This is a genomic window from Ruegeria sp. HKCCD6604 (genome assembly GCF_013110635.1).
Classification (GTDB): domain Bacteria; phylum Pseudomonadota; class Alphaproteobacteria; order Rhodobacterales; family Rhodobacteraceae; genus Ruegeria.
In genome coordinates, this window is the sequence record NZ_WVQW01000001.1 from 56,410 (window position 1) to 114,080 (window position 57,671).

Annotated in this window: 52 protein-coding genes (2 of these 52 only partly in view); 15 read left to right on the forward strand and 37 right to left on the reverse strand. The window is 58.5% G+C overall.

Annotation, left to right across the window (positions count from 1 at the left end; genetic code table 11):
• Positions 1-1,378, forward strand: partial view of a 4Fe-4S binding protein gene (locus tag GS614_RS00280; protein ID WP_171725239.1) — the 3' portion only. The gene continues 575 nt to the left of window position 1, outside the view; only the last 1,378 of its 1,953 coding nucleotides appear in the window; its start codon lies off the left edge, out of view; the stop codon is at positions 1,376-1,378.
• On the opposite strand, the gene GS614_RS00285 is transcribed toward GS614_RS00280, so the two are convergent.
• Positions 1,372-2,100 carry a hypothetical protein gene (locus GS614_RS00285; protein ID WP_171725240.1) on the reverse strand — a complete coding sequence of 243 codons (729 nt, stop codon included), beginning with the start codon at positions 2,098-2,100 and terminating at the stop codon, positions 1,372-1,374. The genes GS614_RS00280 and GS614_RS00285 overlap by 7 nt on opposite strands.
• A 122-nt stretch (positions 2,101-2,222) precedes the next feature.
• On the opposite strand from GS614_RS00285, the gene GS614_RS00290 reads away from it, so the two are divergent.
• Genes GS614_RS00290 through GS614_RS00300 form a run of 3 tightly spaced genes read left to right on the forward strand, consistent with a single transcriptional unit; the run spans position 2,223 to position 4,455 of the window.
• Entirely contained in the window at positions 2,223-3,284 is a 1,062-nt protein-coding gene (locus tag GS614_RS00290) for an Mrp/NBP35 family ATP-binding protein (RefSeq protein ID WP_152457717.1), read from the forward strand.
• Entirely contained in the window at positions 3,281-3,979 is a 699-nt protein-coding gene (locus GS614_RS00295) for a biotin/lipoate--protein ligase family protein (RefSeq protein ID WP_171725241.1), read from the forward strand. The genes GS614_RS00290 and GS614_RS00295 overlap by 4 nt, the downstream gene beginning before the upstream one ends.
• A complete protein-coding gene (locus GS614_RS00300) occupies positions 3,976-4,455 on the forward strand; it encodes a DUF6505 family protein (protein ID WP_171725242.1) in 480 nt (159 codons plus the stop codon). The genes GS614_RS00295 and GS614_RS00300 overlap by 4 nt, the downstream gene beginning before the upstream one ends.
• Here GS614_RS00300 and GS614_RS00305 read toward each other — a convergent pair.
• The 8 genes from GS614_RS00305 to acs form a co-directional block, all read right to left on the reverse strand.
• A complete protein-coding gene (locus tag GS614_RS00305; RefSeq protein WP_171725243.1) occupies positions 4,452-4,952 on the reverse strand; it encodes a flavin reductase family protein in 501 nt (166 codons plus the stop codon). The genes GS614_RS00300 and GS614_RS00305 overlap by 4 nt on opposite strands.
• An 88-nt stretch (positions 4,953-5,040) precedes the next feature.
• Positions 5,041-6,453 (reverse strand): 3'-5' exonuclease, encoded by a 1,413-nt coding sequence (locus tag GS614_RS00310; RefSeq protein WP_171725244.1) that lies wholly within the window; start codon positions 6,451-6,453, stop codon positions 5,041-5,043.
• A 2-nt stretch (positions 6,454-6,455) separates the two neighbouring features.
• A complete protein-coding gene (locus GS614_RS00315) occupies positions 6,456-6,974 on the reverse strand; it encodes a hypothetical protein (RefSeq protein ID WP_171725245.1) in 519 nt (172 codons plus the stop codon).
• A 27-nt stretch (positions 6,975-7,001) separates the two neighbouring features.
• Complete coding sequence (locus GS614_RS00320) at positions 7,002-8,825, reverse strand: putative nucleotidyltransferase substrate binding domain-containing protein (protein WP_171725246.1); 1,824 nt, start codon at positions 8,823-8,825, stop codon at positions 7,002-7,004.
• A 108-nt stretch (positions 8,826-8,933) separates the two neighbouring features.
• Positions 8,934-10,718 (reverse strand): sodium:solute symporter family protein, encoded by a 1,785-nt coding sequence (locus tag GS614_RS00325; protein WP_171116353.1) that lies wholly within the window; start codon positions 10,716-10,718, stop codon positions 8,934-8,936.
• Between the two features lie 5 nt (positions 10,719-10,723).
• Positions 10,724-11,008 carry a DUF4212 domain-containing protein gene (locus GS614_RS00330; RefSeq protein ID WP_171116351.1) on the reverse strand — a complete coding sequence of 95 codons (285 nt, stop codon included), beginning with the start codon at positions 11,006-11,008 and terminating at the stop codon, positions 10,724-10,726.
• A 181-nt stretch (positions 11,009-11,189) separates the two neighbouring features.
• Positions 11,190-11,873: an adenylate kinase gene (locus GS614_RS00335; protein ID WP_171725909.1), complete on the reverse strand. Its 684-nt coding sequence runs from the start codon at positions 11,871-11,873 to the stop codon at positions 11,190-11,192.
• Positions 11,874-11,880: 7 nt separating this feature from the next.
• Positions 11,881-13,845 carry an acetate--CoA ligase gene (gene acs / locus GS614_RS00340; RefSeq protein WP_171725247.1) on the reverse strand — a complete coding sequence of 655 codons (1,965 nt, stop codon included), beginning with the start codon at positions 13,843-13,845 and terminating at the stop codon, positions 11,881-11,883.
• A gap of 428 nt (positions 13,846-14,273) precedes the next feature.
• On the opposite strand from acs, the gene GS614_RS00345 reads away from it, so the two are divergent.
• Genes GS614_RS00345 through GS614_RS00355 form a run of 3 tightly spaced genes read left to right on the forward strand, consistent with a single transcriptional unit; the run spans position 14,274 to position 17,384 of the window.
• Positions 14,274-15,290, forward strand: a complete 1,017-nt coding sequence (locus tag GS614_RS00345; protein WP_171116347.1) for a C4-dicarboxylate TRAP transporter substrate-binding protein — start codon at positions 14,274-14,276, stop codon at positions 15,288-15,290.
• 57 nt (positions 15,291-15,347) lie between these two features.
• Complete coding sequence (locus GS614_RS00350; RefSeq protein WP_171204602.1) at positions 15,348-15,977, forward strand: TRAP transporter small permease; 630 nt, start codon at positions 15,348-15,350, stop codon at positions 15,975-15,977.
• Positions 15,978-15,980: 3 nt separating this feature from the next.
• Entirely contained in the window at positions 15,981-17,384 is a 1,404-nt protein-coding gene (locus GS614_RS00355; RefSeq protein ID WP_171204603.1) for a TRAP transporter large permease, read from the forward strand.
• A 137-nt stretch (positions 17,385-17,521) separates the two neighbouring features.
• Here the strand turns inward: GS614_RS00355 and GS614_RS00360 are convergent, their stop codons facing one another.
• The 3 genes from GS614_RS00360 to rocF are packed head-to-tail and all read right to left on the reverse strand — an operon-like array spanning position 17,522 to position 20,412.
• Entirely contained in the window at positions 17,522-18,562 is a 1,041-nt protein-coding gene (locus GS614_RS00360; RefSeq protein ID WP_171116342.1) for an ornithine cyclodeaminase, read from the reverse strand.
• A 9-nt stretch (positions 18,563-18,571) separates the two neighbouring features.
• Positions 18,572-19,492 (reverse strand): citrulline utilization hydrolase CtlX, encoded by a 921-nt coding sequence (gene ctlX / locus GS614_RS00365; RefSeq protein WP_171168508.1) that lies wholly within the window; start codon positions 19,490-19,492, stop codon positions 18,572-18,574.
• The gene (gene rocF / locus GS614_RS00370) at positions 19,492-20,412 is read right to left on the reverse strand and encodes an arginase (protein WP_171116338.1); all 921 of its coding nucleotides are present in this window, start codon (positions 20,410-20,412) and stop codon (positions 19,492-19,494) included. The genes ctlX and rocF overlap by 1 nt, the downstream gene beginning before the upstream one ends.
• 86 nt (positions 20,413-20,498) lie before the next feature.
• Between rocF and GS614_RS00375 the strand changes: the two genes are divergently transcribed.
• On the forward strand, positions 20,499-20,927 hold the full coding sequence (locus GS614_RS00375) for an Lrp/AsnC family transcriptional regulator (protein ID WP_152457732.1): 429 nt from the start codon (positions 20,499-20,501) through the stop codon (positions 20,925-20,927).
• A gap of 117 nt (positions 20,928-21,044) precedes the next feature.
• On the forward strand, positions 21,045-23,654 hold the full coding sequence (mprF, locus tag GS614_RS00380) for a bifunctional lysylphosphatidylglycerol flippase/synthetase MprF (protein ID WP_371809370.1): 2,610 nt from the start codon (positions 21,045-21,047) through the stop codon (positions 23,652-23,654).
• A 3-nt stretch (positions 23,655-23,657) separates the two neighbouring features.
• On the opposite strand, the gene GS614_RS00385 is transcribed toward mprF, so the two are convergent.
• From GS614_RS00385 to GS614_RS00410, 6 genes are all read right to left on the reverse strand, one after another.
• A complete protein-coding gene (locus GS614_RS00385) occupies positions 23,658-25,208 on the reverse strand; it encodes an efflux transporter outer membrane subunit (RefSeq protein WP_253285272.1) in 1,551 nt (516 codons plus the stop codon).
• An 11-nt stretch (positions 25,209-25,219) separates the two neighbouring features.
• Complete coding sequence (locus GS614_RS00390) at positions 25,220-26,365, reverse strand: HlyD family secretion protein (protein WP_171725249.1); 1,146 nt, start codon at positions 26,363-26,365, stop codon at positions 25,220-25,222.
• A 21-nt stretch (positions 26,366-26,386) separates the two neighbouring features.
• The gene (locus GS614_RS00395; RefSeq protein ID WP_171116334.1) at positions 26,387-26,749 is read right to left on the reverse strand and encodes a DUF3302 domain-containing protein; all 363 of its coding nucleotides are present in this window, start codon (positions 26,747-26,749) and stop codon (positions 26,387-26,389) included.
• Between the two features lie 35 nt (positions 26,750-26,784).
• Complete coding sequence (locus GS614_RS00400) at positions 26,785-27,354, reverse strand: disulfide bond formation protein B (RefSeq protein WP_171116332.1); 570 nt, start codon at positions 27,352-27,354, stop codon at positions 26,785-26,787.
• A 10-nt stretch (positions 27,355-27,364) separates the two neighbouring features.
• Positions 27,365-27,520 carry a DUF5993 family protein gene (locus GS614_RS00405; RefSeq protein WP_171116330.1) on the reverse strand — a complete coding sequence of 52 codons (156 nt, stop codon included), beginning with the start codon at positions 27,518-27,520 and terminating at the stop codon, positions 27,365-27,367.
• Between the two features lie 109 nt (positions 27,521-27,629).
• On the reverse strand, positions 27,630-28,391 hold the full coding sequence (locus tag GS614_RS00410) for a DeoR/GlpR family DNA-binding transcription regulator (protein ID WP_171328697.1): 762 nt from the start codon (positions 28,389-28,391) through the stop codon (positions 27,630-27,632).
• Between the two features lie 174 nt (positions 28,392-28,565).
• Here GS614_RS00410 and glpD point away from each other — a divergent pair, with 174 nt between their 5' ends.
• Positions 28,566-30,155 carry a glycerol-3-phosphate dehydrogenase gene (glpD, locus tag GS614_RS00415; protein ID WP_371809371.1) on the forward strand — a complete coding sequence of 530 codons (1,590 nt, stop codon included), beginning with the start codon at positions 28,566-28,568 and terminating at the stop codon, positions 30,153-30,155.
• A 71-nt stretch (positions 30,156-30,226) separates the two neighbouring features.
• Here glpD and GS614_RS00420 read toward each other — a convergent pair whose 3' ends face one another.
• The 11 genes from GS614_RS00420 to GS614_RS00470 form a co-directional block, all read right to left on the reverse strand.
• Complete coding sequence (locus GS614_RS00420; protein WP_171725250.1) at positions 30,227-33,364, reverse strand: efflux RND transporter permease subunit; 3,138 nt, start codon at positions 33,362-33,364, stop codon at positions 30,227-30,229.
• Positions 33,365-33,367: 3 nt separating this feature from the next.
• The gene (locus GS614_RS00425) at positions 33,368-34,468 is read right to left on the reverse strand and encodes an efflux RND transporter periplasmic adaptor subunit (protein WP_171116571.1); all 1,101 of its coding nucleotides are present in this window, start codon (positions 34,466-34,468) and stop codon (positions 33,368-33,370) included.
• Positions 34,469-34,770: 302 nt separating this feature from the next.
• Entirely contained in the window at positions 34,771-36,516 is a 1,746-nt protein-coding gene (metG, locus tag GS614_RS00430; protein WP_171725251.1) for a methionine--tRNA ligase, read from the reverse strand.
• A 290-nt stretch (positions 36,517-36,806) separates the two neighbouring features.
• Positions 36,807-38,027: an MFS transporter gene (locus tag GS614_RS00435; RefSeq protein WP_171725252.1), complete on the reverse strand. Its 1,221-nt coding sequence runs from the start codon at positions 38,025-38,027 to the stop codon at positions 36,807-36,809.
• Between the two features lie 80 nt (positions 38,028-38,107).
• Positions 38,108-38,704: a YceI family protein gene (locus GS614_RS00440; protein ID WP_171362991.1), complete on the reverse strand. Its 597-nt coding sequence runs from the start codon at positions 38,702-38,704 to the stop codon at positions 38,108-38,110.
• Positions 38,701-39,915, reverse strand: a complete 1,215-nt coding sequence (locus GS614_RS00445; RefSeq protein WP_171116319.1) for a CynX/NimT family MFS transporter — start codon at positions 39,913-39,915, stop codon at positions 38,701-38,703. The genes GS614_RS00440 and GS614_RS00445 overlap by 4 nt, the downstream gene beginning before the upstream one ends.
• A gap of 62 nt (positions 39,916-39,977) precedes the next feature.
• On the reverse strand, positions 39,978-40,598 hold the full coding sequence (locus GS614_RS00450) for an ImuA family protein (protein WP_171116317.1): 621 nt from the start codon (positions 40,596-40,598) through the stop codon (positions 39,978-39,980).
• A 48-nt stretch (positions 40,599-40,646) separates the two neighbouring features.
• The gene (locus GS614_RS00455) at positions 40,647-41,228 is read right to left on the reverse strand and encodes a TIGR02281 family clan AA aspartic protease (protein ID WP_171116315.1); all 582 of its coding nucleotides are present in this window, start codon (positions 41,226-41,228) and stop codon (positions 40,647-40,649) included.
• A gap of 42 nt (positions 41,229-41,270) precedes the next feature.
• A complete protein-coding gene (locus GS614_RS00460) occupies positions 41,271-41,888 on the reverse strand; it encodes a MarC family protein (RefSeq protein WP_171116313.1) in 618 nt (205 codons plus the stop codon).
• Positions 41,889-41,890: 2 nt separating this feature from the next.
• Positions 41,891-42,280: an ACT domain-containing protein gene (locus tag GS614_RS00465; protein ID WP_171725253.1), complete on the reverse strand. Its 390-nt coding sequence runs from the start codon at positions 42,278-42,280 to the stop codon at positions 41,891-41,893.
• A complete protein-coding gene (locus tag GS614_RS00470; protein WP_171725254.1) occupies positions 42,277-44,127 on the reverse strand; it encodes an ABC-F family ATP-binding cassette domain-containing protein in 1,851 nt (616 codons plus the stop codon). Before GS614_RS00470 ends, GS614_RS00465 begins: the two co-directional genes overlap by 4 nt.
• Before the next feature lie 106 nt (positions 44,128-44,233).
• Between GS614_RS00470 and GS614_RS00475 the strand changes: the two genes are divergently transcribed.
• Together GS614_RS00475 and ndk are read left to right on the forward strand one after the other, a co-directional pair.
• Positions 44,234-45,436, forward strand: coding sequence for a multidrug effflux MFS transporter (locus GS614_RS00475; RefSeq protein ID WP_171168687.1), 1,203 nt, complete (start codon positions 44,234-44,236; stop codon positions 45,434-45,436).
• Positions 45,437-45,550: 114 nt separating this feature from the next.
• On the forward strand, positions 45,551-45,973 hold the full coding sequence (ndk, locus tag GS614_RS00480; RefSeq protein WP_068334875.1) for a nucleoside-diphosphate kinase: 423 nt from the start codon (positions 45,551-45,553) through the stop codon (positions 45,971-45,973).
• A 54-nt stretch (positions 45,974-46,027) separates the two neighbouring features.
• Here ndk and GS614_RS00485 read toward each other — a convergent pair whose 3' ends face one another.
• Positions 46,028-46,375 (reverse strand): TfoX/Sxy family protein, encoded by a 348-nt coding sequence (locus GS614_RS00485; RefSeq protein ID WP_171168488.1) that lies wholly within the window; start codon positions 46,373-46,375, stop codon positions 46,028-46,030.
• 305 nt (positions 46,376-46,680) lie between these two features.
• Between GS614_RS00485 and GS614_RS00490 the strand changes: the two genes are divergently transcribed.
• Genes GS614_RS00490 through GS614_RS00500 form a run of 3 tightly spaced genes read left to right on the forward strand, consistent with a single transcriptional unit; the run spans position 46,681 to position 49,424 of the window.
• Positions 46,681-48,201 (forward strand): CHAD domain-containing protein, encoded by a 1,521-nt coding sequence (locus tag GS614_RS00490; RefSeq protein ID WP_171725255.1) that lies wholly within the window; start codon positions 46,681-46,683, stop codon positions 48,199-48,201.
• 3 nt (positions 48,202-48,204) lie between these two features.
• Positions 48,205-48,960: a ParA family protein gene (locus GS614_RS00495; RefSeq protein WP_171725256.1), complete on the forward strand. Its 756-nt coding sequence runs from the start codon at positions 48,205-48,207 to the stop codon at positions 48,958-48,960.
• On the forward strand, positions 48,957-49,424 hold the full coding sequence (locus tag GS614_RS00500; protein ID WP_171116304.1) for a CYTH domain-containing protein: 468 nt from the start codon (positions 48,957-48,959) through the stop codon (positions 49,422-49,424). The genes GS614_RS00495 and GS614_RS00500 overlap by 4 nt, the downstream gene beginning before the upstream one ends.
• Here GS614_RS00500 and GS614_RS00505 read toward each other — a convergent pair.
• The 7 genes from GS614_RS00505 to GS614_RS00535 form a co-directional block, all read right to left on the reverse strand.
• Entirely contained in the window at positions 49,421-50,791 is a 1,371-nt protein-coding gene (locus GS614_RS00505; protein ID WP_171725257.1) for an ATP-binding protein, read from the reverse strand. The two genes, GS614_RS00500 and GS614_RS00505, sit on opposite strands and share 4 nt — an antisense overlap.
• Complete coding sequence (locus GS614_RS00510; RefSeq protein ID WP_152457754.1) at positions 50,784-51,464, reverse strand: response regulator transcription factor; 681 nt, start codon at positions 51,462-51,464, stop codon at positions 50,784-50,786. The genes GS614_RS00505 and GS614_RS00510 overlap by 8 nt, the downstream gene beginning before the upstream one ends.
• Positions 51,465-51,644: 180 nt before the next feature.
• The gene (locus GS614_RS00515) at positions 51,645-53,081 is read right to left on the reverse strand and encodes a DegQ family serine endoprotease (protein ID WP_152457755.1); all 1,437 of its coding nucleotides are present in this window, start codon (positions 53,079-53,081) and stop codon (positions 51,645-51,647) included.
• Positions 53,082-53,831: 750 nt separating this feature from the next.
• Positions 53,832-54,431 (reverse strand): NTP transferase domain-containing protein, encoded by a 600-nt coding sequence (locus tag GS614_RS00520; protein ID WP_171725258.1) that lies wholly within the window; start codon positions 54,429-54,431, stop codon positions 53,832-53,834.
• Between the two features lie 31 nt (positions 54,432-54,462).
• Entirely contained in the window at positions 54,463-56,880 is a 2,418-nt protein-coding gene (locus tag GS614_RS00525; protein WP_171725259.1) for an FAD-dependent oxidoreductase, read from the reverse strand.
• Between the two features lie 237 nt (positions 56,881-57,117).
• Positions 57,118-57,276 (reverse strand): hypothetical protein, encoded by a 159-nt coding sequence (locus GS614_RS00530; protein WP_171725260.1) that lies wholly within the window; start codon positions 57,274-57,276, stop codon positions 57,118-57,120.
• Positions 57,277-57,295: 19 nt separating this feature from the next.
• Positions 57,296-57,671, reverse strand: partial view of an HlyC/CorC family transporter gene (locus GS614_RS00535; protein WP_171231770.1) — the end only. Its footprint extends 932 nt past the window's final position; the window shows 376 of its 1,308 coding nt (coding positions 933-1,308); its start codon lies beyond the right edge, outside the window; the stop codon is at positions 57,296-57,298.

The following is a 57,671-nucleotide window of genomic DNA, read 5'->3' on the forward strand; positions in this document are numbered from 1 at the left end:
CGGCGCGTTTGCTTGGACCGATCCAAAGGACGGTGCGCTTTCATCGTGTGACATTGTCATCGATCTGGCAGGAGAAACGCCCTTTGTTCAGGCCCCGGACAAGCGCGAAGGCTATTTGCGGGCTGATCCCAGGGATGCGGTTTCCGTGGAGCGTCTGGCTTTTGAAGCCGCGCAATTGGTGGGGACATTCGAAAAGCCGCTTTATGTGCGCGTGGAAGAAACCCTGTGTGCCCATTCCCGGGCCGAGCAGGTGGGCTGTACCAACTGTTTGGATATCTGCCCAACCGGTGCGATTTCCCCGGCGGGCGAGCATGTGGCGATTGACCCGATGGTATGTGCAGGCTGTGGTGCTTGCGCCGCGCTGTGCCCTTCAACGGCCATAACCTACGAAGACCCACCTGTTTCGGCGCTGTTGTCGCGGATGCATATTCTGGCCCGTACCTATCGACGGGCCGGCGGCACCGCGCCTCGGTTGCTTGTACATGACGCCCACGGGGCCGAAATGATCCGGTTGGCGGCGCGTTTCGGGCGTGGATTACCTTCGGATGTGATTCCATTGGAATTGAACGTGATATCTGGCTTTGGCCATGCCGAGATGCTGGCGGCTCTGGCGCATGGGTTCGCGCGGGTGGTTGTGCTGTTGGCGCCGACGACTGAACGCGAGGCGTTGAACCGGGAGCTTGAATTGGCACATGCCATTGCTGGCCCCGAGGGTATAGGCCTGATTGACGAAACAGACCCCGATGCGATGTCCGATCTGCTGTACGGGCAGGCGGTGCCCCGGCCTTTGTCCGATCCGGTCTTGCCTATGGGCAATCGCCGGCAAATCGCGCGGCTGGCAGCACAGGCGCTGAACCCGCAGGCTGAATCGCCTTTGCCGCTGCCTGAAAATGCGCCTTACGGGGCAGTTGCAGTGAATACCGACAGCTGCACCCTGTGCCTCAGCTGTGTGTCGCTGTGCCCATCCGGTGCGTTGATCGACAATCCGGATATGCCGCAATTGAACTTCCAACAAGACGCCTGTCTGCAATGCGGGATGTGCAAGACCATATGCCCCGAGGATGCGATCACGCTTGTTCCACAACTTGATCTCAGCGATGCGGCCCTGTCACAGCAGGTTCTGAACGAAGAAGAACCTTTTGCCTGCGTGGAATGCGGGGCATTGTTCGGCGTGAAGTCCACGGTTGAGCGGATCATGGAGAAGCTGTCGGGCACGCATCCGATGTTCGCGACGTCGGATCAGGCGCGGATGATCCAGATGTGTGACAATTGCCGGGTGAACGTGCAGTTCCAACAGCAAGACAATCCTTTCCAGTCAAAGCCCAAGCCTCGGGTCGTCACGACCGAGGATTACTATTCAGGCAGAAAGGATCACTGAAGTTTCAGAGGTGCACCCAGATCCGCAGCGTCGATGCGCGATACGAACGCCAGGATCGCGTCAAGATCGTCCAATGTCATCTCAACCGGGTGAATAGGAGACGGGCGTTCGGGATCGAAAGGCGGTGTCAGACCGTCGATCTGTGTGAATGCGGGGTGGGGGTTCAGGGCGAAAAACGCTTCGAATCGCTGCGACCAGTCGGGCATTGCGCGCAGAACGGCGAAAGAGGGCGTCGACCCCAGGCCATTCATGCGGTTCCTTGGCCCGATGACATGACAACGCCCGCAATGGGTCATCGAAAGTTCTTCGCCAAGTTGGGTGTCGCCCTCGACGATGTCACCGGACTCAACCACGGCAATATCAAAATTGGCAGAGTAGGGCCCTCCGTCTGCCGGGGCAAAGCTTTCCACCGTGCGCTTGCCGATATCCGACTTCAGCCATTCAAGAAAACGGGCCTGGCGGTCACTGTCTTCGATACGCAGGTGATAGATCACACCGTCGCGGGCAAAGACCGGATCACCGGGCGGCGCGGTTTCCAGCGCCATGACCCCGGCGTCGTCTGCAATAACACGGATCCCGGTCTTGAGAGAGAAGCGAGGAAGGATATGTTGCAACAGGCCAGAGTCTTTAACCTCTGCCGGGGCCGCAAGGCCAATCGCCTCTTGTGACCAAGAGGGGGTGGCAGAGAGCGTCAGGCTCAGGCACAAGAGGACAAAGCGCATGGCTCAACGTAACTTCGCGGGGCGGGATGCGTCAAATGTACAGACAAAGACGGAGACACGTGCAATGAGCGGCGAGTCGATACGCACGCCCCTGTCAGCAGGGCGGATCAAGGGGAACAAGCATGAGTGTTCGTGACGCGGTTCTGGCGAACCTGAAAAAGATCACCGACCCGGTATCCGGGCAGGACATCGTAAGCGCAGGCATCGTGCGCGCCTTGAATGTGGAAGGCGACACGGTACGCTTCGTGCTTGAGGTCGATCCGAAATATGCGGAAAAGATGGAACCCGTCCGCGCCACGGCTGAAAAGGCCGCTCAGATGGTGGAAGGCGTGGCAAATGTTTCGGCCTTGATGACCGCGCATTCCGACAAGGCACCGCCGGATCTGAAACCGAAACCCAAGCCATCGCAAACCGGGCCGCAGGCAGTGCCGGGTGTGGATCGGATCATCGCCGTTGCCTCCGGCAAGGGTGGGGTTGGCAAATCCACCGTTTCGGCCAACCTTGCCTGCGCATTGGCTGCGGAAGGCCGGCGTGTAGGTCTGCTGGATGCGGATGTTTACGGGCCGTCGCAACCCCGGATGTTGGGTGTCTCGGGCCGTCCGGCCAGCCCTGACGGCAAGACAATCCTGCCGCTGCGCAACCACGGGGTCACCATGATGTCGATGGGTTTGATGACCAACGAAGGTCAGGCGGTTGTCTGGCGCGGGCCGATGCTGATGGGTGCGCTGCAACAAATGATGAGCCAGGTGCAATGGGGCGCGCTGGATGTTCTGATCGTCGATCTGCCGCCCGGCACCGGTGACGTGCAACTGACGCTGAGCCAGAAGTTCCAGGTGGATGGTGCCATTGTCGTTTCAACGCCGCAGGACGTGGCCCTGATTGATGCCCGCAAAGGGATCGACATGTTCAACCAGCTCAAGACACCCATTGTCGGGATGATCGAAAACATGTCCACGCATATCTGTTCGAACTGTGGACACGAAGAACATGTTTTCGGTCATGGTGGTGTCAAGTCCGAGGCAGAGGCGCTGGGCGTGCCATTGTTGGGAGAAATCCCCTTGCATCTGGACATCCGCGTCGCCGCTGACGGGGGCGCGCCCATCGTTGTCAGCAAACCTGACAGCCCGCAAGCCGAGGCATTCCGCAAGATCGCCCGTGACATGATCGCCAAAGGCAACGCATGAGCCAGCCGGTTTTCCCACCCTTGCTGACGGGCCACCCGGTTCAGGGTGGGGAAGACCCGTTCGAGCGCGCGCAGGCCATGGCTGCGCTAGGCTGTGATGCGGGGACGGTTGTCTACAATATTCAGGCGGATTTCCTGCGCGTGGCAATTGTTTTTGCCCCCGAGGTACCGTTGCAGGATGCCGTGGCGATGCTGCCGCTTTGTGCTGTGGGATTCCAGAACGCGCTGGGTGCTTTGGCCCCGCCAGAGGTTGCGGTGCATCTGGGTTGGGATGGTCTGATTTGCGTGAACGGCGCGCGGTGCGGCCGGTTTCGCGCGGCTGCGTCAACATCAATGCCCGAAGAAGAGCCGGACTGGCTGATCGTCGGTTGGGAGCTGACGCTGTTGCAAACCAGTGATGCGCCGGGTGAAACCCCTGATATCACCGCGCTGTACGATGAAGGCTGTGCCGAGGTTTCTGCAACGCAGTTGGTGGAAAGCTGGTCACGACACATGTTGACCTGGCTCAACCGTTGGCAGGAGGATGGCAACGCGTCCTTGCACGCCGAATGGATGGGCCTGCTGCGCGGCGTGGGCGAACCGCTGATCGACGGTGGCGTATTCCTTGGAACGGATGAACGTTTCGGGATGCTGATCCGCGATGGGGTCGATACGTATCTGCGCCCACTAACTGCCTTGTTGGAGAACCGAGAATGAAACTGGCCCGTGCGATCCATTTCGACGAAAGCGACATGAACGTGTTTCACTCCCCGGCGCGCACCGGAGAGTGGTGCGTTTCGGGCGGGTTTGAGTTTTCCAACTGGGGGCAGGGCGATCTTGAAGGCAAGGCTCGACAGGCATTTGCGAACGGTTGGCTGGGGTTGGAAACCTTTGGCCGGGTAACTTTTGTGGCCGTGACGCAGATCGAAGCCGCAGAGAAAAACCAGATCACGCGTGATCTGGCCGAACATTTTGTGCAGTTCTATGGCGCACCTTCGGTCGAGGCCGCATTGGGCGTTGCGCAAGCTGAAATCGACCACATGTCAGAGTTGTGCGAAGACCATACGGCCAACACGCTGTTGACCGTCGCAAGGCAATTGACCGACACAGGCGTGCACGAAGCTTTTCGGGTCATCACTCCGCAGGACGCGGAGCTGGAGGCGTTGGCGGTTCACGGGTCGTTGGACGATTAGATCAGGTCGACAAACCCGCCGAACTGCCCGCGTTTGAAGATCAGCCCTTTGCCGGTGCGATACATGACCTGTTCCACCTGACCCACGATGATCAGATGATCCCCGGCGTCATGACGGGCATGAAGGCGGCAATCGAACCGGGCCAGACACTGGGCGAGATGCGGACGCCCGGCCTCATCCTCGGTCCAGTCCGCATGTGAGAAATCCGCCCCATCGCGTGCAAACCGCAACGCCTGTTCCTGCTGATCCTGCGCCATGACGTGGATCGAATAGAGATCACAGGTACTGAACGTATCGAATCGGAATGATTCCTTGGCCAGACACCACAGGACCAGTGGCGGCTCCAATGAGACCGAGGCAAATGAATTCACCGTAATGGCACGCGGGCCCTTGTCGGATTGCGCGGTAATTACCGTGACGCCGGTGCCAAAGCATCCCAGCGCTTCCCGAAAGGCGGGGCTTTGATCCGGGGTCGGTGTAAAGGTCTTTTCGGTCATTGCGCGCTTAATCCTTGGCCGCGCATCAGGTGCCATGCGCCGCCCGGATTGTCCATGAAAAGCTGACTGCCGGGTGCAATTTATGCCGTCAGTTCAGATCTTCCAGCAAACGACCATGTTTGCGGGTTTCCATGATCACCTCTCCAAAAGTCGTCAAGCCACGGGCTTGCAGGATCGGCAGCATCTTGACCAATGCCTCGGCCGTGGCGACCGCATCGCCAAGTGCGGTATGGCGCAACGTTTCGGGGATCGTGATTTCCAACCGTTCACACAAGGCATCGAGTGTGTGCGTGTCGCTTGCCCCGAACAGCACCGCAGACAGCAAGACCGTGTCGAGTATCGGATGATCCCATTCAACACCTATCCGATCGGCATGGCGGCGCAGGAACGCCATGTCGAACGGGGCGTTATGCGCCACGATCACCGCGTCACGCGAAAACTGATGGAATACGCGCCCGGCTTCGGCAATTTCGGGCGCGCCCTGAACCATGCGATCGCTGATCTTGTGTACCTTGGTCGAGGCAGGTGGAATTGGAATGCCGGGATCAACCAGCATGTCCAGATGCTCACCCTGAACGATTTTGCCGTTCAGAACGCGTACTGCGCCGATCTGCACGATCTCATCCTTGTGTGGCAGCAAACCGGTTGTTTCCGTGTCGAAGACCACGAAGCACAGGTCCGACAGGGGGCGGTTCTCGAACGCATCATCCCCCGGCGTATTGAGAAGTTCGAAATCATAGACCAGCGGGCGGGCATCATCTGGTGACATTTGCGCTGCGCTGTCTTCGAAGACCAGCATATACCCGGGTGCATCCCCCAAAGGTTTCATCCGGGCGGAATATGTCTGCCGCCCATCCACGCTGGACAGGGTGCAATAGACGTCCTTTCCGGTTTTGCACATCTTGGCATAAGCGTCTGTCAGGCCGGTGGCTTCGAGATATTCGAAAAGAGAGGCGTTCAGACGAGGATGCGCGATCTGGGCGAGAACCTCGGCGGCCTGCCCATCGTACAGAACGATCTGGTGCTTCGGACTGGCCAGCAGCATGGCCACGGGGATCTCGGTCAACAGGGCGGTCAGGCGTTGTTTTTCTGCGGCCAGATGCGCGGTTTCGGCGGCCACGGCCTCGGCTGTGCGCATGGCGTTCGAGGCGAGTTGTTCCGCCAATCCCGCCGCAGCCGGGGCAAGATCGCCCAGATAACGCGCGGCCTGCATGTCCAGGTCGGTGCTTACACCGGCATGTGCACGGGCACGCAGCTGGGCGGAAAGCCGTTCGATCGGTTTGGCGACGTTGTCGTCAAACAGCAGCCAAACACCTGCAACCAGTGCCAGCAATCCAAATCCGATCAGGATTTCAGCAAAGACGAAATCATTCAAAAGATCAGGATTTCCCGCGCGGGAATAGGTGATCCAGAGAGCGGTGGCACTTATCGCAACCCCTCCAAAAGCAAGGAGGCAGAAGAACAGAAAAATCCTGAGCCTCAAACTCAATCCGGTCAGCATGATCACACCCCGCAAGTGGCTGCGATGACGGGGTCATTGGCTCCGGCTGCAATCCAGTCAGCGTTCACCAGACGCCCGTCCTCGGCAAATTCGGCACCATCCGCCAGGTTGGCGCGGCGGTTTTCTGCACAGTTCACGGCCACCGGCAGTTTCGAAACCGGAGCCCAGCGGCCAAAGAAGTAAAGATCGACAAGCCGTTGTTCCGGAACGTTTTCATTTGTCCGCACAGATACGGTGTCGATTGCGGCAAACCGGTCAACGAACGGCACCGCGTAGGTCCAGGGACGATAAAACGCGCGGCTTTCGACCTCTTGCACGATGGTCATCTCTTCCGGCAGTTGGTCGCGCGTGCGATCGTACCAGGAATATTCGCTGTTGATGGTCATCGCGATCATTCCAAGACCGGCCGCAACCGGCGTTGTCCATTTTGGCAAACGCCCTCCGGTCAGCTTGTTCAGCAGAAGAACGATGCCGGCACATGCGACCCCTGCGAAAATCGTGCCGATCAGTTCCAGAAACATGTGGTCTCTCCGTTGGTCAGTCGCATGTCAGCCCAGCATTCCCTTGCCGTGGCCAACTGCCGATTGCATCGTTTTTACCACCACGAAAGCATCACGCAGATGACTTCGCTCAAAGTCCGACAATTCAGACGGTGGCAGGTAGTTGTCGGGCATCGCTCCGGATTTAACCAGCCGCACCTGATGCTCCAGCCGGGTTTCAGCGATCAGATCATAGGCGTCCAGCAAGTCACGCGCACCAGAAGGGCTGAGCACGCCACTGGCCTCGGCTGCTTTCAGGCGGGCGCGGGTGTTGGCTTCGGTCAGTTCGCCTTGCAGTGCGTAGATGCGCGCCAGATCGACGACGGGCACAACTCCGTTGTGTTTCAGATCCAGCGTATTGCGATGCTCGCCCGAGCGGATCGTCGCGAAACCGCGCAGCAGGCCCAGGGGGGGCGTGTGCTTCAGCGAGTTCGAAATCATGTGTGCGACGAAGATCGAGTTTGCCCTGGCCACTGCCAGAGTGTCCGCTTGCAGATCGCCAAACAACTCAAATGCACCGCCGATGGGGCGCAGGTCGAACATGACCGAGGCCAGCATTTGCGCCTCGGGGTTTGGCTTGGCAATCCAGCCTTTGAAATAGTCGCGCCAGACACGAACCGGCTGGCACCAGCGCGGATTGGTCGCCATCATGTCGCCGGGGCAGTAGAAGTACCCGCAGACGTCCAGCCCGTCAGAGACGAATTTGGCCAGTTTGGTGAAATAGGACATATCGGCGTCGGTGACGCTATCGTCCAGCATCAGGCAATTGTCCTGATCCGATACGCCGGTTTGTTCTTGCCGTCCCTGTGAGCCGCAGGCCAGCCACAAATAGGATACAGGCGGCGGCCCCAGTTCAGATTCGGCCAATTTCAGCAGGCGGCGGGTAACCGTGTCTGCAATATCGGTGATCAGCCGCGTGACGATCTCGTGCCGGTTCCCGCCGGCAACCAACTGAACCAGCAACTGCGGAATTTCCGCCGTCACCCTCGCCATCTCTTCGGCACTGTCAGCCTTTGCGATCCGACCAACCAATTCGGCCGAGTTGACGGCCTGATAGTGGGTCAGATCGGTCTGCGTCACGATCCCGACCAGACGACCGCCTTCGGAAACCGGGATGTGGCCAATGCCGCGCTCCATCATGATATGCAGAACGTCCGAGCCGATATCGCTGGGCGACAGGGTTACGGGATTTGCAGTCATGATTTCGGAAATCCGTGTGGTTTCGGGCAACCCGTTGGCAACATATTTGCCCGAAATGTCCCGCAGGGTGGCGATACCTTTCAACTTCTCTCCATCTGTCACGCATAGCGACGAGATGTGTTTGTCGCGCATGATCTGTGCCGCTTCCTGGACTGTCGTTTCCGCAGGGCAGGTGGCGGGATCGCGCGCCATCAAAACGTCAATCGAACTGGTCGCAAGGCTTTGCGGGCCACTGCGATCTCCACGGGTTCGATTGAAGAATTTGGCAACGACGTCGTGGTTGTCGATCAAACTGCGCACCAAATCCGGTGGCAGAACCATCAGGACCGACGGCGTATGAGCACGGGCTTTGGTGGCGGCTTTGCCGTCTTTCAGCAGGCCCCTCTCGCCGAAGGAGTTGCGCAGCCCCAGATGAGAGACGATGGCCCCGTTCTCATCGGTAATCTCAACCTGTCCTTCGTAGATCAAGAAAACCCCGGGCAACTTGTGACCCAGCTCATAGACAGAAGCGTCCTTCTCAACTTCCCATACCTCGATCTGTTTGACGATCTGATCCAGGGCGTCGGAAGGCAACACGTCATAGGGGTGAACGGATTTCAGAAACCGGGCAATTTCATCATGGGACAGGGGCATGTGTTGTCTCCGGTGTTCTGGTTAAAAAATCCCGCCCAGTGGTGTGCCGGGCGGGAACAGTGGATCGAAAGACGCGGTCGAAGGCAAGAACCAACGACCGCATCAAGCTCACTTATTCTGAGCTGCGCCCGCACCACGGGGAATGCGCACGCTTTCGACCAATTCAACGATCTCCGGCGGAGTCTCTTTGGTCATTCCGGCGACGACGTAAGCGACGCCGAAGTTGATCATTGCACCGATGGCGCCGAACGAGGTCGACTTGATCGGACCCAGCAGCGGATCAGCATCAGTGAACGAGTTGGTGCCCGGAATGAACAGCCAGCCCTTGTGCAGGAAGATGTAAACCAGGGTTACGATCAGACCAGCCAGCATACCTGCGACGGCACCGGTGTTGTTGATGCGGGTCGAGAAAATCCCCATCATCAGCGCCGGGAAGATCGAGGCAGCCGCCAGACCAAAGGCCAAGGCCACGGTTTGCGCAGCAAATCCCGGTGGGTTCAGACCCAGATAGGTTGCAACGACGATGGCCACAGCCATTGCGATACGAGCGGCCAGCAGTTCTCCTTTTTCAGAGATTTGCGGGTTGATCGCGCCTTTGACAAGGTCGTGGGACACCGCCGACGAGATCGCCAGCAACAGGCCCGCAGCGGTCGACAGAGCAGCTGCAAGACCACCGGCAGCGACCAGACCGATCACCCAACCCGGCAGGTTGGCGATCTCGGGGTTGGCCAGAACCAGGATGTCGCGGTTGAACTTGGTCAGCTCGTTACCGACCCAGCCTTTTTCTTCCGCAAGTGCCTGCATGTCGGCATTTTGGTCATTGTAGTACTGGATCTTGCCGTCGCCGTTCTTGTCTTCCCAGTCCAGCAGACCAGTTTTCTGCCACGTCTGCATCCAGTCATAGCGTGGATCGTTGTCGATATCCTCGACGGAAACGGCACCACCTTCGATGCCACCGTTGGGCCACATCATGTCGGTGATGTTCAGACGCGCCATTGCGCCAACCGCTGGGGCGGTCAGATACAGCAGCGCGATGAAGACCAGCGTCCAGCCAGCGGACCAGCGGGCGTCAGACACCTTAGGCACGGTGAAGAAGCGCATGATCACGTGCGGCAGACCGGCAGTACCGATCATCAGCGACAGCGTGAACAGCACCATGTTCAGCGTGTTCGAATGATGCGCTGTATACTCGGCAAAGCCCAGCTCGGTCACGATCGCGTCCAGCTTGGTCAGCAGAGGCTCACCGCTGGCGGTATCGCTGAACAGACCCAGCGCCGGAACCGGCGTACCGGTCAACTGCAGCGAGATGAAGATCGCCGGGATGGTGTAGGCGGTGATCAGCACGCAGTACTGAGCGACCTGAGTATAGGTCACGCCTTTCATCCCACCGAACACCGCGTAGGCAAACACCACACAGGCACCGATCAGCAGACCGGAGGTGTTCGACACCTCAAGAAAGCGGCCGAAGGCCACGCCCACGCCGGTCATCTGACCGATAACGTAAGTCACCGAAGCAACGATCAGACAGATCACAGCAACGATACGTGCGGTCTGGCTGTAGAAACGGTCGCCGATGAATTCCGAGACGGTGTATTTGCCGAACTTACGCAGATAGGGCGCAAGTAGCAGAGCCAGCAGCACGTAACCGCCGGTCCAACCCATCAGGAAAGTCGAGTTGTCATAGCCGGTAAAGGCGATCAGGCCCGCCATCGAGATGAACGAGGCCGCAGACATCCAGTCTGCCGCTGTCGCCATACCGTTGGTGACCGGGTGAACGCCGCGACCGGCGGCGTAGAATTCCGATGTGGACCCCGCGCGGGCCCAGATCGCGATGCCGATGTACAGCGCAAATGACGCGCCGACAAACAGCAGGTTGATGGTAAACTGGTCCATGCTGCTTACTCCTCGTCCACGCCGAATTCAGCGTCCAGCTTGTTCATGCGCCAGGCGTAGTTGAAGATCAGCACCAGAAAGACCAGGATCGATCCCTGCTGAGCGAACCAAAAGCCCAGATCGGTGCCGCCAACGGCGATGCCGGACAGCAATGGACGCAGCAGAATGCCGAATCCAAAAGACACCAGCGCCCAGATCACGAGGCTGATGTAGATGAGACGCAGGTTCGCCTGCCAATAGCCTTTGTCGGCTTCGGCAGTCTGCGCGGAGTTTGTTGATTGATCCGCCATTGCGGGTTCCTCCTTCGCTTCCTCGTTGGACGGCCCGATGCCCACATCCTCCAGTGCGTCGGGCCGCTTCTCACTTGCGCCAGACGCCATGTGACGTCAGGCAAAACTCCTCCAGTCCGCCAAAGCGGTCTTTTGAAGTATTCTGTTTGGGATCAGAGCCTTGCGGCCCTAAATCCACCCCCTATTTCATGACTTTGCTAACGATCCCTTCAAGGCCATTGGCAATGTCTTCGATCCTGCCCATGGCGTTTGTACGCTTCAGCACGCCCTGACCGTCATAGTAGGCGATCAGTGGTGCCGTCTGCGCGTGGTACGCTGCAAGGCGCGAGGCCACCGTTTCGGCATTGTCGTCGGCGCGGCGCTTGAATTCGGTATGGCCACACTTGTCGCATTTGCCTTCTACGGCAGGCTTCTTGAACTGGTCATGGAAGCCTTCACCACAGCCGGCGCAGGTGTAGCGGCCCGAAATGCGGGTCACCATTTCTGCGTCTTCCACCTCGAGGCTGATTGCGGCGTTGATCTTCTGGTTGTTCGATGCCAGCAGGCTGTCCAGCGCTTCGGCCTGAACCGTCGTGCGCGGGAAACCGTCCAGAATGACGCCCTTGGCGCAATCCGGCTGTGCCATGCGGTCGCGCAGGATGGCAATAACGATCTCGTCGCTGACCAGGTCGCCGGCTTCCATAACGGCTTTTGCCGCTTTGCCGGCTTCGGTTCCGGCCGCGACCGCTTCGCGCAGCAGGTCACCGGTGCTGAGTTGTACAAGTCCGAATTTCTCTTCCAGCATCCGGGCCTGTGTGCCCTTCCCGGCACCCGGAGGGCCGAGAAGGATGAGAACGGCGGGCGTGGTGATCGTGGCAGCGTCCATCATACCCTCACTTGTTCGCACGGTTTTCGATCAGGTCTTCGACCACCGACGGATCGGCCAGTGTCGAAGTGTCGCCCAACGATCCGAAATCGTTCTCGGCGATCTTGCGCAGGATACGGCGCATGATCTTGCCCGAGCGCGTTTTCGGCAGGCCAGGTGCCCACTGGATCACATCCGGGGATGCAATCGGGCCGATCTCGGTGCGGACCCATGTGCGCAGCTCTTTCATCAACTCGTCCGAAGGCTCGCGATCATTCATCAACGTGACATAGCAATAGATGCCTTGCCCTTTGATTTCATGAGGGTATCCAACCACGGCAGCCTCGGCCACTGCAGCATGTGCAACCAGCGCGCTTTCCACCTCGGCGGTGCCCATGCGGTGACCGGACACGTTGATCACGTCGTCTACACGACCGGTGATCCAATAGTCGCCATCTTCGTCGCGACGGCAGCCGTCACCTGTGAAGTAGTAGCCTTTGTAATCCGAGAAATAGGTTTTCTCGAACCGCTCATGATCGCCCCAGACGGTGCGCATCTGGCCGGGCCAGCTGTCTTTGATACACAGAACGCCCTCGACACCGTTGCCTTCGATTTCGACACCGGATTGCGGGTCCAGAACCACCGGTTCGATGCCAAAGAACGGCTTCATCGCCGATCCGGGCTTCATCGCATGTGCACCGGGCAGCGGCGTCATCAGGTGGCCGCCGGTTTCGGTCTGCCACCAGGTATCGACGATGGGGCATTTGCCTTTGCCGACAACCTCGTTGTACCAGGTCCAGGCTTCGGGGTTGATCGGTTCACCCACGGTGCCCAGAATGCGAAGATCGCTGAGGTCGCATTTTTCGACAAACTCATTGCCCTGACCCATCAGAGCGCGGATCGCAGTGGGGGCGGTGTAGAATTGGTTGACCTTGTGCTTTTCGCAGACCTGCCAGAAGCGCGAGGCGTCGGGATAAGTGGGCACGCCTTCGAACATCAGCGTGGTTGCGCCATTGGCCAGCGGGCCATAGACGATATAGCTGTGCCCGGTGACCCAGCCCACGTCAGCGGTGCACCAGTACACGTCACCTTCGTGATAATCGAATGTGATCTCTTGCGTCATCGAGGCGTAAACAAGATACCCCCCCGTGGTGTGCACAACGCCCTTGGGCTGACCGGTCGAACCGGACGTGTAAAGAATGAACAAAGGATCTTCGGCGTTCATTTCGGCAGGGGCGCAATAGTCGTCAGCCTCGAGCGCCATTTCGTTGTAGTCAAAGTCGCGACCGTCGATCCAGGTGGTCTGACCGCCGGTGCGCTTGACCACAAGGCATTTCACTGTGTCCTTGCTGTGCAGCAGGGCGGCGTCTGCGTTGGATTTCAGCGGCGTTTTGCGGCCGCCACGCGGCGCTTCATCCGCAGTGATCACGACCTTGGCGTCGCACCCGTTGATGCGCGCGGCCAGAGCGTCGGGCGAGAAGCCCGCAAAAACGATCGAATGAATTGCGCCGATCCGCGCACAGGCCAGCATGGCGTAAGCGGCTTCGGGGATCATCGGCAGATAGATGACCACGCGATCGCCCTTGCGCACGCCAAGGGATTCCAGAATGTTGGCCATCCGGCAAGTGCGGCGGTGCAATTCTGCGTAAGAGATATGCTGGGCCGGGTCATTCGGATCATCCGGCTCCCAGATGATCGCGGTTTGGTCGCCGCGGGTTTTCAGATGACGATCCAGGCAGTTGGCCGACACATTCAACGTGCCATCGGCATACCAGTTGATCTTGACCGAGCCAAACTCGTAACTGACGTCCTTGACCTGGGTGAAGGGCTTGATCCAGTCGATGCGCTTGCCTTGCTCGCCCCAGAACGCGTCGGGGTCGCTGATTGAGGCTGCGTACATGTCAGCATACTTTGCCGCATCGACATGCGCACGAGCGACAGTTTCTGCGGATGGCGGATAAGTCTTGGCATCTGCCTGGGCAGCGGTGGTCATCTTTGAGGCTCCTCCCTCTGGACTGGATTGCTTTTGGATTTTTTGCCTGTCATTCAGGCAATGTCGATCCTGTTCCTCCCCAAGTTTGAATATTACCGCGTTCTGAAAATAAATAAATAAATTGGTGTAATCCTTGGATTTCTTTGTAAAGAAATTTCAACAATACGGCCAAATCTGTAAAAAATTCGGCAAAAGAATCACTAAAATAGAACAAAAACAGCCACTTAAAAGTAACGAGAATTGAGGGCGCTGTGTGTCAATTGTGGTTGCAACGACAGGTGACCTCAAGGCTTCTTTCGTCTTGGGTCGTTTCTGGGGCTTATTCTGCAAAATACGCAAATCCCGGTTAGGGTTGGCACAATCGAATGTTGGCGCTAGCTTGATCGGCAAGCGCCTCGGTAGGGGGCGCACCTATGGGAGACGATACTATGAAAAAGATGTTGAGCGGTGCCGCAGTCGCCGCCCTTGGCGTTGCTTTTGTGACCGAAGCCGCGGCGACAGAATGGAACGCATCCGTCTGGGGCAAGCGCCGCGCCTTTACGGAACATGTTGAAAAGCTGGCCGAACTGGTCAGCGAAAAAACCGGTGGCGAATTCACAATCAATGTCAGCTATGGCGGGTTGTCCAAACCCAGGGAAAACCTGGACGGGATCGAAATCGGCGCCTTTGAGATGGCGCAGTTCTGTGCCGGCTATCACCGCGACAAGAACCGGGCGATCACCGTTTTGGAACTGCCGTTCCTGGGTGTGAACAACCTGCAGGAAGAAGTTGCGGTAAGCCATGCGGTATACGACCATCCGGCGGTCAAGGAAGAGATGGCGCAATGGAACGCCCGCATCATCATGACCTCGCCAATGCCGCAGTATAACCTTGTCGGCACGGGCGAGCCGCGGGATGAACTGGCTGAATTTGACGGAATGCGGGTCCGGGCGACCGGTGGCCTTGGTCAGGCCTTCGAGGCGGTCGGAGGGGTGCCGACATCGGTTCCGGCGACCGAAGCCTTCAATGCGATGGAATCGGGCGTCGTCGACACCGTGGCCTTTGCCCAGCACGCGCACCTGTCATTCGGAACGATCAACGAAGCGGACTGGTGGACCGCGAACCTGAATCCGGGAACGGTGAACTGCCCGGTTGTCGTCAACATCGATGCCTACGAGGCCCTGCCAGCCGAACATCGTGAAGCCCTGGACAGCTCGATTGACGAGGCGATCGATCACTACCTGGCGAATTACGGCGGCTTGCTCGAACAATGGGACAGTGTCCTGGAAGAAAAGGGTGTCCAGAAGGTCATGATCGACGAAGCGGTAATAGAAGAGTTCCGCACAAAGGCCGCTGATCCGATCCGTGAAAAATGGATTGCGGACATGACCGCACAGGGCCTGCCGGCGCAGGACCTTTACGATCTTGTCCAGACGACGCTGAAGCAACAGCGCGGCGGCAACTGATCCACACGACCGGGTGCTTTCAAGGCGCCCGGCAACAAACAACAAGGAAACACCGGAATGGCAGGACAAGCCACGGTTCTGGTAGACGGCAGCCGTCTGAGCCAGTTGGATCAGCGTTTGCTCGTGCTCGAACGGTTTCTGGCACTGATCAGCGGATTGGCGGTTTTTTCACTGATGGTATTGGCCGTTGTGTCGGTCAGTGGTCGAAATGCGCTGAATGCTCCTTTGCCGGGCTACGTGGACTGGATCGAACAGGCGATGCCTCTCATCGCTTTTCTGGGCATTTCATATGTTCAGCGTGATGGGGGGCATATCCGGATGGATATCGTCATATCCCGCTTGCACGGTCGGGCTTTGTGGCTGTTCGAACTGCTCTCGGTGGTTCTGATCCTGATCCTGATGCTGGCTCTGGTTTGGGGCAGTTGGTCTCATTTCGACCGGTCCTTTGATTTTGGCGCCCCAATGTGGAGCCGGGACAGTTCGATCGACATCGGCATACCCTTGTGGCCGGCCAAGCTGCTGGCACCCGTTGCATTTTCCGTTCTCTGCCTGCGCCTTGCGCTGCAAGTCTGGGGGTATGGTCGGGCATTCTGGCTGGGGCTGGGCGCTCCGGCGGCCGTTCCGTTGATACAGGATGTAGCGGCGCAGGCGGCGGCCGAGGCCGAACAGTTCGAAGGGCAGGACTGATAGATGGACACGATTGAAATTGGCCTCTGGGTCACTGGCGGCCTTCTGGTCCTTGTCGTGGCGGGCATGCGGGTTGCCTTTGCAGCCGGTTTGGCAGGGCTTGTCGGACTGGTTTGGATTTTCTGGGCCAAGTTCGGTTACGATCCGGAACGGTTTGGCAAGGCGCTGACAGTGGCGGTCAAGACCGCGGGGCAGGTGCCACATTCCAAGGTCGCGTCCCACACTCTCAGCTTGATTCCGACCTTTATCCTGATCGGGTATCTGGCTTATTACGCGGGACTTACCCGCGCTTTGTTCGAAGCCGCAAAACGCTGGGTCGCATGGGTGCCCGGCGGGTTGGCGGTTTCGACCGTTTTCGCCACGGCCGGCTTCGCTGCGGTGTCCGGAGCTTCGGTTGCGACGTCCGCCGTCTTCGCCCGTATCGCGATTCCGGAAATGCTGAAGGTGGGCTATAACAAACGCTTTGCAGCAGGTGTGGTTGCCGCGGGCGGGACGCTGGCCTCCCTGATCCCGCCTTCGGCCATTCTGGTGATCTACGCGATCATCGTCGAGCAGGATGTCGGGAAACTGCTGTTGGCGGGTTTCATTCCGGGTGCGTTTTCCGCTATCGTGTACGGCCTTCTGATCATTGGGATTGCAGTGATCTTCAAATCCGTTGGCCCGCCGGTCACGGGGTTTTCCTGGAAACAGCGCTTTGCAGCACTTCCCGGTGCCATTCCGATTGTCGCCGTCATCCTGATCATCATTTGCTTTGTCTACAATCCGTTTGGTGAAAAAGCATGGGGCACTCCGACGGAAGGCGGTGCCATTGGTGCCTTCATCGTATTCTGTTTCGCCTTGTTCCACGGAATGCGCTGGGCCGAGCTCAAATCCGCACTTTTGGAAACCGCCAAACTGACGGCGATGATCTTTTCGATCATCTGGGGCGTTCTGATCTATGTGCGCTTTCTTGGGTTCGCCGACCTACCGGGTGCCTTCTCGGATTGGATTACGGGGCTCGAGATGTCGCCCATGATGATCCTGATCTGCATTCTGCTGGCATACGCGGTGTTAGGCATGTTCATGGACGCGATCGGGATGCTGCTTTTGACTTTGCCCGTCGTCTATCCGGCGGTAATGGCCTTGAATGGTGGTGAGACCGTCAGTGCCGCCGACAGCGCTTTTGGAATGTCCGGCCCGATGTGCGCGATCTGGTTTGGCATTCTGGTGGTCAAGATGGCCGAGTTTTGCCTGATTACACCGCCCATCGGGCTGAACTGCTTTGTCGTTGCCGGTGTGCGCCCGGACCTGAGTGTTCAAGATGTGTTCAAAGGCGTCACGCCCTTTTTCATCGCGGACGCCCTGACCATCGCAATGCTTGTGGCATTCCCGGGTATTGTCCTCTACCTGCCATCGCTTGCGGGATAGCTCGGAAGCGAGGCTCTGCCTCGCGCTCCGGGATATTTGTGGCCAGATGAAGTTCGGATCCCCTGCTTCATCTGGCTGAAAATATCCCGGGGGAGGCGCGCGCAGCGCGGCGGGGGCAGAGCCCCCAAGATCGCGCGCTATCCAGCTCGCATCAACATTCCGAACAAATCGCGCGGATCGTCCGGGTCGGCCAACATGTCCAGAGGTTCAAAGAAGGTTGTGCCTTCAATCGCCTGTTTCACATAGCGCAGGGCCGAGAAATCCTCGATGGCAAAGCCTACACTGTCGAACAAAGTGATCTGCCGCTCATCGATGCGCCCCGTGGCGGCGCCGGTGATGACCTGCCACATCTCGGTCACAGGGTGATCGGCGTCCAGCGCCTGAATTTCACCTTCGATACGGGTTTGTTCAGGGTACTCGACGAAGATGTCCGAACGTAACAGGATGTCGCGATGCAACTCGGTCTTGCCGGGGCAATCGCCTCCGATGGCGTTGATGTGCACGCCGGGCCCGACCATGTTGTCGGTCAGGATCGTTGCGTATTTCTTGTCTGCCGTGCAGGTGGTGATGATCTGGGCACCTTCGATGGCGTCTTCCGGCGTCTTGCAAGGGATGACGGTCAGGCCCTTGCCCTGCAAGTTCGCAGCGCATTTCGACGTGGCATTCGGGTCGATGTCATAAAGCCGAACGGTGTCGATCCCGCACATTGCCTTGAAGGCAAGGCACTGGAATTCGGACTGTGCGCCATTGCCGATCATGGCCATTGTCCTGGCATTTTTCGGGGCCAGATAGCGCCCGACCAATGCCGAAGTCGCAGCCGTGCGCAGCGCGGTCAGCATTGTCATTTCGGTCAACAGCGTCGGGTATCCGGTGTAGACATCCGCCAGCAGGCCGAATGCGGTAACGGTTTGCAACCCCTCGGAGGTGTTCTTGGGATGGCCGTTCACGTATTTGAACCCGTACGCCTCACCATCCGAAGTCGGCATCAACTCAATTACGCCATGAGGAGAATGCGCCGGAATGCGAGGTGTCTTGTCGAAGCTTTCCCATCGTTTGAAATCGGCCTCGATCTGAGCGGCAATCTGCGTGATCATCTGTTCGACGCCAATGTGGTGTACCAGTCGCATCATGTTGTCGACGGAAACGAATGGTACCAGGGCCTTGTCTGAAGGTTGCATGGTGCTCTCCTATCGGCGGGCAAGGTGAACGCCTGCAATCATGCAGCGCACGGACCCACCGGCGGTTTCAATTGTTGGAACGGACAGCGGCAACGGTGTTGAACTGTCCTGGATTGTTGCGATTTGGTCTGGTGTGAGGGCGGCAAGTGCCCTGCTGGACAGGGCCAGAACCAACCCATCCCGTCCGGTCAGTTCAATGGCGTTGCCTGCGAACTCGGCAATTTGGTCGTGCGTCAGGTCAATGACCGTTCGACCGGATTCTTCCAGCCGATTGCGAACGGTCATGCGGCGGGCCGGGTCCGAAATCATGTCGAGGCAAATCAGGGCGTAATGCGTGCCGATACCCATCAAAACGTTGGTGTGATAAACGTCCCGGCCCTTGGCATCGCGGGCTTCGAAGGCGATTGGTTCATAGTTGAAATGTGTGCAAAACCGTTCCAACAGGACCGGATCGGCGCGATTGGACGTCACCGTGTAAGCGATGCGGGCCACATGATCCAACACCATCGCGCCGGTCCCTTCCAGGGCCAGGTTGTCTTGTTCCAGCCCGGAATAGTCGATGACATCCTGCACACGGTATTCCTGTTTGAGCAGTTCGATTACATCGGTCCGGCGTTCGCGTCTGCGCGATGGCACGAACATCGGGTAGATCGCCACATGGCCGCCGGGATGCGTCGAGAACCAGTTGTTTGGAAAAACGCTGTCAGGTGTGTTGAGGTCGCCGAAATCGTCAAACACATGAACAGTGACTCCGGCGTCGCGCAATTGCTGCACCGCCCGATCATGTTCATCCCTGGCCGCTTCCGACGTGGCCTGGGCGGATGCGGTGCTCAGCGTTTGAAAGGCATTGTCATCGCGTGTTTCCGGATTGGACGCAAAAGCGTGCGGCCGGATCATGACGGCGGCAGATGGCGCTTGAAGAGACAGCATCAGAAACTCCGGGTGGGACGGTCGAAGATACGGCGACCCATCAACGAGGCGGCCAGATCGACCATCAGTTTTGCGGTTCGGCCCCGGTCATCCAGAAACGGGTTCAATTCGACTAGGTCCAGCGAGCAGACAAGTCCGCTTTCATGCAGCAGTTCCATTACCAGGTGAGCTTCGCGCTCGGTTGCACCGCCGGGCACGGTCGTGCCGACCGCGGGGGCCACTGCCGGGTCGAGGAAATCGACATCCAAAGAAACATGTAGCAGAGCGTTTTCTGCCTTCACGCGATCAAGAAAGGCCAAAAGGGGGGCTTTGATACCGTTTTCATCAATGCTGCGCATATCCGCCAGCATGGCGCGGTCTTGCTCCAGCGCCGCCCGTTCCGCCGGGTCAACAGAACGCAATCCGATCATGCCGACGCGATCCGTCGGTATGACGGCGGGCAAAGGTGGGAAATCCTCGAATCCGGGTCTGCCGGTGAAATACGCCACCGGCGTGCCGTGCAGATTGCCGCTGCCGGTACTGTCCGGAGTGTGAAAGTCGCTGTGGGCGTCAAGCCATAGCACAAAGAGAGGGCGGTCGATCCGAGCAGCATGGGCGGCCATTCCGACCACCGTACCCATGGACAGGGCGTGATCACCCCCCATGAAAATCGGAATGCCCTGACCCGCCGCGTCTTGCGCAGCTTTGCTGAGAGCGTGCGTCCACCCCACACATTCGGGCAGGGCGAACAGGTGCGGGTGTTGGGGAATGTCGACGTTTTCGGCCTGCACGTCGCCCCAATCGTGAACGGTGTGACCAAGATCAGACAGCGCTTGATCCAACCCTGCCACGCGATACGCATCAGGTCCCATCCGGCATCCCTGACGACGTTTCCCGGCGTCCATTGGGGCGCCGACCAGTATGATATCCTTGATTTCCATGTGTTCATTTAGGCCGTCGGACTGTCTTGCGTGAAGTCGGCAAAATGCTCAAAATGGTCTCGGAAAATCCTTTATGAGAAGATGCCATGGACGAATTGGACAATCGGCTGCTCAATGCGTTGCAACGGGATGCACGGGCAAGCCTTTCAGAACTGTCGGAAACACTGGGCGTGACCCGCACCACGGTCCGCAGCAGGTTGCAGCGGCTGAAACAGTCCGGTGAAATCGTCGGCTTTACCGTCCTGACGCGTCGCGATCTGGCGCAAAGCCCGGTGCGCGGGTTGATGATGCTCGAGATTGAGGGGCGCGGGACGGAACGCGTCATGGCCCGGATCGGTGCCATGCGTCAGGTGACGGCAGTTCATTCGACAAATGGCAGTTGGGATCTGATCGCCGAGATCAGTACGGAAACCCTGGCTGAACTGGATGAGGTTCTGTTTCAGATCCGAAGGATCGACGGCGTGACGCGTTCGGAAACGAACCTTTTGCTGTCAACACGCAAGGGGCGGCTCTAGCGCTTTGAGATAAAACCAAAATGTGCCAGAGTCCGTTGGCAGATGATGTCTGAATCATCGACGGGCGGGTGAGCCGCGCGTGGTATCTGCGATCAGAAACTGGCGGGGACGTGCAGTATGACCAATGCGGAAAGTGACGGTGAACCTCTGGCCGTACACTGGGCCGAAAAGCTTACGGCCATGTTGGAAAAACCCTGGCTGCGGATTGCAATACCGGTTCTCGTGACCGGGATCGCGCTGACGGTTCTGCATGATTTGTCGGCGCATGTGAAATGGTCAGATGTCCAGACCGATATCGCAACGACGTCGTGGAAACTGATGTTTTTCGCCTTGTGCTGGACCGCGTTCAGTTTCCTGTCGCTGTCGCTCTATGATGTGTTTGCCGTGCAAAGTGTGGCGGGCGGCAAAGTGCCATTGCCTGTTGCCGGAATGGCAGGGGCCAGCGGCTATGCCGTGTCGAACTGTCTGGGTTTTTCCTACATTACCGGAACGGCGATCCGGTATCGGATATATGCGTCGCTGGGCTTGGATCTGGGGCGGGTGGCCGGGGTTATCGCAACGTCCTGGGTCGCGTTCTGGATGGGGCTTGTTCTGGTTCTGGGTGTGTTGCTGACCGTGCATCCGGATGGGATCTCGAAAGTGATGCCTGTCAGCGAAACGGTGGAAACCGTCATCGGGCTGTGCCTTTTGGGGGCATTGGTTGCGATGTTCATATGGTTGTCCAGCGGGGGCAGGCGGTTGGCCGTCGCCGGTATAGGGTTTGACTTGCCGGGTGGCAAACTGGCCAGCCTTCTGACACTGGCCGCCATCGGAGATCTGGTTGGCGCGTCCATGGCGCTCTATGTCCTGATGCCGGACGATCTGGGCGTTGGCTATCCCTATTTCTTCACGGTCTACATCGCCGCCATCGCCGTTGGAATCCTCAGCCACGCGCCGGGCGGGCTCGGGGTATTCGAAGCCACGCTGATCGCGGGGCTTGGGGCGTCGGGACGTTCGGATGTGATCGCAGCCTTGTTGCTGTATCGCGTCGTTTACACCTTCTTGCCGTTCGGTATCGCCAGCGTGTCGATTGCGGTCGCGTCCGCACTGACGCAAAGGCACAGGATCGGCGGCGCCGCGACATGGGTCTATCGGGTCATCCGTCCCATTGTTCCGATGGTGGCAGCCGGGGTTGCGGCCGTGGCAGGGGTGGTCCTGCTGGTGTCCGGCGCTTTGCCAGCGGGCACGCAGAACCTTGGCGTCCTGAGAGAGGTCTTGCCGCTGTCGTTTGTCGAGGCATCACACCTTGCCGGCAGTGCTGTCGGCGTGCTGCTTTTGCTGGTGTCCCGCGGTTTGTTTCGAAAGCTCTACCGCGCATGGGTGGTGGCCATGCTGTTGATGGTGGCCGGGTTCTTTGCCTCGCTGGCAAAGGGGCTGGACACTCACGAAGCGCTGTCGATGCTGGGCACGATTGGCCTTCTGGCCATGTTCCGCGGGGCGTTTTACCGGGTCAGTGGCGCGTCGATCTTCAGGCTGAATATTCCTTGGTTGGTCAGTGTCGTGGCGCTGCTGGCGGTGATATTCTGGATCGGACTGTTCGCCTATTCCCATGTCGAGTACCAGAACGCCCTGTGGTGGGAGTTTGCCTGGAACGGTGACGCTTCGCGCTTTTTGCGCTCCAGCCTCATCGTGGCGGTGATCGTGGGCGTCGTGGCCGTGAACTCTCTGTTCGGGCGAGAGATTCCGACACCTGTGCGCACGGAAATCCCCGAGGTCGTTGAACGGCTTGTGATGGAGTGCGAGGACACCGAATCCCAAATCTCGCTTACCGGTGACAAGCAGTTCCTCATCTCACCGGATGAGACCGCATTCATTGCGTATGCAGACACGGGCAACGCTCTGATCTCGAAGGGAGAGCCGGTCGGCGATGAAACGGCGGGGCGGCAATTGATCTGGCAACTCAGGGAAATGGCGGACCGAGAAGGAAAACTGTGTGCCTTCTACAGTGTTTCAACCAAATACCTGCCGACATTTCTGGATCTGGGCCTGTCGATCCTGAAGATCGGTGAGGTCGCGCGGGTGCCGCTCAAGGATTTCTCGCTGGACGGAAAGTCGCGCAAGCGGTTCAGACAGGCCAGGAACCGGGCCGAGAGGGAGGGCTATGTATTCGAGATCATCCCGAAAGAAGACCTGGCCCCGGTATTGCCGGAACTGCGCGCGATTTCAGATCATTGGCTGGCGCAAAAGGCGGGTGCCGAAAAGGGCTTTGCGTTGGGGGGCTTTGACGATCAGTACCTGTCATATTTCGATCATGCGGTTCTGCGTGACGGTAAGACAGGCAAGATCATGGCCTTTGCCAACCTGTTTCAGGGCGGCAACAAATCCGAGCTGTCGCTGGATCTGATGCGCTATGAGCCTGACAGCCCGAGCTTTGTCATGGATGCTCTTTTTGCCGAGATGATGAACTGGGGATCGCAGCAGGGGTTCCACTGGTTCTCATTGGGTGCGGCGCCGTTCTCAGGCATCGAAAACCGTCAGCTTGCATCGCTTTGGAACCGCATCGGCGGCTTTGTCTATGAGCATGGCGAGCAGTTCTATCATTTTGAAGGTTTGCGCGCCTTCAAACAGAAATTCGATCCGAAATGGAGCCCCAACTATCTGGCTAGCCCCGGCGGGCTGGATGCGCCCCGCATCCTTTACGAGGTCAATATTTTGATCTCGGGTGGGCTGCGCGGGTTGACCAAGTAGCGCCTAGTTCAGGCTGGCCCGGGTCGGGGTTTTTTCAAGCAGATCGCCCCAATCGGTGCGATAGGCCATTTCCGCCAGCACGGTTTCAGGCAGGAATTCCTGGTTTTGCCGGATCTGCCATCCGCCGCCCAGACCCTTGTAAACGGCAACCAGATTGCTGGACACCTGCTGCCGCGCTTCGATCAGATTTGCCTGCGACCGCAAAAGCGCGGTCTGGGTGTTCAGAATGCGTGAATAGCTGGCGATACCGTCCCTGTACTGGCTGACGGCGATATCAGCGGCCTTGCGTGAGGCATCGACGCTTTTCTGATAGAATCCAACCTGTTTGCGCGCCTGTGCATAGGCGACCATTGCGCTTTCCACCTCGGAATACGCGGTCAGAACGGTATTCTGGTAATTGGCGATCAGCGCTTGATATGCCGCATCCTGCGCACGGACATTGTTTTTGATCCGGCCATAGTTGAGCACGTTCCAGACCACGCCGGCACTGGTCAGACCGGTGGTGCTGTTGCCGCTGAACAGATCGCGCCCGCCCGATGCCTGCAAACCGATCGCGCCCGACAGCACGAACTGAGGATACAGGTCAGCCATTGCGATGCCCACCTGCGCCGATTGAGTCGCGGCGGCCAGTTCTGCCGCGCGGACATCCGGGCGGCGGCGCAGAAGTTCTGCCGGCACCCCAACGGCCACATTTGTTCGCGCTGACGGGATACGGCCGGAATTCCCCAGCAGGTTGGTCATCCGGGACGGCGTGGCCCCCAGCAGCACGGCCAGCGCATTCTTGGTCTGTTGCAGGTCGCTTTCCAACTCGGGCACCAAGGCCTTGGTATTGTTGAGCAGCGCAGTGGATTCCTGAACGTCCAGTTCGGTCGTGACCCCGTTGTTGAACCGCAGCTGGGTCAGGTCCGCCGATTCCTGCTGCAATTTGATGTTTTCCCGGGCGACCGCCAACGATTCCTGCAACGCGCGGATATTGACATAGAGCGCGGCCACGTCGCCGGTCAGTGTCACCAATGCGTCATCATAGTTTGCGACCTGCAAAGCCAGATTCGACCGCGCCGCCTGCACGCCGCGCCGTTGTGCGCCCCAGACATCCAGCTCCCACTGGGCGTCGAACCCAACCTGAGACGTCGAGAATTCGGTATCCAGGGGGATGATCCGGTTGATATCGGCAACAGGCCCAAGATTGTCGCTGATTTGCCGCCGCTGCAAAGACGCGCCTATGGCCTGGGATTGCGGGTACAATTCGCCGAAAGCGATCCCCAACTGTGCCCGCGCTTGAAGCACCCGCGCTCCCGCGACCTGAAGCGTCAGGTTCTGGGCATAAGCTTCGGCAATCAGACGGTTGAGGGTCGGGTCATTGAATGTTTCCCACCATTTGACCACGGGTGCGCTGCGCGATGTCAGGCCGCTTTGGCCGACGCTGGGGCTGTTTACCTCGATCCATTGCTTGACGACCGGAGAGTTCGGGCGCACGAAATCGGGCCCCACGGGCGTGCAGGCCGCGAAGGTGGCGGCGCAAAGTGCAGTTCCCATCAACCGGCGGAGTGTCATGGCGCGCATCCTCAGATATCCAGCGGTCGAATGAAGTTGGCGAAGGAATAGAGACGGATGTTGATGCGTCTCAGGAACTCAAAGCTTTTGCCCATGCCGGTGTAGATCGCCACGGCGGCGTGGCCGCCAGCCGGGAAAGTGTGCCCTTCCGGGATATCGACGGTGATCTGCACGGCAATTCGACCGGGCAGTTTCGGCAGTTCAAAGCCGGGCAGGCGGCCTGAAGGGATCAGTTGCCCTTGGCGCGTGGCCCACCAGATCGCCTCGACCTTGCCCGTCAGGATTTCGCCCGGGTAAAGATCCAGCGCCACTTCGACTTCTTGCCCCGGTTCCACGAATTTCAGGTTCTGCTGGCGAAAGGTCGCAAGAATATAGGGGCTGTCCTCGGTAACGAAACTGGCAATCGCGCCCAGTCGAACATCGCCGACGACCAGACCGGGGCGGGCTTGTTGCGATACGATCATGCCGTTTTCAGGCGCGTAGATTGTTGTGTTTTCAAGAAAATACTCAGCCTCGGCCAACTGCGCCCTTGCCTGGAGAATACCCGTGTTCACGCCGTCTATCTGGGACTCCACGGCCAGTTGCGCCTTTTCCAGATTTGCTTCGGCCTGTTTGACGGCAGCAAGGTCTTCGGTCACCTGCTCGTTCCAGCGGTCCAGTTCGTCTTGCGGCGCTCCACCGGCGGGCACAAGAGTTTCGTACCGGGCTTGCTGAGTCTGCGCATAGGCCAGCTGCGCGTTTGCGCGTTCAACAGCTTCGGTCGACGCGATCACATCCTGTTCCAGAATCTTGGAATTCTGTTCAGCTGCGACCAATTGCGCCTGCGCATTGTCTACCGCCAGTGAAAATACGGTGTCGTCAAAGCGGTAGAGCGGATCACCCTTGGTGACCGGTGTGTTCGGTTCGACAAGAACTTCGGTCAGGATCGTCGGCTGTGTCAGTTTGGGAATGATCTGTATGGTCGAACGCACCACGTGGCTGTCGGCCGAGAAGGGTTGAAAGAACCGCAATGCGACCAGAAAAATCAGTAACAGGTGCGCGCCAACCCAAAAGGATACGATGCCCCAGGCGATGTTGAATTTCAGCAGTTCCAGCTTGAAGAAAATAAGCCAGACGAAAATGATGTAAAATAGCGTGATGCCAAGGGCGACAAACATGTTTTGTGACTTCCTCTGGCCTTAGCTTTGCTGCGGATCGTCTGTTTCCAGACGACCTTGATATTCAGGCCGGACATCACCACCCAGACGTTTGATTTCATCACGAATGGCGTCTTTTTCCTCGTCAGGGCCACGGCGAATGTCGACCGTAACGCCATCATGGAACGCCCACATGAAGGCATGGACCCAGGGCACCACGGCCAGAAATCCCATCCAGCCCATTATCTTTACGGCCTCGGCATGGGGATGGTTGCGCTTGATGGCGATCCGACCCGGAAGACCCATCAGAAAGAGAAACAGTGCCATCACCGCCGCCAGAAGCAGGATCAATGCCACGAAAGTCAGATAGTCATAATAGCCAAGCGGTTGTCCCAGTAATCCCATGCTCGCGCCTCCTTTTGGGGAAGGTTACGGTATCTTCAGTTGCCGGCGTCCAATTCGTCAATCAACTTGTAGCTTGTCGGCGGGTCGGCGCAGATACCCGGCCCGCATTCCAGCAAGGTTGAACCCGCGTTCAGCACCGCCAAAGCCAGCATGACGAAAAACGCGATCTTGGCCAGAGCATTTCCGCCGAACCTTGGTTCCTGACCAGAAGGGTCCGCGTATTGGCGTTCAAACAACAGCATGATCGATGTGCCCAGCAACACAAGGAAAAAGGCGATCCCGGCCCAGGTATAGTAGTGCAGGCCCAAAACAGGAGAGCCGTAGTGCCCGGTGCCGGGTACGATATGCAGAAGAATTTGGCGGATCGATACAGTGCCGCCATACAAGGCCGCAATCAGCACGATGGCATAGTGTTGCGGCCGTGGACCGTAGAGCAGGTTCAAACCAAGCCCCACACCGACGGCAACGAACCCAACACGTTGCAGCAGGCAAAGCGGGCAGGGCAGTTCATAGAGGACGAGCTGATAGAAAAACGCCAGGGCCAGTACAAGGCAGACGGCAAGCATACCGATCGCGTTGAGGGTGCGGGACAGTTCAGGTGTCATGACAAGCCCCTCAGAGTTGAATAGTCAGCGGTGTGGTGGCGTGGAATTTCAGCCAGTAGATACACATGGCCAACGTGACGAAAAACAAAGCGTTGCCAGCCTTGGTCAACTTGAAATAGTTCAGCCCCATCGTGGCGATAAACAACGAAAATAAAAGCGCAATCATGGCCCGGTCCTCCCCTCCCGTGCACAAATTCTTGTATTAAGGATAGTGTCAGGCCAAGTTCGATCTGGCAAGCCGCGCAACTCGCGCGGACGTTGTTATTTGCCCGCCTCTAGTCGCAGATGATGACATCTGTCTGCCACTCGCGACAGTGCTCTGGCAGCTTGCCGGGCAGGGGCAGGTCGCTATAGACCGTGTCAAGCTCGGCAATTGATCCTATCCGCGCCGGGGCCGAGCGTTGAAACTTCGAATGATCGGCAACCAGAAAAGTGCGGCGCGCCTTCTCGATGATGGCTTGGCTGACCTGAACCTCCTGAAAGTCGAAGTCCAAAAGATCGCCATCCGTGTCGAGGGCCGAACATCCTATGACAGCGATGTCAAATTTGAACTGCCGGATGGCCGATACGGTCAGGTTGCCGATCAGCCCACCGTCTGTTCGACGCAAAACGCCGCCGGCCATGATGATTTCGCAGTCCGGGTTTTCGACAAGAATGTTTGCAACGTTCATGTTGTTGGTCACCACCAGCAGGTTCTTGTGGTTCAGCAACTGCCTTGCCACGGCCTCGGTCGAGGTTCCGATGTTCATGAAAATTGATGCGCCATCCGGGATATCAGCTGCGCAGGTTTGAGCGATGCGGGTCTTGGCATCCGCGTTCAGCGCGCGGCGGTCCTCGTATCCGATATTTGAAACACCCGAGCGGAGAACAGCGCCCCCGTGAACCCGGTCCAGCTTGCCCGCATCTGCAAGTTCGGTCAGGTCGCGCCGGATCGTCTGAACGGTGACGCCAAAGCGTTCAGCCAGCCCCTCGACGGTAACGCGCCCTTCGGTGCTGGCGATTTCCAGAATGTCGGATTGGCGAAAGGACAAGGACATGGGCAGTTCCGGTGTAAAGGATTGATTTTCGTTTTTGTTCTTTTTGTCGATTTTGGCAAGCCAACTTGCTTGAGAATCATATCTGTGTTGCAAAAAGAAAATAAACGAACATAAACATTGACGAAGCGAAAGTCATTCTGGCTAATGCCCGCAACCGTGTCAGGCAGGGAATCAATGGATATGCAGTCAACGGACAACCAGATCACAGACCTTTTCATCATCGGTGGCGGGATCAATGGCTGTGGAATAGCGCGGGACGCCGCCGGGCGAGGTCTTTCGGTGACGCTGGCCGAGATGAACGATCTCGCTTCTGCCACGTCCTCTGCCTCGACCAAGTTGTTTCACGGCGGATTGCGGTATCTTGAGTATTTTGAAATTCGCCTGGTGCGTGAGGCCCTGATCGAGCGTGAAACCCTGCTGCGCGCGATGCCGCATATCAGCTGGCCCATGCGTTTTGTGCTGCCCTACCACAAGGATATGCGGTTTGATTCCGAAACGCCGACTTCGCGGTTGCTCAGCACGGTCATGCCGTGGATGCGCGGGCGGCGTCCGGCCTGGCTGATCCGGTTGGGCCTGTTCATGTATGACAATCTGGGCGGGCGCAAAATCCTGCCGGGCACGACGTCATTGAACCTGCGGTCAGCACCCGAGGGGGGCCCGTTGCAGGACAAGTTCGAAACCGCTTATGAATATTCCGACTGCTGGATCGAAGACTCGCGATTGGTGGTCCTGAATGCGCGTGACGCCGAGTCGCGCGGCGCGCAGATCATGGTCCGAACCGAAGTGACCTCGGCCGAGCGGGTCGGCGATCTTTGGGAAGTGTCCGTTCGGGATCGGAACAACGGTGAGACCCGTTTGGTCCGGGCCAAGATGCTGATCAATGCAGGTGGGCCCTGGGTGGGCGACATCATTCAATCCAAGATCCGCGTGAACTCGCGCGAGGGCGTGCGGCTTGTTCGGGGCAGTCATATCGTGACGCCCAGGCTTTACGATCACGACAAGTGTTATTTTTTCCAGGGCGAAGATGGCCGCATCATTTTCGCTATACCATACGAGCAGGATTTTACCTTGATTGGGACAACGGATCAGGATCATCCGGACCCGTCGACCAAACCGGTCTGCACCGAGGCCGAGCAGGATTACCTGTGCGCCTTCGCATCAAAGTACTTCAAAAAAAGCATAACGCGCGACGATGTCGTGTGGACCTATTCCGGCGTGCGGCCTCTTTATGATGACGGCGCAAGCAGTGCCACTGCTGCAACGCGGGATTACACGTTGAAAGTCGATGCGCAGGGCGGGGCGCCTGTTTTGAATGTGTTCGGCGGTAAGATCACGACCTATCGCAGGCTTGCAGAAAGCGCGCTTGAGAAGGTCGGTGAGTTTTTTCCGAACCTGCCCGGCCCCTGGACCGCTGGTGTCGCACTGCCGGGGGGGGATTTTCCGGTGGATGCCGTCGAAACCCTGAAAAGCGATCTTTTGGCGGCCTATCCCTTTTTGACCCAAAGCTGGGCTGCCCGCCTGATCAGAGCTTACGGGACCGAAGCAAGGGATGTTTTGGGTGATGCAAAACAGGTATCCGATCTGGGAGAGGATTTTGGCGCAACCCTGACAGCGAAAGAGGTCGCGTGGCTGATGGACAAGGAATATGCCCGTTCAGCCGAAGATGTGGTTTGGCGCCGCAACAAGCTGGGCTTGCGGCTGAGTGCCGAGCAGATTGCGCGGATCGATCAATGGATGTCCGAACGGTCCGAGCATAAGGGATAGCCTGAAAACGCCTTGATGTTGTCAGCGGATTTGTAAGAAAGCTCCATCAGTTCAGATGGGGCTTTCTGTGTTCAGGCGGCTTTTTCCGTAGGGCCGGGGTCGCTCTTGCTGCCCTTCAACCATTCCCGCATGCCTTGCATCAGGGCATAGAGCACGGGCACCACGATCACACCAACCAGCGTTGCGGCCAGCATCCCGCCAAATACCGCGACACCAATCGCCTTCTGGCTGGCGGCACCGGCTCCGTTCGCGGCCAGCAGGGGGACAACGCCAAGTAGGAAGGACAGCGCAGTCATCATCACAGCGCGAAAACGCTGATACGCAGCCTCTGCGGCGGCCTCTTTGATGGAAAGCCCCTTGGCGCGTTGCTCCATGGCGAACTCGACGATCAGAATACCGTTCTTCGAGGCCAGCCCGACAAGCATGATCATACCGATCTGTGTATAGAGGTTGATGTCACTGCCCACGATGGCCACCGCCGCCACGGCCCCAAACAAGGCCACGACAACGGAAAGCAGGATTGAGACAGGCAAGGTCCAACTTTCGTACTGACCCACCAGGAACAAGTAACCGAACAGGATGGCAAGCCCGAGGATGATGATCACCAGACTGCCCGAGGCCAGCTGCTGCTGCGCCGTCCCTGTCCATTCGAACGCATAACCCGGGGGCAGGGCGGTTGCAGATTCTTCGGTCATCACGCTGATTGCATCGCCGCTGGACAAGCCGGGTGCAGGGACCGCCGTCACCGTGGCCGACCGGAACAGGTTGTGGCGCTTCAGCAGAACCGGACCCAGCACGTTTTCAACGTCGATCAGTGTCCCCAGCGGCACCATGTCTCCGTTTTGAGAACGGACATAGAGGTTCGCGATATCTTCGACATTGTCCCGATAGGTCCCATCGGCTTGAATCATCACGCGATAGACACGGCCGAACAGGTTGAAGTCATTGACATAGTAAGATCCCAGCTGTGCCTGCATAGTCTGAAAAATTTCGGCGACCGAGACATTCAGCGTTTTGGCTTTTTCGCGGTCCAGATCAACGAACAGCTGCGGGACGTTGGCGCGGAAGGTCGTATAGGCCTGCCCGATCTCGGGCCTCTGATTGGCCGAATACACGAACGAACCCACGGCCGAGGCCAGATCCTGCGGAGTGCCTCCGCCGGTTTGCTGAACTTCCATCTCGACACCGGCGGACATACCAAGGCCCTGGATGGGCGGTGGGTTGAAAGCAAGGACCGAAGCTGCTGATTCACCGTTCGCGATCGCCAGCACTTTGGCCAGAATGGCGTCCGCGCTCAGATCCTCTTCCTGCCGTTCGCTCCAGTTTTCGAGGTTGACGAAAATCGCAGCGCCGTTGGTGATCGTGCCGTTCAGCATCGAAAAACCGTTGACCAGAACCGTGCTCGCGACGCCCGGGATTTCACTTATCTGTTCATCCAGACGTGCGGTCACCGCCTCGGTCCGTTCCAATGTTGCGGCATCAGGCAACTGTACATCAACGAACAGATACCCGTTGTCTTCAAGCGGAATGAATCCGGCCGAGGTGTTGGACATGATTGTCCCGGTTCCCAAGCCAAGCCCAACCACGATGGCCAGCGCAATGGCCGGAAAAACCAACAGCTTTCGTACAATGGCCACATAGCCGTTGCGCACGGTGCCGATGAAGTTTTCGAACATCGCAAGCACCCCTTTGGGAGGGCCGGACCGGGGGCGAAGAACCAAGCCGCACAGGGCAGGCGAAAGGGTCAGAGCGTTGATGGAAGAGATTACGACAGCGGTCGAGATCGTTATGGCAAATTGGGAATACAGCCGCCCCGAGATGCCGGGCATGAACGTGACCGGCACGAACACCGCCAAAAGAACCAGTGTGGTCGCGATGACCGGACCCGTGATCTGGCCCATGGCTTTTCGGGTCGCTTCAGCAGGGGGCAACCCTTCATCCGCAATGATGCGCTCCACGTTCTCGACGACGACGATGGCGTCATCCACCACGATACCGATGGCCAGCACCAAGGCGAACAGCGAGATGGTGTTCAGCGACATCCCGAACGCTAGCAGGAAGGCAAAAGTACCGATCAGGGATACCGGGATTGCCACGGCTGGAATGATCGTTGCGCGCCAACTTCCCAGGAACACGAACACAACCGAAATAACCAGAATGAAGGTCAGGATCAGGGTCGAGACCACGTCGTTCAAAGATGCCTCGACAAAGTCGGTCGTGTTGAAGGGGACATCATATTCGACATCCGTCGGAAAGGCGCGGGACAGCCGCGCCAATTCCGCCTGTACACGTTCCGAAACCGCCAAAGCGTTTGCACCGGGGGCCTGATAGATGCCGATGACCGTGGCTGGAACCGCCTGAAAATAGCCCGAAGCCGCATAGTATTCTGCGCCAAGCTCTACCCGGGCGATGTCTTTGACGCGGACGATGGCACCGGCGTCACCTGTCCGGATGACAATGTCACCGAATTCCTCTGCGGATGTCAGGCGGCCTTTGGATTTAATCGTGTATTGAAACGTCTGCCCTTCGGGAACGGGTGGCGCACCGATCGAACCGGCGGACACTTCGATATTCTGTTCCCGGATCGCATTGATGACATCCCCCGGTGTGATGGACAGCGCCGCCATCTTGTCCGGGTCCATCCAGATCCGCATGGCGTATTCAAGGTTGGTCAGAACATCGGCCTTGCCGACGCCCTGCACCCGCGCCAGAGCATCGCGCAGATTGATCGAGGCATAGTTCGACAGGAACACACTGTCATAGGTCCCATTTGGTGAAGTCAGAGTGACCAGCATCAGCATGTTGGTCGAAGATTTCTGTGTCACCACGCCGGACGAAGTCACTTCGGCTGGCAGCGATGACATGGCCTGCGCCACCCGGTTTTGAACGTTGACCGATGCGATGTCGGGATCGGTGCCGACCTCAAAGGTCACATCCAGCGAATAGGACCCGTTATCCGATGATCTGGACGTCATGTAGATCATGTCGTCCACACCGTTGACCTGCGCCTCAATCGGCGCGGCGACTGTGTTTTCAACGGTCTCGGCGTTTGCGCCGGTATAGGTGGTCGAGACATTGACCACGGGCGGGGTGATATCGGGAAACTGCGCGACCGGCAGCACAAGGTATCCGATACCGCCCATGATGGTCAGCACCAGCGAAATGACGAGCGCCAGCTTGGGCCGGCTGATGAACAGGGCTGAGAACATCTGTTACTCTCCCGGTTGCTCAGAGGCGACGACTGCGTCAACAGCGACGCCGGGGCGAACCCGTTGCAGGCCCTCGACAATTACGCTTTCGCCTTCGCGCAGCCCGTCCAGCACAATAATCGCGGTTCCAACCGTGTCACCGGTGGTGATGTAACGCTGTTCAACCATCTGCTTGTCGTTGACGACCAGGACAAACTCGCCCCGCTGATCGCGCTGCAAGGCGGCTTGAGGCACCAGAACCTGCAAGGTCGGTTCCAGCGCTTCGATCTGCACATTCACAAAGGCGCCGTCCAGAATCAGCCGGTCCGCGTTGTCGAACTGGGCGCGAATGGTAATTGCGCCGGTCAATGGGTCGATACGGTTGTCAACGAATACAATTCTGCCGACTTCATCCATCTCGGTGCCGTTGGGCAGGATGACGTGCACGTTCGGGCTTTGCGGGCTTTCCGCCAGCGATGCCGAGTTTTCACCATAAGTCTGTAAGACTGAGGTGAAGAGCTTTTCGTTCAACGAGAAATTCACATAAATGGGCGTCTCGCTGACGATATTGACCAGAGGAGGGTTGTTTGGCCCGACCACATCTCCGACGCTGGTCGTGATCCTGCCGATACGGCCGTCGAATGGCGCATGTATCTGCGTGTAGCTCAGGTCAAGCTCGGCCTGCTGGATCGCAGCATTGGCCGCCTTCACCTCTGCCTCGGCGACCAGTTCGTTGGCGCGGGCAATGTCGCGTTCTGACTCTGGCGTCGCGTCGCGTTTGTAGAGCTCTTCTTTACGCGCCAGATCGACCTTTGCCAGTTCAAGATTTGCTTCGGCCCGGTTCAGATCGGCCTTTCGGGCCTCCAGCGTCGCCTCGTACAGGTCGGGTTCGATGGTGAACAGCAGATCGCCTTCTTTGACAGTCGCCCCATCCTCGACCTCGCGGCTGTTGAGAAACCCGTTCACCCGCGCCACGATATCGACCTTGTTGATTGCCTCGGCACGTCCGATGAACGTGGCTTCGTCGGTGATTTCCTCGGTATAGGCCGCCGCGATGGAAACCTTTGGTGGTGCCCCTTCTTCCTGCGCGGTCGCCGGATGCGCCAAACCCAAGGACATCAGCATGAATGCGGCGGCCAAATGCCTGCTGATCTTGTTGGGTGAAAGGAATGCTGGGGACATGGCGAAAGCCTCGTTCGATGCAGAAACAAAAGATGCCGACCCAGTCGCCACGGCGACGTGAGTCGGAGGAACCTTGTCTCAGGATGACTTTTTTGTGCCGATATCTCAAGCGTGATGAGTCCCGCGCCGGTCGGGGCGGATGTCAAAAGTTCAAGCACTTATGCTGGCTTAGGCACTGACGTGGCCGCGGGGCCTGAGCAAGAGAGGCCCGAAATGGGCCCCCTGCGTCCAATGCGCCGGACCGATCAGTCGCGGGTTCCCGCGAACCTGTCCTGCCATTCTTCGCGCTGTTCATCCGTTATCTTGGCGAACAGAACGTCTGGCACGGTAAAGTCGTGACCGGACGGCAAGGCGTTCAACGCGGTGGCAACATCATCGGGCCAGCTGGTATCCAGCGTGTTCATCGCGCTCAGCATGCGGGCCGAGGTGTCGGGGATGAACGGTGCGCTGAGCACGGCGTAAAGCCGGATCAGGTTCAGGCCAAGACGTACCTGCGCGGCGGCCTGCTCGGGGTCTTCTTTAAATGTGGACCACGGAGCTGCGGCCTGTAGATATTCATTTCCGGCAACCCAGATTGCCCGCAGCTCCTGCGCGGATTTGCGAACCTCCATCGCTTCCATATGGCCTTCATAGGCGCGGACGCGTTTGGTGAACTCTTCGATCAAGGCCTGCTCGCGGGGGCCGAACTGTCCACCATCGGGCACGGCCTCACCAAATTTCGAGCGGCAGAATTTGGTGATCCGGCTGACAAAGTTGCCCAGAACGTCTGCAAGGTCCTTGTTCACCGATTGCTGGAAGTTCTCCCAGGTGAATTCGCTGTCGCTGCTTTCGGGCGCATGGCTCAGCAGCCACCAGCGCCAGTAATCGGCAGGCAGAATGTCCAGCGCCTGATCCATGAACACGCCACGGCCCTGGCTGGTCGAAAACTGGCCGCCGTCATAATTCAGATAGTTGAACGACTTGATGTAATCCACCAGCTTCCAGCGTTCGGGTGATCCGGTCTCTTCATTATGCGCGTTGGTGCCCAGGATGGTGGCCGGGAAGGACAGCGTATGGAACGGCACGTTGTCCTTGCCCATGAATTGGACATAGCGCACGTCGCCCGCGCCCTTGTCGGTGCGCCACCAGCGTTCCCAATCCGCATCGGACCTGCCGTTGGCATCTGCCCATTCCTTGGCGCAGGCGATGTATTCGATGGGGGCGTCGAACCAGACGTAAAAGACCTTGCCTTCCATCCCCGGCCAATCGTGATCGCCTTTTTTGACCGGTACACCCCAGTCCAGATCGCGGGTAATGCCACGGTCCTGCAAGCCGTCGCCGTCATGCAGCCACTTCTTGGCAATCGAAGTGGTCAGGACCGGCCAGTCCATCTTGCTGTCGATCCACGCATCCAGTTTGTCCTTCATCGCGGATTGACGCAGATACAGGTGCTTGGTCTCGCGCGCTTCCAGGTCGGTCGATCCGGAAATGGCCGAGCGCGGCTCGATCAGGTCCGTCGGATCCAACTGTTTGGTGCAGTTTTCGCACTGGTCGCCGCGCGCGCGATCATAGCCGCAATTGGGGCAGGTGCCTTCGATATAGCGGTCAGGCAGAAAGCGACCATCGGCGTTGGAATACACCTGTTTCTCGCTGACTTCGCGGATCAGGCCCGCGTCATCCAGCTTGCCCGCAAAATGCTGGGTCAGGCGCTTGTTCTGCTCGCTGGACGAACGGCCGAAGTGATCGAAGCTGAGGCCAAACCGGTTGGCGATATCAGCCTGAATCGCATACATGTCGGCGCAATACTCCGCCACCGGCTTGCCGGCCTTGGCGGCGGCCAGCTCGGCGGGTGTGCCGTGTTCATCCGTGGCGCACAGGAACATGACCTCGTTCCCCCGGCCACGCTGGTAACGCGCGTACAAATCAGCCGGCAATTGCGAGCCGATCAGATTGCCGAGGTGTTTGATCCCGTTGATGTAGGGGATCGCCGAGGTGATGAGAATCCGAGCCATGATCCGTTTCCGCGTAACTGTCTGCGCGCCCGTCTACATGATGTGATCGCCTAGCAAAAGCCCGGCATTGACCTGCTTGTCGATTTAGACCCCGAAGGCAACGAAAATCGTGCTGCCGCAACGATCTGGATCGCGTTCCGGGGACATGTCCAAAGCTTTGGGGCAAGCAGAGGGACTCCAACGCCTTGAATCCGAGTCGCAGTGCCCCGTCCTTGTTCCATACCGAACCGACCGAAAAGGCCAGGGTGATCACAAAAGACATTCAAAGAACAGCGGGGGTGCCCAGTTTTTCACTCTTCCCGCGACCGTTTCAGAAGGCGACCAATCGTGAATGAGGTGCGCGGGGCGTAAACATAATTCGTGCGCTCTTCGGGGGTGGGGCGTGACCGCATCCGCGCCAGACCAAACACGATCAAGAAGACATGCCCGAACGCCACGAAGGCAAAAAGGGCACCCGGGCCAAATTGCTGGATCAGGGTCGAGGTTATGTAGGGCGATGCAATTGCCCCCAAGGCAAACCAGAACATCAGGGCAGCCGAGAGTTCCACCCGTTCCTCGGCCGTGGCAAAGTCGTTTGCGTGGGCGGATGAGACCGAGAAGATCGGGAAGGTTGTCAGGCCAAAGAACACGGCCGCCGACATAACCCCGATCATTCCGGTGCCGCTGGCTGCCATGGTGACGCCGCAGCTGAGTACCGCGGCAGCCGACAGCCAGATAAGGACCCAGCGCCGGTCATATTTATCAGCCAGCCAGCCGACGGGGTATTGAGCAAGCGCACCACCCAGTACGAAAGAGGCTAGGAAGAATGCGATCTGATCGACGCCAAGTCCGACCTCTTGCCCGTAAACCGGACCCACCATTCGGAACGAGGCCGAACTGAGCGCGGCCACGATCACGCCTGCCACGGCCAAGGGTGAGCTGCGCCAAGCCAGCTTGGGTTTCAGGCGGGGCGCGTCAGGTGTTTTGGGTTGGCTTGCTTTGGTCAGCGTCAGCGGCAGCAGTGACGCACAGCACAGGATCGCCAGCAGGTTGTACGAAACGTAAGAGGCCGGGGGCAGAACGGCGATAATCAACTGGGCGCACAGGGACGCGCCCATATCCGCGATTCGGTACGTTCCCATTGCACGCCCTCGGGTTTCATTGGTGACCTTCGCGTTCAGCCAGGCCTCGATCACCGTGTATGCGCCTGCCACGCAGGTGCCCGAGGCCACACGCAGGGCGGCCCAGATATATGGGTTTTCGGTCAGCGTATGTCCGATGAGGCCCATCGCGCCCAACGCGGTGCAAACTGCAAATGCGCGCGAATGACCGACATTGCCCATCAGACGTGGTGCCCACCAGCAGCCGATGAAAAACCCCAGAAAGTGCGAAGACCCCAAAAGACCGATCTGTTCGGTCGTGAAATCCAGCGTGATGCCGGAAATGGCATCGAGTGGCCCGACGCCTCCTGTGGAAAGCTGAAGCAGAATGACCGAAAGAAACAGGGCGGCAAATGAAATGATCGTGCGCATGGTGGTCTCAGATTGGCAGGGTCGCCGCACAATGCGCGCATCAATTCGACTTTAGCGAGTCGTTTTTTGCCGTTCGGCGATCAGGTCGCGCGTATGATCTCGGCGCGGATGTCCAGGCCGACGGTGTCGTCGACCAGGTCAGGATAGCCCGAAGCTCCGAAGTCGTGCCGGTTCAAAGCGCCCTTCAGGCCAATGGTCAGGCGGCTCAGATCGTTCACTGCACTTCCTACCTGCCGGTACAGATTGACCTCCAACGTGATCGGGCGGGTCACGCCGCGGACCGTCAGATCACCCGTGATCCGAGCGCCATCTGATATCCGCCCTTCCGCGCCCAGTTGTATGTCCGTTGACACAAACCGGATCGTTGGGTGCTGCTTCGCGTCCAAAACGCTGGGGCTGAGCATGGGCATACGGGCAAAGGGAAGCCGCGTTCTGGCTTTGCTGACGTCCAGTGTCACCGTGACCTGGCTGTTCTGTAGCCGACCTGTGTCAATCTGAACATTGGCGGTCCGGATCGGCATCGTCCCTGACTGTGTCACCCCCGCAAGATCAAACGTGAACCCGACCCGGGTGCCTTCATCCGACAGGATGTATGGCCGCAATGCGGCTTGTGCCGCCTGGGTCAGGGGCAGGATTGCCAGCCCGGCAAGCAGGCTGCGACGGGTCAGAAGGGTCATGCCATGACACCTTCCCGTGTGGGGCGGGATCTTCTGAGCAGCATCAGAACGATCGCAATGTTCAGACCATTCCAAAGGATGCCATTCACGAACGCCAGTTGGTAGCTTCCGGTGAGGTCGTAGATCCATCCTGACATCCAGCCACCGAGCGCCATGCCAAGAATGGTCATCATCATGACGAACCCGACCCGCGCACCAGCTTCTTGCGGCGGCATATATTCGCGGACAATCAACGCATAGCTGGGCACGATGCCACCCTGTGCCAGACCAAAGAGCAGGCTGATGGCATAAAGCGACACCATTCCATCGTAGGGCAGGAACAGGAACAGGGCGATACATTGCAGGAGCGAACCGATCAAAAGCGTCATGACCCCGCCCAGCCGATCTGCCAACAAACCCGAGATGATCCGGCTGACAACACCACCCAATAACATCAGTGACAGCATCTCGGCCCCGACCGCGGGCCCATATCCCAGCCCGACGCAATAGGAGACGATATGAACCTGTGGCATCGACATGGCGACGCAACAACCGATCCCGGCCAGGCCCAGAATATATTGCAGCGCGCGCGGTGACACACCGACACTTCGTGCATTGATTTGGGCGGATGCTGCGGCGGTGCTGTGTGCCTCGACCGGAACCCTGCGGCGTAGCAGCAGCGACAGGGGAATGACGACGACAAGCGTCAGCACGGCGAGCGTCAGATAGACCTGTTGCCATCCATCCCGCGCCAGAATTCCGGACAGCATGGTGGGCCAGATGGCGCCGGACAGGTAATTCCCACTGGCGACCAACGCGACGGCAATGCCGCGCCGTTTCATGAACCAATGTGAGATATCTGCGATCAGCGGGCCAAACCCAATCGATGTGCCCAGCCCCAGCAGGAGATGCGCCGCGGATAGCAACATTATGCTCGGTGCCAGCGTTGCCAGCACATAGCTCAGCGCACTCAAGACGGCTGCTCCGATCAGGGCGCTGGTGACGCCCAGCCGGTCCACCACCTGCCCCAGCCACATGTTGCCCAGGGCAAAACCGATCATCGCCAAAGTGTACGGCATCGAGGCTTCGGCACGACCGGCCCCGAATTCGGTTTCGACTGCGGGCATGACCACGATCACGGCCCACATGCCCACATTCGCCACTGTTGCAATGGCGAGCGTGATCAGAAGGCGAAGCCAGGAATAGCGGCTGTCATGGATCGGATGGCTCATGTGGTGACGCTAGGGCGCGGCCCGCGTTTTGACCAGTCACATCTTGCGTGATCCGTGTGGCTTTATGCCGGTGTGTCTTTGGTTTCGATCCGTTCCAGATGCAACCCGGCACGGGCGGCGGTCATGGTGGCCTGCCATGTGACCGGGGGCAGGGCACGGGCGCGGCGGCGTGTCAGAGCCCAGATCCGAGCCTCATCCCGATGGGTGGCCGCCATGTGCCAGCGCGTTTCAACCCCTTGCGCGCCGCCATCTCCGGGTGTCAGCAGCAAACCAAGCGGAGCCCGCCCCATCGCACCCCCCTGTTCGGCGGCCAGATGCATCCGGCGTATCGGCGTGAGCCCCGGTGCGCCGGGCAGGTCGCCGATGATCAGCGGAATGGCCCCGCTGCGCAGCGCCTCCTCCAGGCACCACAGCAGATCTTCGGCACGGGTGGGATGAACAAAAATGAACCGGGCCGGATCGGCAAAGGCCATCATCCCATCGGGGTTCAGCTGGCCGGGTTCCCAGGCGGGGGAAATCCACAAGACCGGCCCCTGCGTCTGACCGGCCAGCCACATGGCAAAGCTGCGCCGGGCGGGGCCGCATGCCTCGTGCACGCGGCCCAGTTCCAGGGTGATCTGCGGATGGAGCTTTACCCCCGGCGCCTGACGCGCAGTTTTGTGGCCAAGAAGTTGAGTGGACATGCCGGAATGCTAGCATGTTCTATTTTTGTTCTCAAGTGGTCAGGGCCGTCAACGAGACAGGATCAACTTGCCATTTGCAAATTGGACGCTCGAGAAACGATGCAGGTATTCCATTCCCAAAAGCGATTTATCCAGCTCGCCCTCATTGACCCAGGCCGATACGTTCTGGTCGGTAATGGGGCCTGCGGTCAGGGTGTCAAGCCGCACCGGCGCTGTGCGTACCTCGCCGTTGGCGGTCAGGGCGCGGCCGAAATAGTTCAGTTGATCGGGATCGATGCCCACACGTTCTGCGTCCCGGGCACTGAGAACGATCTGGCTGGCGCCGGTGTCGACAAGAAAGTTGATCGGCTCACCATTCACCAAAACCGGCAGGTAATAGTGACCATCATAGGCACGAGGCACCTCGATCGCGTTGCCGGTGACGGTCATCTGCGGGGCAGGGCCAACCGAAGACCGGATGTCTTCCCACAGGCCGATGACGGCGATGACGCCAACAAAAATGAACACCCAGGCCATCACCTGCTGCAACGTCTTGTTCAGGGTCTGGCGGTTTTGCGAAACGAACCAGAACGCGACGGCCAGCCCAAGCACGACCAGATAGACCAATTGTCCGATATCGACGCTGTCCACAGGGTTCACCCCACTCAAGTTGCACGTCACATATATGGGGGTTTAAGACGCAAAACCAAAGGCCTTGAGGCCATCGAGAATGAACTGCACCGACAAGGCCGCAAGCAGCATCCCCAGCAGCCGGGTCAACACGTTCAGCCCGGTTTTGCCCAAAATCCGCGCGACCGCGCCAGAGGTCAGATACATCACGAAGACCATTGCCAGCACAACCAGCATCACACCGATGACAATAGCAAGGCCCTGAATGCCCGGCTGCTGGCCCGCAAGCAGAATCATCGTTGCAATCGATCCGGGGCCTGCAATCAGCGGGATGCCCAGGGGAAAGACGGACGGGTCCGGGTGTTCCTCTTCCTCGGCGCTGCTTTCGCGTCGCTTGGTGCGGCGTTCAAACAGCATATCCAGCGCGGTCAGGAACAGCAGGACACCTCCTGCAACGCGGAACGCTTCCATCGAGATGCCAACAAACCCCAGAAGGGCTTCGCCAAAGGCGGCAAACAGGGCCAGGATGAAACCCGCCGTCAGGCAGGCCCGAATGGCAATGGACCGGCGCGTGTGCCAGTCCATACCCTGTGTCAGCGCCACGAAGATCGGCGTTTGCGCGGGCGGATCAAGGACCACGAAAAGCGTTGTGAACGCGGTAATCAGAAATGCACTGTCCATTGTTATCTGCTGCTCCGTTGCAGGTCTTGCAGGATACGCAGGGCATCCTGCGAACAACCCGATGGGACATAGACGTGATCGTGGTGATACCCCGCGACCATGTTCGCGGGAATGCCGGCCCGTGCCAGCGCGCTGGAAACGGCGGCGGTCAAACCAACCCCTTCCAGCGAGGAATGAACCTGCAACGTGATGCACCGCATCGCGACGGCATCTTTCGGTGCCGCAGCGATCGGGACGACAAGAGACAGCCCTTCGGCCTCGGCGCAGCTGGCCCGCGTGCCCTGTGGCCAGGGTTTGTCTTGAGGCCATACGACAAAGGCAAGTTCACCGGGCTGCAAGTCGGGATGCATACCCGCGATCATGGCGTTGGTGTCCGTGATGGGCGTGCTCATGCGGTTTCCGCCTGTTCAAGCCGTTCGGCGGCCGCGACCCACAATGCCTCGGCTTTTTGCATGGCCTCGGTGACTTCGGTGAACTTGCGGTTCCAGGTTTCCAGGTCGTTGATCCTTTCGTCCTCGTACAGCGCCGGATCGGCCAGTTTGGTCGAAAGCTTGTCATGCATTTCCGTCAGCTTTTCGATCCGGTCCTCGCATTTGCGCAGATCCGCACGCAAGGCCAGTATCGTCTCGCGCGGGGGGCGTTTCGATTTGACCGCCCGGGGCTTTTCCCTCACGGGTCTGTCGCGCGCCAGCAGCAGGGACCGATAGGCTTCAAGGTCGCCGTCGAAAGGTTTGACCGTACCGTCCGAAACCAGCCAGAGTCGATCCGCGACAAGGCTCAGCAAGTGCATGTCGTGACTGACCAGAACCACCGCGCCGGAATAAGCCGTCAGCGCCTCGACCAGCGCCTCGCGGCTTTCGATGTCAAGGTGGTTGGTCGGCTCGTCAAGGATCAGCATATGGGGCGCGTCGATCGTGGCGAGCAGCAGTGAAAGCCGCGCTTTCTGTCCGCCCGACAGGCGCCCGACCTTGGTTTCCGCCTGATCCGCATTCAACCCGAACCCGGCCAGTCGCGATCGCCACTTGCCCGGTGCTTCGTCAGGGCGCAGACGGCGCAGGTGGTCCAGCGGCGTTTCGTCCACGTAAAGCTCATCCACCTGATGCTGTGCGAAATACCCGATGCGCAGCTTGTTGCTGCGGGTCATCTTGCCCGCCATGAGGGGCAGCCGGTCCGACAGCAGCTTGGACAAGGTCGACTTGCCCTGTCCGTTCTTGCCCAACAGCGCGATACGGTCATCCTGATCGATACGCAGGTTCAGACGGCGCAACACTTCGGTTTCGCCATAGCCGGTGACGCCGCCTTCGATCTGGATGATCGGTGGCGACAGTTCCTCGGGTTCCGGAAAGCTGAAGGCGCGCAGGGCGGCCTCTTGCGGGGTCGAGACCAGTTGGATGCGTTCGATCATCTTCAGGCGCGATTGAGCCTGAACGGCCTTCGACGCCTTGTAGCGGAACCGATCCACAAAGCTTTGCAGATGTGCGATGCGGGCCTTGGCCTTGGCGTTTTCCGATTCCGCCTGTGCCAGCCGTTCCGCACGGCGTTCCGCGAACTTATCGTAGGGCACCGCGTAATAGGTCAGCTTGCGGTCTTCCAGATGCAGGATCGACCCCACGGCGCGGTTCAGAAGGCCGCGGTCGTGGCTGATGATGATCACAGTGTGCGGATATTTGGCCAGATAACTTTCCAGCCATAGCGCGCCTTCGAGGTCCAGATAGTTGGTCGGTTCGTCCAGCAGCAGCAGATCGGGCTGAGAAAACAGCACCGCCGCCAGCGCAACGCGCATCCGCCAGCCGCCCGAGAAATCCGAACAGGGGCGCTGCTGATCTTCGTCGTCAAAGCCCAACCCCTTGAGGATCGAAGCTGCGCGGGCCTCGGCGGACCAGGCGTCGATATCGGCCAGACGTGTCTGAATTTCAGCGATGCGTATCGGGTCTTGGGCGCTTTCGGCCTCGGCCATCAACGCACTGCGTTCGGTATCGGCGGCGAGAACCGTATTGATCAGCGAGACGTCAGAGGAGGGCACCTCTTGCGCCACGCCACCGATCCGAGCGCGTTTCGGGACCGAGATATTTCCCGATTCCAAAGCCAACTCGCCCCGGATCAGGCGGAACAGCGTGGTCTTTCCGGTTCCGTTCCGACCGACAAGGCCAACCTTGTGACCATCGGGAATCGTCGCGGTTGCGCCGTCAAACAACGGGCGACCTTCAACGGCATAAGTGATGTCTTCGATCCGTAACATGGGGCGCTCTTAGCAGAGCTGTGTTGCCACCGCCAGCGGCTCGGCATGTTCAATCTTTAAGCAATGTGATAGCGCTGTGTCGTTTGCTATTCAGAACGGTTTTCACATGCGCGCGGCCCGGACACCTCCGCACTTGGTCACTCTGATTTTTGCCACGGCACTGTCGGTTTTGTCACTGAACATGTTCCTGCCGTCTTTGGCCCACATGAGTACGGATTTCGGTGTGGATTATGGCTTGGTTAACCTGTCGGTTGCCGGGTATCTGGCGGTCTCAGCCGTGTTGCAGCTGATCATGGGTCCGCTTTCCGATCGTTACGGGCGCAGACCGATACTTTTGATGTGCATCACCATCTTCGTCATCGCCTCAATCGGATGCTTTCTGGCCGAGGCCATTTGGACGTTCCTGGGCTTTCGTCTTTTGCAGGCCGCGGTGGTGGCTGGGTCAGTTCTTTCCAGCGCATCGATCAGAGATCGGTATCCGCCGAACGAGGCTGCAAGCAAACTGGGGTATGTGGCGATGGCCATGGCTTTGGCCCCAATGCTTGGCCCTATGCTGGGTGGGACGCTCGACATGCTCTTTGGCTGGCGCTCGGGGTTTGTTCTTTACACTGTGCTGGGGGCAGGGCTGCTGGTTTTGCTTTGGTTCGACATGGGCGAGACCAATACAAACCGCTCTTCAACTTTTACAGCCCAATTGCGCGAGTATCCGGATCTGTTTCGCGCCCGCCGATTCTGGGGCTATGCCTTATGCGCATCGTTTTCGATTGGTGGGTTCTACAGCTTCATCACCGGCGCGCCATTGGTGGCTGCCGCATGGTTTGATCTGAGCCCTGCCATGTTGGGACTTGGGATTGGTATCATAACAGGTGGGTTCATGGTCGGTAACTTCGTCACTGGTCGGATCGCGGCACGGACACGTCTGACCACAATGATCCTGATCGGCCGCGTTGTGGCTTCGACCGGGCCATTCTGCGGATTGCTTCTGTTCATCGCCGGGCTGGGGTCAGTCTGGGTATTCTTCGGTTCGGCCATCTGCGTTGGGTTCGGCAATGGGCTGACCAATGCAAACGCTTCGGCAGGGGTCATGTCCGTGCGACCCAAACTGGCAGGCAGCGCGGCAGGGTTGTCTGGGGCGATGGTGGTCGGGCTTGGCGCGATCCTGACCTCGATGACGGGTGCGTTTGTCAGCCCTGAAAACGGGCCGTTTCTGGTTCTGGGCATGATGTGGGCCAGCAGCTTTGCAGGTTTGCTTGCAGTGCTTTACGTTCGGCGTCTGGACCGGGTAGACCCTTTGCCGGATACATTCTGAGCGCCAAAGCGGCAGGCAACCCATCATAACACTTTTCATGAGCGAAAGACCGTGGTACGCGGCGCGCGATGGATTTCGGCGCGGACCCGCGCCACATTGTAAGGAGAGGCCGACATGGCACTGGAACGTACATTCTCGATCATCAAACCCGACGCAACGCGCCGCAACCTGACTGGCAAGATCAACGCCAAGTTCGAAGAAGCCGGGCTGCGTATCGTTGCGCAGAAGCGCATCCACATGACCAAGGAACAAGCCGGCAAGTTCTACGAAGTACATGCCGAGCGTCCGTTCTATGACGAACTGTGCGAATTCATGTCGTCGGCTCCGGTCGTTGTTCAGGTTCTGGAAGGCGAAGGTGCCATTGCGAAGAACCGTGAAGTCATGGGTGCAACCAACCCGGCGGACGCAGCACCGGGCACCATCCGCGCGGAATTTGCTGAATCGGTTGGCGAAAACTCGGTCCATGGTTCGGATGCACCGGAAACAGCGGCTGTTGAGATCGCATATTTCTTCTCGGGCATCGAACTGGTCGGCTAAACCGGTTTTTTGCCGAAAGATCGGGCCGCTCCGCCAGGAGCGGCCTTTTTTTGTTCAGACCTGCTTTAGATCTTTGGGTTCAACCCGAACCCCGACGGCATCCAGATCGGCAACCATCCGGTTTTCCGGCGCGGCGCTGTTGCCGGCCTTGATCGCGTCGAAACGTTGTCGCAGCTTCTTTTTCTCTTCACCCTTGCAATCATTCCAGGGGCGTCCCTGAAGCCCCATCACCAAAACATAGTAGCCGATGAAATGTGCTTTGGTACCAGCCCGCAAAAGCCGGGCATAGGCTTCATCCGGTCCCAGCTGTCGCAGTTCATCAGCCGAGTGGATGCCGGCGCGCGCGCAGGCCTGCTCGAAAGCCGGGCCAAGGTTGCGGATCGAAGAAACTGGATCGCTCATGAGCCTGTCTTAATTGCACCTCTGGGGTCTGTCACCCATGTTTGCGCGTTGGCGAAACATAATGCCTTGCTGTCTTCTGGTGTTTCCGCTCTCATGAAGTCATGCTGCCTCGGCGGTCCGGGTTTCAAAAGCCAACAGATACCAAACGCGGGTCGGTCCAGGGCCAGACAAACTGCTGACCAAGGTAAAAGCCGAATACGCTGAACGTGATGAAGGATCAGAACCGTCGAAGAAGGAACCAGCGTGCAGAAGATCGTTGAGACAAATGTCATTGAACACCTGAAAACGCCCCGGATTGGTGGATCATGACCGAACCTTCAGGTGTTCAGTGCATTCTGTCCCGATCCATTGACAAAGCGCATGTTGAAAAGCTCATTCCCGGGTTCACGATCAGGATCGACCCACCAACGGAATCGAGATCTTTCGTGCTTTTGGATTGCCACGATCAATCGTTGCGGAATTCAGGTCGTGTTCTGGTTGAGGTCGCAGAAACACTGTGGCTTTTCCAGAATGGCCGTGCGCCGCTGTCTCAACGCGGTAAGGGGCAGGGGCGGTTTGTTCAAGACCTGCCGCGGGGTCCGGTGACAGGGGCTTTGAAGGGTTTCCCCAAACTGCGTGCGCTGATGCAGATCGGAACCGGAGAGATTCAGACGAAACCCCTCGTCGTACTGGATGAGCTGGAGAAAACACTGGTCAGGGGAACGGTTTGGTGCCTGTCTTCGCAGACGGGTCAGGCAGCAATCGTTCAGCTTCAGCGGCTGCGGGGGTATGAGAAAGAATTTCAAAAAGTGAACACCGCGATTTCCGCCTTGTCCGGGGGCGGGCCGGGTGTCGAAGCGCTTTGTGCCGGACTTTTCCCGGGCATGGCCGCCTATCGCGCCAAGCCAGAGATCAAGTTGGGAAAAGCTGAGCCATCTATTCAGGTCGCGGCAGATATCATTCAAACATATCTGCAAGTTGCCCGGCAAAACGAATATGGGGTGATAGCCGATATCGACACAGAGTTTCTGCATGATTACCGGGTGTCATTGCGAAAGGTCCGATCCGTGATCAGCCTGTTCAAAGGCGTATTTTCCGACGCGCAGACAGTGCAATTGAAGCGTGTCTTTTCCGATCTCATGGCCGCCACCGGGCGTATGCGTGATCTGGATGTCTACCTTCTGGAAAAAGATAAATACTTCAGTCTGGTACCGCCCAGTCTTCACGCGGGCCTGCAAGAGATGTTCGACCTTTTCGAGAAGGAGCGCGCCAAGGAACTGTCACGCTTGTCCCGCCGGTTGCGCAGTGACGAATACAACGCCCGTATGTCCGATCTGACGGCGATGTTCAACGGAACGGATCACCTTACGCCCGGATCTAACGCGAAACGGGCAGCACATGAATACGCGTGCGCATTGATCTGGAAACGGTACCGCAAGGTCTGCAAAATCGCACGCGGTATCACCGACGAAACTCCGGACGAAACCGTGCATGACCTTCGTATCGATTGCAAGAAACTGCGCTATCTGATGGAGATATTTGGGCCTCTGTTCGATGAAAAGAGCTTCAAGACAATCATCAAGCCGTTGAAAAAGCTACAGGACAATCTGGGTGTGTTCAACGACTGCGCTGTCCAGCAAGAGTCCTTGACGGCTTTTGTCGCGCAGCACAGCGACACGCGGGGCCATGTGGATGCGCGGATGGGCCTGGCCGTTGGGGGATTGATTGCGGTTCTGGATCAGCGCCAAAAGGCCGAGCGGAGCCGCGTGATTGCCAGCTTTCAGAAGTTTGACGGGCCAGATACCCGGCGCCTGTTTCAGAACTTGTTTCACCGACAAAAGGAGTGAGGAATGAAGATCATTGCCTGTTACAGCAACAAGGGCGGTGTTGGCAAAACCGCTACTTCGGTGAACCTGGCTTATTCCTATGCGCAGGCGGGGCAACAGGTGCTGTTGTGTGATCTCGACCCCCAGGGCGCTTCAGGGTTCTACTTTCGGGTGAAGCCATCAAAAAAACTGAAGGATGCGCGGTTTTTCGAGGATGTGGCGCGGTTTATCAAGGCGATCCGGGCCAGTGACTTCGAAGGGCTGGACGTGCTGCCGGCGAACCTGACCTTTCGCGACTTCGACGTGTTCCTGTCGCGGATGCGGAACAAACGCTCGCGGCTGAAAAAAGCTTTGATGGCCGCGGGCAGCGACTATGACGTGATCATTCTGGATTGCCCGCCCAACTTTTCAACTTTGTCCGAGAATGTCTTCAAAGCTGCCGATAAAATCGTCGTGCCGGTCATGCCGACAACCCTGTCCGAGCGGAGTTTCGATCAGTTGGTAAGCTTTTTTGAACAACACAAGCTGCGCAAGAAAAAGCTGCGCGCCTTTTTTTCGATGGTGCAACACCGGAAGGTTTTGCATCAGGAAACCATGAAGGAGATGCGCAAGCTGTATCCGAAACGCTTTTTGCAGACGGTGGTTCCTTTCGCTGCGGATATTGAAAAGATGGGTCAGTATCGTGCCCCGGTCTGTACCTATGCCGGGCGCAGTGCGGCCTGTGCGTCTTACAGGGCGCTGTTCGAAGAGCTGGAAAACGGAGTGATTTCGAACCAATGAGCAAGGAAATCGAGCGCAAGTTTCTGGTTTCAAGCCTGCCGGACCTGAGCGAAGCGAAAAAGGCCGTTGTAAGACAGGGTTATCTGACGGCCCCCGACGATTCCACCGAGCTTCGGCTGAGGCAAAAGAACGATGCGTATTTCCTGACCTTGAAAGGGGTCGGTGGCCTGGTCCGGGTAGAACGAGAGGCAGAGATCACCGCGGATCAGTTCGAAACCTTCTGGCCGGAAACCGAAGGGCGCAGGGTTGAAAAAGAGCGCTACACCGGCCATTTGCCGGATGGCTTGCTGTTCGAGCTGGACGTCTTTTCAGGCGATCTGGCACCGTTGCGCCTGGTCGAGGTAGAGTTCACCTCGGAGGAGCAGGCCAAAGGATACGTGCCACCGGATTGGTTCGGTGCGGATGTCACCGCCGACACGCGATACAAGAACAAAACCATGGCGATATACGGCGTTCCTGATTAACGCAGCTGTGCCAGATTGATCGTGGTTTCCAGCCCGGGGTCGCAGTTCCGGGCGGCAAATTTTCCGCCGTGCATATGTGAGATTGCGGCCACCAGAGCCAGGCCCAAACCCGCATTCCGCTCCGTCCGCGCGGGGTCAAGTGTCACGAAGGGAAGCTGAAGGCGATCCAGTTCTTTCGGCGGTACGCCGGGGCCACGATCCCTGACGCTCAGTTGGGTGAAACCGTCGCGAGTACCGATCGAGATCGTGATTGCAGTATGTTCCGGCGCGTAACGCATTGCGTTTTCCAACAGATTGGAAAGAGCTTGCGACAGAAGGGGCCGGTGCCCCTGAATGGCCGGGGCGGAACCCTTGACTTCAAGCTGCACGCCTTGATCGGCGGCGACCGGGTCATAAAGCTCGACAACATCACCAACAAGTTGCTGCAAATCGATGGTTTCGAATTGCTCGCGCCCCAGGCCGGCCTCGGCCCGAGAGATTTCGGTGAGCTGCCCCAGAACCCGCAGGACGTGATCGATTTCACCCGTCGCCCGCGCAATGTCGATCTCGCGATCCAAGTCGCTTTTGTCGGGTTCAGAGAGGGCCTCGACCCTTTGCCGCAGACGAGACAAAGGTGAGCGGAGATCATGTGCAATCGAATTAGATGTGGTCCGAAGGTTGCTTATCAACTCCTCGATCCGGTCAAGCATGTTGTTCAATGTGCCTGAAACCTGATCGAATTCGTCCCCGGTTCCGCGCAGCGGCATCCGTTTTGACAGATCGCCTGAAACGATATTCTCGGCCGTACTGGCGATATCCGAAAGGCGCGAAAACACCAAACGCGTGAACAACCAGCCGGTGATGACGCTCAGAACCAAAGCAATCCCAAGCGCCAACGCAACCGAGCGAAACAAAACCCTGTCGAATTGCTGGCGCGACGCTGCATCCCGTCCAACCAGCAGGCGCTCGCCGCCCGGAAGGCGGATGGATGCAGCTGAAACCGGCACAAGCTGATCATTGTCGGCCCGGCGCAATTCCAAGTCCACCCAACCGCTTCCAGCGGCAATGTTCACCGGCCAAGACTTGAGATTGCCGACAAGTTTGACCCCCAACCTGTCTGTCAAAAGATACAGCGCGTCCCGCTCGGCGGCACTCGGCAAACGGCGCTCAATTGCAGTGATCAAACCTATCAGCCCACGCCTTTCGTATTCATCCGCAAGCCCTGTCAACTCGGCTGATACGACCGAGCGGGTTTCGGCCTCGATGCTTCGATTGGCGGTCACATAGACGATGGCGAGTACAGACGCCGTCAGAATCGTGCTCAGAAACATGCTGGTTGCAACCAGCCTTGTGCGGGAATTGTTCAGGGAAAGCCCAAGGTTATCCATCGGACATCATGTAACCCGCTCCGCGGACGGTTTCAATCAATGGCGCGTCACCGCCTTCGTCCAATTGGCGCCGCAACTTCGAAATATGCACGTCCACGACGTTGGTGTTTGGGTCAAAATGATAATCCCAAACGCCTTCAAGCAACATGGTGCGCGACACCACGCGGTTTTTGCGGCGCAGGAAAAATTCGAGAATCTGAAACTCACGCGGTGTCAGGGTGATCTCGTGCCCGTCGCGTGTGACTTTGCGAGTCAACAAGTCCATCTGAAGGTCTTTGCAAGTCAATGTCGGCGTCTCTTCGGATTCCTGAGGGCGACGCAAAAGGGCTTCGATTCTGGCGTGCAACTCCTGAAACGAAAAAGGCTTGACCAGGTAGTCGTCAGCGCCCGAGCGCAGCCCTTTTACCCTTTCGTCCACGGCGCTCATCGCCGTCAGCATCAAAACCGGGGTTTTCAAACCGGCGGCCCGCATCGACTTGATCAGCGACAGCCCGTCCAGACCGGGTAGCATCCTGTCAAGAACAATGGCGTCAAACCCACCGTCCGTGGCATGGTACAACCCCTCACGACCGTCAGCAGCGGTTTCGACCACATACCCCTCTTCGCCAAAACCTTTGGCGATGAAGTCCCTGGTGTCAGCATCATCTTCGACGATCAACAGACGGCGGCTCATGGTCGGGATCCTTTCTTTTGATATTTAAACACAAATTTTAACTAAAGCATATGGTTAGAAGAAGTTCTTGCCGGGTGCTGGGCCGGCACCCGGCAAGCCCGGCGGATAGTGGACAACTCTGATCCGCCGGGTGAGGCGTGCGCCGAAAATCCCCATCAAGCGGCGCACGCATGTTCAAGGTCAGGCCAGTTCGACCGCGACAAAAATCTGGCTGCCGCCACGGTTGATCAGCACCAGGGCAGGATCGGTTTTTTCACTGTCCAGCGCAGCCTTCAAAGCATCCGGAGTGACAGTGTCCTGATTGCCGAGCTTGACGATCACATCGCCGCGTTGCAGGCCGGCCTTTGCCGCAGGGCTGTCGGGCTTCAGGTCGGTGACGACAACGCCCTCGACGGTTTCAGCAACACCATTTTCTGCCCGAACCGCTTCGGTCAGGGGGGCCACGGTCACACCCAGTGTTGTTCCCGCAACTTCCGCCTCGACCGGTTTGTCGGCCTCGGCCGATGCGGCCTGATGCTGGCCAACCGTCAAGGTCACAGTTTCCATCTTGCCGTCACGCAAAACGGTCAGAGTGCTGTCGGTGCCGACCTTGGTCGTGCCCACAAGGATGGGAAGGTCACCGCTGGACTCCACGGCATCGTCGTTAAAGCTCAGGATAACGTCTCCCTGCTTCAGGGCGCCGTCTGCCGGGCTGCCGGCAACCACGTCAGACACCAGCGCACCCGAGGAAGCCTCGATTCCCAACGCTGCCGCAAGTTGTGGGCTTACGTTCTGGATCGACACGCCCAGCCAGCCGCGGCTCACCTGTCCGTCATCCCGCAGATCGGCCGCGATGTGTTCAACGATGTTCGACGTGACGGCAAATCCAAGCCCCACAGAACCACCGCTGGGTGAATAGATGGCCGAGTTCACACCGACCACTTCGCCATCCATGTTGAACAGGGGACCGCCCGAGTTGCCCTTGTTGATCGCTGCATCTGTCTGGATGAACTCGGCATAAGGGCCTTCCGAGATGTTGCGGCCTTTTGCCGAAACGATGCCTGTGGTCACGGTCGAGCTCAGGCCGAAGGGGTTGCCGATGGCGACCACATCTTCACCTACGCGGATCTCGTCACTGTCGCCAAGCTCCACGGCTTGCAGGTCAGTTCCTGCGTCGATTTTCAGAACCGCGATATCCGTCAACGGGTCCGTTCCGACCACTTCGGCTTCGAAGGTACGGTCATCGCTGAGCCTTACGGTCACGGTCGAGGCATTGTCGACGACATGGTGATTGGTGACAATGTATCCGGCTTCGTCCAGAACAAATCCCGAACCCAGGCCCTGGGATGGGCCGCGTTGCGGCATGTTGAACCCTTCGGGGCCGCCGAAGCGTTTGAAGAATTCACCAAAAGGGTGTCCTTCGAAGTCAAAGTTTTGCCCCTGGGTTGGGGTCGGCGCTGTATCTTGTTCAGCGATGATGGTTACGACCGAGGGTGAAACGGTCTCAACCAGATCGGCCAATGCCTCGTCCGCCATGGACGGTATAGCCGTCGTTGCCAGTAGGGCCGCGCCGAGCGCGCTGACACCCACCCAGTTGGAAGTGCGGGGAAGTAGAAGCGAGGATTTGCGGATGCTCATTTGTGTCTCCTGATTATCGTCACGCAGTTGCGGCTGCGCGTTGAGACAACAGTTGCATGCTCAGAATTGGCGTTTCCTGACTGATCAATTAATAAATCTTAATTTTGCCACAAAGCCGGTGTTGGGTTGCGGTCGACGTCGATCGGGATTCGCGGAATTTCACCGATCCGCACCAGAGCGAATCGGAGGATTGTTGCTAAAAATGGCGTCAAACTTTCAAAAATATTGAATTTGTTTTGTTTTGTTGACAATCATCCTTCCGAATGATGGAGAAAAAAGCTGCTCTTCCAATGGTTGTGGGTGGGTCTGTGTGAGGCATGGCTTGACACACCAAAAATCTTATTGAGTGCGGATATCGGTGAATAAGTTTGCGCTTAATCACGAATCGCTACCCCTTCCGAATTTGAGCAGTCTCCTTTAAGTTGATCCTGGTCTCGCGCGATGTTGCGTAAAAGCCATTCGCAGAAGACCCAAATTAACCATTCCTTCCAATTTTACGTTGTTTCGAGCGATCGGATAAGTGAGGATGAAGATGCCCAAGTGAGGGGAGCCAAAAGCGCTAGGGGGCGCTGGCGGCTAACTCGATCACCAAAAGTGATAGCGGCGTGTTAACGAGGGGGTCTTGTTTAGGTTTGGCTGTTTGGGAGTCGGAGTGTTTCTGAAAGCACACTGGCCACACTTTGGAGATTGAGCAAAGTGGTAGTCCTGTTTTGGGCACCGGCCCGGTCGATAAGACCGGGCCGTGTTTGTTCAAGGGGCATGTTTTTTGCGCCAAGCCTTCCAGTCACCCGGGGTATCCAGATCCAAAAGTGCGTTTCGGCCAGGCAGCGGATGCAGATGAACAAAGTCTTTATGCTTCCGCACGATCTCTTGTGCACCGTCGTCCCCCTGCAACTGTGACAGTTGACCAAAAAGGGATCTGTCAAACACCACCGGATGACCGGGTTTTCCATCCTCGGTTGTACCACGCCAGATCAGGTAGTCGGGATGGGTTAGTCGCGCTTTCAGGATTGTTGCCAGGTCAGCCTGAGTCAGATCGGGCAGATCGGCCAGCAAAACCATCGCGGCGGATGCATCCGGCGGCAGTTTTTGGATTGCGGCGCGCAAACTGGCGTTCATGCCTTCTGCCGCATCCCGGACCGGAACGATCTGGACATCCATGTCATCAAGTGCGCCATATCTGGGATTTGGTTCAGGGGGCAGGGCGACAATCACAGGACCCACGGCGGAGGCTGTGCGTGCCGAGCGGGCTAGTAACGGCATGCCGTTGATCGGCTGCATCAATTTGTCGATGCCGCCCATGCGGCTGGATTGACCCGCTGCCAAAAGGATAATGGGTATTTCGGTCATTTCGGTACAATGCCGTGGGCCCGAGCGCGAGTCATCCCCTCATTCGGGCGCCATCTGCGTCAAACAAGGGTGTCGAGATGACCTTTGCCTTGCGCATCTGGCCCAGTATTTCGATCTTGACTTCAAGCCCTTCTGCTGCGCGTTCGGTTGGCAGAAAACCGATGGCGACGGACTTGCGGGCATAATGCGAATAACCGCCCGAGGTGCAGAAGCCCACGACAGTGCCATCCAGCCAGATCGGTTCATAGGCGTTCACGTCGGCGTCGTCTGCGTCGACCTCGAAGGCCACCAGCCTGCGCGCGGGGCCGTCGGCACGTTCCGTCTCGGCGGCGGCTCGGCCGATGAAATCAGCGGGCTTGTTGAAGGCGATGAAGCGGTCGAGCCCGGTTTCGGCGGGGGTGTAGTCGGGTGAGAATTCGCGCATCCACGAGCCGAAGAACTTGTCGAGCCGCAGGCTCATCATCGCGCGCATGCCGAAGGGCACCATGCCGTGCGATTGGCCGGCCTGCCATAGGGTCCACCAAAGCTGGCGCTGCGCCATCGGATCGCAATAGATCTCGAACCCCAGGTCGCCGGTATAGCTGACCCGCTGCACGATGCAGTCGGTCAAGCCAACGACCATGCGGCGCACGTCCATGAAGCGCATGCCGCTGATATCGGCGCGGGTGCAGGCGGCCAGAACCTCGCGGGCCTTGGGGCCTGCGATCTGGAAGCCGTTGCGGCGGTCAGAGATGTTTTCAACGGTTGCGCCGTCTTCCTGATGTTGCTGAAACCAGCGCATGTGGAAGTTCTGCGCACCATATGAGGCGGTGAGTTGGAATTCCTCCTCGCCCAGGCAGGACACGGTGAAATCGCCGATCAGCTTGCCCTTGGGCGACAGCATCGGGGTCAGCGACAGGCGGCCCGGGGCGGGGATGCGCCCGGCCAAGATCCGATCCAGCCAGTCGCGGGCGCGCGGACCTGTCACAAGGTATTTGCCGAAATTGTGCACCTCGTTGATACCCACGCCCCCGCGCACGACACGCACCTCGCGGTCCGTTGCGTCGAAGGCGTCCGAGCGGCGGAAGGACGGAGTTTCATAAGTCGGCTCGTCCGCTTGCGCGAAATAGTTGGCGACCTCGAGCCCGTATTGCTGGCCCCAGACGGCGCCCAAATCGCTGAAGATGTCATACATCGGCGTGGTGCGGTTGGGCCGCGCGGCGGGCAGTTCCTCGTTGGGGTAGGCGACGGAGAATCGTTTCTGATAGTTCTCGATCACCTTGGGGCGGGTGTAGCCGGGGGTGATCCAGTCGCCGAAGCGGGCCACGTCCATGGCAAAGACGTCGCGCTCGGGCTCGCCCTCGATCATCCATTGCGCCAGCGTCAGGCCGACGCCGCCGCCCTGGCTGAACCCGGCCATCACGCCGCAGGCCGACCAGTAGTTGCGCACGCCCGGCACCGGCCCGACCAGCGGGTTGCCGTCGGGGGCAAAGGTGAAGGGGCCGTGGATCACCGATTTCACTCCGGCCTCGGCCAGAACCGGGAAGCGGCGATAGGCGAATTCGATACTGTCGGTGATCTTGTCGAAATCGTCGGGCAGCAGCTCATGTCCGAACTCCCACGGCGTGCCGTCCACCGCCCAAGGCTTGCAGGGGTGTTCGTAGAAGCCGATGCACAGGCCGCGCCCTTCCTGCCGCAGATAGCTCTCGCCGGCCGGGTCCATGACGTGCGGATGCTCGCCGCCTGCGTCGATGATCGCCTCGATTTCGGGGATGTTGTCGGTGACCAGGTATTGGTGTTCCATCGGGTGCAGCGGGAAGTAGATGCCCGCCATCGCGCCCACCTCGCGCGCCCAGAGGCCGCCGGCGTTGACGATATGCTCGGCGTGGATGGTGCCCTTGTCGGTCACAACGTCCCATGTGCCGTCGGGGCGCTGGTTGGTCTCGCGCACCATGCAGTGGGTCTCGATCGTGGCTCCGCCCATGCGCGCGGCCTTGGCATAGGCGTGGGTCGTGCCCGAGGGGTCGAGGTGTCCGTCCAAAGGGTCATAGAGCGCGCCGATGATGCCGTCGGTGTTGGTGATGGGGGCGATCTTCTTGATCTCGTCGGGGCCGACGATCTCGGTCTCCAGCCCCATAAAGCGATGCTTGGCGCGTTCGGCCAGCAGCATGTCGAACCGGTCCTGGTTGTCAGCCAGCGTAATGCCGCCCACATGGTGCAGCCCGCAAGACATGCCAGTGATCTCTTCCAACTCCTTGTACAGCCGGATGGTATAGCCTTGCAGTGCGGCCATGTTGGTGTCGCCGTTCAGCGTATGAAACCCGCCCGCCGCGTGCCAGGTCGATCCGCTGGTCAGTTCCGACCGCTCCAGCAACATCACGTCGGACCAACCCGGCTTGGTCAGGTGATAGAGCACCGAACAACCGACGACGCCGCCCCCGATGACGGCAACCTGACAGGTGGTTTTCACAGTGTTCCTCCCCATGATTTTGAAAAAAACTGTCGAGCCGATGGGGATATTACTCGTCTGTTAGCGACAACAAGTGTCGCATGTCACCTATTGCACCAGCTTTGGATTTGCACAGCCTTCTCGCGCAGCCAAAGTGCGTCGAAACCTGTAACCGAGGGCAAACAAACAGACGGCCTGCGCCTCGTTCAGCACGACATCGCCCGGTGGTTTTTCGGCCGGAAAGGCCGCTTTTTCACTTTATTGCACGACGGCAACAAAGTCGGGGTGATCAAACTGGCCCATCTCGCCCAGCTCCGTGCTTGGGCCGGACTTTGCGATGATCGGAGTATCCGCGCCCGGTTCAGCGCAATTGGGTCGTTCGGTTGACGACAGGCGCTTGGGCAGCGCGCGGAACATTTCAGAAAAATCGCAAGAGCTACAGGGGGCGCACTTTCAGTCCGGTGATGCGGTTGCCTTCACGCGCCGTGACCTCGAACCGGAAACCGTGGAACGAAAACACCTGACCGACGTCAGGGATCATCTGGGCCTCGTGAATCACCAGACCGGCCAGCGTGTTCGCCTCGTCATCCGGCAGAGACCAGTCCAGTGCCCTGTTGGCATCCCGGATTGTCATGGAACCTTCAACCAGATACTGGCCATCTTCGATGCGTGTTACCGGAACCTCTTCGTCTATGTCGAACTCATCGGCAATCTCGCCCACGATTTCTTCAAGAATATCTTCAAGCGTGATCAGGCCTCGCAGTGACCCATATTCATCCACAACCAATGCAAAATGGCTGTGCATCCGCAGG

Bases quoted from the DNA above. Each gene is read 5' to 3' on its own strand.
- GS614_RS00285 (WP_171725240.1), bottom strand. From the start codon at position 2,100: ATGCGCTTTGTCCTCTTGTGCCTGAGCCTGACGCTCTCTGCCACCCCC.
- GS614_RS00290 (WP_152457717.1), top strand. From the start codon at position 2,223: ATGAGTGTTCGTGACGCGGTTCTGGCGAACCTGAAAAAGATCACCGAC.
- GS614_RS00295 (WP_171725241.1), top strand. From the start codon at position 3,281: ATGAGCCAGCCGGTTTTCCCACCCTTGCTGACGGGCCACCCGGTTCAG.
- GS614_RS00300 (WP_171725242.1), top strand. From the start codon at position 3,976: ATGAAACTGGCCCGTGCGATCCATTTCGACGAAAGCGACATGAACGTG.
- GS614_RS00305 (WP_171725243.1), bottom strand. From the start codon at position 4,952: ATGACCGAAAAGACCTTTACACCGACCCCGGATCAAAGCCCCGCCTTT.
- GS614_RS00310 (WP_171725244.1), bottom strand. From the start codon at position 6,453: ATGCTGACCGGATTGAGTTTGAGGCTCAGGATTTTTCTGTTCTTCTGC.
- GS614_RS00315 (WP_171725245.1), bottom strand. From the start codon at position 6,974: ATGTTTCTGGAACTGATCGGCACGATTTTCGCAGGGGTCGCATGTGCC.
- GS614_RS00320 (WP_171725246.1), bottom strand. From the start codon at position 8,825: ATGCCCCTGTCCCATGATGAAATTGCCCGGTTTCTGAAATCCGTTCAC.
- GS614_RS00325 (WP_171116353.1), bottom strand. From the start codon at position 10,718: ATGGACCAGTTTACCATCAACCTGCTGTTTGTCGGCGCGTCATTTGCG.
- GS614_RS00330 (WP_171116351.1), bottom strand. From the start codon at position 11,008: ATGGCGGATCAATCAACAAACTCCGCGCAGACTGCCGAAGCCGACAAA.
- GS614_RS00335 (WP_171725909.1), bottom strand. From the start codon at position 11,873: ATGGACGCTGCCACGATCACCACGCCCGCCGTTCTCATCCTTCTCGGC.
- acs (WP_171725247.1), bottom strand. From the start codon at position 13,845: ATGACCACCGCTGCCCAGGCAGATGCCAAGACTTATCCGCCATCCGCA.
- GS614_RS00345 (WP_171116347.1), top strand. From the start codon at position 14,274: ATGAAAAAGATGTTGAGCGGTGCCGCAGTCGCCGCCCTTGGCGTTGCT.
- GS614_RS00350 (WP_171204602.1), top strand. From the start codon at position 15,348: ATGGCAGGACAAGCCACGGTTCTGGTAGACGGCAGCCGTCTGAGCCAG.
- GS614_RS00355 (WP_171204603.1), top strand. From the start codon at position 15,981: ATGGACACGATTGAAATTGGCCTCTGGGTCACTGGCGGCCTTCTGGTC.
- GS614_RS00360 (WP_171116342.1), bottom strand. From the start codon at position 18,562: ATGCAACCTTCAGACAAGGCCCTGGTACCATTCGTTTCCGTCGACAAC.
- ctlX (WP_171168508.1), bottom strand. From the start codon at position 19,492: ATGCTGTCTCTTCAAGCGCCATCTGCCGCCGTCATGATCCGGCCGCAC.
- rocF (WP_171116338.1), bottom strand. From the start codon at position 20,412: ATGGAAATCAAGGATATCATACTGGTCGGCGCCCCAATGGACGCCGGG.
- GS614_RS00375 (WP_152457732.1), top strand. From the start codon at position 20,499: ATGGACGAATTGGACAATCGGCTGCTCAATGCGTTGCAACGGGATGCA.
- mprF (WP_371809370.1), top strand. From the start codon at position 21,045: ATGACCAATGCGGAAAGTGACGGTGAACCTCTGGCCGTACACTGGGCC.
- GS614_RS00385 (WP_253285272.1), bottom strand. From the start codon at position 25,208: ATGACACTCCGCCGGTTGATGGGAACTGCACTTTGCGCCGCCACCTTC.
- GS614_RS00390 (WP_171725249.1), bottom strand. From the start codon at position 26,365: ATGTTTGTCGCCCTTGGCATCACGCTATTTTACATCATTTTCGTCTGG.
- GS614_RS00395 (WP_171116334.1), bottom strand. From the start codon at position 26,749: ATGGGATTACTGGGACAACCGCTTGGCTATTATGACTATCTGACTTTC.
- GS614_RS00400 (WP_171116332.1), bottom strand. From the start codon at position 27,354: ATGACACCTGAACTGTCCCGCACCCTCAACGCGATCGGTATGCTTGCC.
- GS614_RS00405 (WP_171116330.1), bottom strand. From the start codon at position 27,520: ATGATTGCGCTTTTATTTTCGTTGTTTATCGCCACGATGGGGCTGAAC.
- GS614_RS00410 (WP_171328697.1), bottom strand. From the start codon at position 28,391: ATGTCCTTGTCCTTTCGCCAATCCGACATTCTGGAAATCGCCAGCACC.
- glpD (WP_371809371.1), top strand. From the start codon at position 28,566: ATGGATATGCAGTCAACGGACAACCAGATCACAGACCTTTTCATCATC.
- GS614_RS00420 (WP_171725250.1), bottom strand. From the start codon at position 33,364: ATGTTCTCAGCCCTGTTCATCAGCCGGCCCAAGCTGGCGCTCGTCATT.
- GS614_RS00425 (WP_171116571.1), bottom strand. From the start codon at position 34,468: ATGCTGATGTCCTTGGGTTTGGCGCATCCGGCGACCGCGCAGGAAGAA.
- metG (WP_171725251.1), bottom strand. From the start codon at position 36,516: ATGGCTCGGATTCTCATCACCTCGGCGATCCCCTACATCAACGGGATC.
- GS614_RS00435 (WP_171725252.1), bottom strand. From the start codon at position 38,027: ATGCGCACGATCATTTCATTTGCCGCCCTGTTTCTTTCGGTCATTCTG.
- GS614_RS00440 (WP_171362991.1), bottom strand. From the start codon at position 38,704: ATGACCCTTCTGACCCGTCGCAGCCTGCTTGCCGGGCTGGCAATCCTG.
- GS614_RS00445 (WP_171116319.1), bottom strand. From the start codon at position 39,915: ATGAGCCATCCGATCCATGACAGCCGCTATTCCTGGCTTCGCCTTCTG.
- GS614_RS00450 (WP_171116317.1), bottom strand. From the start codon at position 40,598: ATGTCCACTCAACTTCTTGGCCACAAAACTGCGCGTCAGGCGCCGGGG.
- GS614_RS00460 (WP_171116313.1), bottom strand. From the start codon at position 41,888: ATGGACAGTGCATTTCTGATTACCGCGTTCACAACGCTTTTCGTGGTC.
- GS614_RS00465 (WP_171725253.1), bottom strand. From the start codon at position 42,280: ATGAGCACGCCCATCACGGACACCAACGCCATGATCGCGGGTATGCAT.
- GS614_RS00470 (WP_171725254.1), bottom strand. From the start codon at position 44,127: ATGTTACGGATCGAAGACATCACTTATGCCGTTGAAGGTCGCCCGTTG.
- GS614_RS00475 (WP_171168687.1), top strand. From the start codon at position 44,234: ATGCGCGCGGCCCGGACACCTCCGCACTTGGTCACTCTGATTTTTGCC.
- ndk (WP_068334875.1), top strand. From the start codon at position 45,551: ATGGCACTGGAACGTACATTCTCGATCATCAAACCCGACGCAACGCGC.
- GS614_RS00485 (WP_171168488.1), bottom strand. From the start codon at position 46,375: ATGAGCGATCCAGTTTCTTCGATCCGCAACCTTGGCCCGGCTTTCGAG.
- GS614_RS00490 (WP_171725255.1), top strand. From the start codon at position 46,681: ATGACCGAACCTTCAGGTGTTCAGTGCATTCTGTCCCGATCCATTGAC.
- GS614_RS00495 (WP_171725256.1), top strand. From the start codon at position 48,205: ATGAAGATCATTGCCTGTTACAGCAACAAGGGCGGTGTTGGCAAAACC.
- GS614_RS00500 (WP_171116304.1), top strand. From the start codon at position 48,957: ATGAGCAAGGAAATCGAGCGCAAGTTTCTGGTTTCAAGCCTGCCGGAC.
- GS614_RS00505 (WP_171725257.1), bottom strand. From the start codon at position 50,791: ATGGATAACCTTGGGCTTTCCCTGAACAATTCCCGCACAAGGCTGGTT.
- GS614_RS00510 (WP_152457754.1), bottom strand. From the start codon at position 51,464: ATGAGCCGCCGTCTGTTGATCGTCGAAGATGATGCTGACACCAGGGAC.
- GS614_RS00515 (WP_152457755.1), bottom strand. From the start codon at position 53,081: ATGAGCATCCGCAAATCCTCGCTTCTACTTCCCCGCACTTCCAACTGG.
- GS614_RS00520 (WP_171725258.1), bottom strand. From the start codon at position 54,431: ATGACCGAAATACCCATTATCCTTTTGGCAGCGGGTCAATCCAGCCGC.
- GS614_RS00530 (WP_171725260.1), bottom strand. From the start codon at position 57,276: ATGTTCCGCGCGCTGCCCAAGCGCCTGTCGTCAACCGAACGACCCAAT.